Origin of the sequence: Sphingobacterium sp. UBA7253 (genome assembly GCF_002472745.1) — a bacterium.
In the GTDB taxonomy this organism is placed as follows: Bacteria; Bacteroidota; Bacteroidia; order Sphingobacteriales; family Sphingobacteriaceae; genus Sphingobacterium; species Sphingobacterium siyangense.
The window spans coordinates 1-41032 of the sequence record NZ_DKSP01000073.1 but is presented as its reverse complement, the minus strand read 5'-3'; the positions used below and the strand labels follow the sequence as shown (position 1 = coordinate 41032).

Below are 41032 nucleotides of genomic sequence, written 5' to 3'. Positions count from 1 at the left end.
CTTTGTTTTGTGTGGCACAAATATCGAATCATTTTTTGACTTTGTCAACACCCTATAGAAAATTAATCACTAAACGACTGATTGATTGCATAATATTTTCATCAAAACAATATATTCTATTGAATTTAGCAATCAAAAACACCCTCCATATAGTCTACAAAGGAATATTCAAAATATCTTTAGATTATCCATTTCATTTTCATATCTTTGCATCCGATTTGAATATCAGTCAATAGTTTTTTAAAAAAGTATTTTTATATTCAGAAAATAAGTCGTAATATTGCATTCCGATTTTTACAGGATATAAATCGTTAATAATTACTCGAAATCATGGATTTAGTAAAATTTGTAGAAGAACAAGCGGTAGTAAAGAATGAAATTCCCGCTTTCAAAGCTGGAGATACCATCAGCGTTCATTATAAAATTCGCGAAGGAAATAAGGAGCGTGTACAGGTGTACCAAGGTGTAGTAATTCAATTAAACAGCGAAGGTGCTAACGCTACTTTTACCGTTCGTAAAATCTCAAACGGTGTAGGTGTTGAACGTATTTTCCCTGTAAACTCACCAAACATTGAAAAAATTGAAGTAAACAGCTACGGTAAAGTTCGTCGCGCGAAATTATTCTATTTACGCGGCCTTACTGGTAAAGCTGCTCGTATTAAATCGAAAAGAATCTAATTACGACTACCACGGCATAAAAAAAGGCTTTGAAATCATTCAAAGCCTTTTTTTATGCCCTACCACCCGTAGCTTCCAAAACGCAGGTCATACAAACCACTGCTTCTGTAATAAATTTAGGACAATTATATATTGTTTCCTAAAATCACACCCTCCTCTTTGCCGCGCTAAAACATTTTACTTACTTTTAGCTTCGTATCTGAAAGGTAGAATCGTAGATGATCACAATAGTTAAAAACATCCTAATTTTGTTCCATCTTCACTTTGCTGCCGTTAAAAATCAAACTGTATCTTGATGAGAATTATAGCTTTTATCTTTGCTTTTATAAGCTATCCGACCTTTACTTTTGCACAACGGAATCTGAATGAATTTCTTCAGTTACAGTCGCGCCCTGAAACCTATTATGTACACCCAGCAACAGATGCAATCACGATTGACGGAAAGGACGATGAGGCTTCCTGGTCAAAAGCGCCATGGACAGACTCTTTTAAGGATATTGAGGGATTAAATAAGCCTGTTCCTACTTTTAAGACGCAAGTCAAGATGCTTTGGGATAAAGAAAACCTTTATCTTTTTGCCAAGCTTCAAGAACCTCATATCAAAGGATATTTAAGACAGAAAGATACAATCATCTATCATGACAATGATTTTGAGATCTTTCTCAAGCCAAATCTATTCTCTCCGGAATATATAGAGATTGAAATAAATGCATTAAATACAGTTATGGATCTTTTGATGACTAAACCTTATCGCTTTGGCGGTAGGGCTAATCTAAATTGGGACACAAAAGATATTGAAACTGCAGTCTATCATGCCGGGTCCATCAACAATCCACAAGACAAGGATGAATTTTGGACTGTGGAAATGAAAATACCTGTAAAAAGTCTAAAATACTTTGGCGAAGGAAATCAGATCAAAGCAAATGAAACCTGGAAGATAAACTTCTCACGCGTTCAGTGGCATTATGACAATACCGAAACTATCTATAGCAAGAGAAAAGACAACACGGGTAAGACGCTCGCTGAAGAGAACTGGGTATGGTCTCCAATCGGCCTCGTTAATATGCATTACCCTGAGCGATGGGGACATATAAAATTTGTTAACGACACAAACCATCAATTTATCGATGAGCAATTCCTCGCGCTCGAAAAAGTTACCTGGAATATCTTTTACCTGCAACAGATCTATCGAAACGATAAAAAACGCTATGCAACGTCAATTCAGGAGTTAAGCAAATTATATCCTGAAATTATAAATGGGCACAAAAATTATGAGATTGTATTTTCAAATAGCACTAATTTCTATCGTATTGAAATTAAGTCAAAAGCACAGCCTACACTAAAGACAACAATCGATAGCCAAGGTAACATCTATTTTTAATTTAATTATTCGAGCGATCTTCAATTCTGATTTTGAATAAAAATTGCTATCTTTGTATCCCGTACATAAAGCAACTATTATTGGTCATTTTGACCACATAAAATTGAAAATCCTTTAATTGTTATGACTAAATATATTTTTGTTACGGGCGGCGTTACTTCGTCGTTGGGGAAAGGTATTATTGCTGCCTCCCTTGCTAAACTTCTCCAAGCGCGTGGCTATAAAGTTACCATTCAAAAATTCGACCCTTACATTAACATCGACCCAGGAACATTAAATCCATATGAGCATGGAGAATGTTATGTTACGGAAGATGGTGCTGAAACAGACCTTGATTTAGGTCATTACGAACGCTTCCTGAACGTCCCTACTTCACAAGCAAATAACGTCACGACAGGCCGCATCTATCAACACGTTATCCAACAAGAACGTGAAGGTGCCTATTTAGGAAAAACCGTTCAAGTCATTCCCCATATCACCGATGAGATAAAACGCAGAATGCAACTGTTGGGTGAGTCTGGTGAATATGATATTATCATCACTGAATTGGGTGGAACAGTGGGCGATATTGAGTCCTTACCATTTGTGGAAGCTGTAAGACAACTTCGCTGGGAATTAGGAGCCAATAATTCGCTGGTTATCCATTTGACTTTAGTCCCTTACCTAGCCGCTGCTGGCGAGCTTAAAACTAAACCTACGCAACATTCAGTAAAAACATTATTGGAATATGGTGTACAACCAGATATTCTAGTGTGTCGTACTGAACATAAATTATCACAGGAAATCCGTAAAAAATTAGCGCAATTCTGTAATGTCAACATCAACGCCGTCGTAGAATCTATCGATGCGTCGACGATTTATGACGTTCCATTACTGATGTTGAAGGAGAATCTTGATAAAACAGCATTAACAAAGCTAAAACTTTCCAACAAAAATGAGCCAGATTTAGAAAATTGGAAGAACTTCCTTGGCAAGCTCAAAAACCCAACTAGTGAAGTGAATATTGCCTTAGTCGGAAAATATGTTGAACTACCAGATGCTTACAAATCCATTATCGAAGGATTTATCCATGCAGGGGCAACAAACGAATGTAAAGTAAAAGTAAGCTATATTGCTGCTGAAAGTGTTACAAAAGAAAATGTTGCTGAAAAGCTAAAAGTTATGGATGGAGTTTTGGTTGCTCCAGGATTCGGGGAACGCGGTTTGGACGGTAAGTTAAATGCTATTCAGTATGTTCGTGAAAATAATATTCCGTTCTTCGGTATCTGTTTAGGTATGCAATGTTCGGTTATCGAGTTCGGAAGAAACGTATTGGGTCTGAAAGACGCTAATAGTTTCGAGATGGATGCCACCACGAGCAATCCGGTCATCAATTTGATGGAAGAGCAAAAAAATATCACCAATATGGGCGGTACAATGCGTTTAGGTGCTTACGACTGTGAAATTAAAAAAGGAACTAAGGCCTTTGCCATTTATGGTAAAACAAAAATTTCTGAAAGACACCGTCACCGTTATGAATTTAACAATGACTATTTAAAACAATATGAAGCTGCTGGAATGATTGCTTCAGGATTCAATCCGGAGACTGGATTAGTTGAAATTGTCGAATTGAAAAACCATCCATTTTTCGTTGCCGGACAATTTCATCCAGAATTAAAGTCAACTGTTGCAAATCCTCACCCACTTTTTGTTAGCTTTGTAGCCGCTGCTTTGGCCAACAAAAAATCAAAGTAGTAATAGAAGGATACAATTAATTAAGTTTAATTATTAAAAATGGATAGAAATACCCTAATTGGTTTGGTCCTGATGTTTGCTATCATCACTGGTTCATTTTACCTGATGAAGCCTTCAGAATCGGAAATCAAACAAGAACAAGCGAGACAAGAGGCTAAAGCGCGTACCGAAAAAGGACTGCCTGCCGAAAGTGACTCTACCGCTAAAGCCAAAGCAGCACAAACAGCAGTGATTGCTGATTCGGCGGAATTGAAAAAACCTTTTGGCGCGACAAAATTTGGAACGGAGAAAGTCATTACGATTGAAAACGAGAAAATCATTGCCAAAATCAGTACAAAAGGTGGTAAGGTTAAATCCGTAGAACTAAAAGGCGAAAAGAATTTCAATGGAAAACCGTTGATGCTTTTTGATGGCGACGACAACAAGTTTGGTTTTCAGTTTAATGCAGCTGGTCAAAATGTATCAACAAATGATTTATACTTCAATACAGAATCTTCGGATATCCAAGTTTCTGCTGAGGGTAAACAATCTGTAAAATTCCGACTAAATTACAGTGCCGATCAATATATTGAATATGTATACTCGATTGCTGGCAAAGGTTATAATGTAGGACTGGACATTAACACAAAAGGGATACAGAATTTAATTCCGCAGAGTCAAAAAACGTTGACCCTGAACTGGAACACCACGTTGAGACAGAAAGAGCAAAACATAGAATCTGAAAGACAGAAATCTACCCTGTATTATAAAGAAGATAATAAAGTAGATCACCTTTCCGAATCAAAAGATGCTGATGAAGCATTGGAGAAAAAAGTACAATGGATTGCATTCAAGCAGCATTACTTCTCTAGTATCCTCAGCGCTAAAGATGGCTTTGTCAATGCAAAAGTGGATGTAAAACATGCGTCAGAAACCGATATCGTTAAATTCTACAACACAAACGCGGAATTAGCATTTGATAACCATAAGGACAATAATTATTCCCTAAACTTCTTCTTTGGACCAAATCAATACAATGTATTGAAGGCTGAAGGAAATGATTATCAATCGATTATCAATATGGGTTGGGGGCCTATGCGTTGGATCAACCAATGGATTACAGTACCTGTATTCAACTTCCTGGATGGTTTCCATATGAGCTATGGTATCGTTATCCTTTTATTGACATTGATGTTGAAGTTGATTCTTTCCCCAATGACCTACAAGTCTTATGTCTCTATGGCCAAAATGCGTGTTTTAAAACCGCAGCTGGATGAGATCAAAGCAAAAGTGGGTGAAGACAATCAAATGTTGATGCAGCAGGAGCAAATGAAACTGTACAAACAGGTCGGTGTGAATCCACTTGGCGGATGTCTTCCTCTCGTCTTACAAATGCCATTTACCATTGCGTTCTTCTACTTCTTTCCAAATTTATTTGAATTGAGAGGACAAAGCTTCTTGTTTATGAAGGACATGTCAACTTATGATACGCTATTCACATTTGCACCTATTTTTGGATCATTCAACCACATCTCGTTGATGTGTATCTTGATGACATTGACAACACTGTTAACGACCTGGTATAACAACGCTACATCTGGTGCTACAGGACAAATGAAATACATGGGCTATATCATGCCGTTGATTTTCTTCTTTGTTTTGAATAGCTTCCCAGCAGGTTTGAATTACTACTATTTCTTAAGTGCATTATTTACGTTCTTAACGCAGTTGGTTATTCGCACTATGGTGAATGATGAGAAAATCTTAGCTAAATTGGAGGAAAATAAAAAGAATCCAAAAGCAGATAAAAAATCGAGCTTCCAAACGAAAATGGAAGAAATGATGCGTGCACAACAACAAGCACAACAAAATAAAAACAAATCGTAAGATTTATCCTACTGATAAAGAAGGCTTCCAAACTGGAAGCCTTTTTTGTTTGTGAACTTTTGTAGCATTTTGTCAAACCAAACGTTAAAAAGGGTGTTAATAGGTTAAAATTTAAAATATGAACTTTAAAAACATCGCCATACTGGCCATCTTAATCGTTAGTCTTGGAAGTTGCTCTGTGATGAAGAAAAACGCGAATGAGCAGAACACAGAAAGTAGCCTGTCGTCAGTAATTGGAAAAAAATGGCAATTGATTGAAATCAATGGACAGCCAGTAGCGGCTCAGATCAACGGTAAAATGCCTTACCTCCAGCTGGATGAAAAAAGTTACAGTGCAAGTGGGGGATGTAATGGCATCGGTGGAGAATTGACTTTATCAAAGAATGGAAAGGTTAAATTTGCTCAGGGTATGTCTACGATGATGGCCTGTCCGGATATGTCTATTGAACAAGCCTTATCCAAAAACCTGATTGCTGCAGATAACTATACGGTTAAGGATGATATTCTTAGCTTGAACAAAGCGAAAATGGCTCCCCTGGCAAAATTTAAGTTGATTCAGGACAATAAGCAACAACTTAGTGGAACTTGGGAACTTGATTATATATCCGGCCCACGGATTGCTTTCGATGGCCTATATCCCAATCGTAAACCAACAATGACATTTGATGCTGCCAGTGGTAAAGTAAACGGGAATAGTAGCTGTAATAACTACAATACGACTTTTAAAACCAATGGAAATACCATTAATTTTGGCCCGATTATGTCAACGAAAATGGCCTGCGAAGGTAATGGTGAAGCAACTTTCTTTTCGACATTGGAAAAGGTAAACACCTATAGTGTAAGCGAGAATACCTTGACATTTATCATGGGAGATATTGCTATTATGCGATTTAAACGGAAATAGAAAATTGCTTTTTTGCTCCAACTGAAGTAAAAAGGGCATTGTTTAAAAAACAACGCCCTTTTTATGTATTAAGCGATATTTGGCAACAGGAAGTCAAAAACCAGCCGGATCTCGCCTAAACAAAGGCACTAAATCCAGTTATACTTCTACCAACTATGAGTGAATTGATTTCTTTTGTCCCCTCATAGGAATAAATTGCTTCGGCATCGGCCAAAAACCGTGCGACATTATACTCCAACAGAATACCGTTTCCACCCATGACCTCTCGAGCCTTGGAAACAATATCTCTCGTACGTAAAGAACAGAAGACTTTAGCCAGCGAGGCATGTTCATCTTTTAGTTCACCTTTATCCTGTAATTCAGATAATCTGAAGACAAGCGTTTGCATAGCTGTCAAATTGGACAACATTTCAACCAGGTGATTTTGAATAAGTTGAAAAGAAGCGATTGGTTTACCAAATTGCCTCCTTTTACGCGTATAATCCAAGGCATTTTCATAGGCGCCTCGCGCACATCCTACGGCCATCCAAGCGACACCTGCTCGCGTCATCTGAAGAACCTTTCCTGTATCTTTAAAAGAATTTGCATGTTGCAGGCGATCACTTTCTTGAACGATACAATTCGCTAAAGTAATAAGGCCATTCTGCACAATGCGCAAAGCCATCTTATCTTTAATTTTTTCAACTGAAAAACCTGGATTATCCTTTCGTACAATAAACCCCTTAACTTCGCCATCATCAAGATCCCTTGCCCATACGATTGTGATATCGGAAAAGGTGGAATTCCCGATCCATTTTTTTTGACCATTTAAGACCCAACCTTCAGCTGTCTTCCTACAGGTCGTTGTCAATCCGCCTGCTGCTCCCGACCCTACTTCGGGCTCTGTTAAACCAAAAGCACCAATCACTTGCATCTGCTGCATTTTGGGCAGCCACTCTTGTTTTTGCTCTTCGGATCCGCAAATATAAATTGATCCCATGGCTAAACCACTCTGTACGCCAAAGAAAGTCGCTACAGAAGCATCTACCCGTGCTATCTCCGCCGCTATGATCCCTTCCATTAATGAACTTCCCCCCATACAACCATACCCATCGTAGGTATAGCCACAAATATTTAAAGCTGCTAGTTTCGGTACTATTTCAAAAGGGAACTCATCTCTTAACCAATATTTATTGACGATTGGCTTAACTTCGGTCTCCATAAACTCCCTTACCTTCAATTGCAATGCACGATCTGAATCGTTTAATTTGCTATCCATAGCATAGAAATCACCATTAATAGGCGGTAATTCCTTTTTTTCTTTTCCTGCACTTAGCATTTTCATTAAACCATGAAGCTGCTTATCATCCATTTTTGATACGGCATCCATGACTGCTCCCAAATCCACTTTCTTCGATATTTCTTCCAATTTGCCAAAGTCTATTGATTTTGCCAAATCCATTATATTCTTTACTTTATCAAACATAACTGCAATTTCTTTTTAAGTGTTTACTTCTTAAAATAAGAAAAATAATCCAAAATTGTTTGGAAATGACATGATACGACATGATGGAATTATCCGGTAAACAAACGAATGGACAATATCTTACCTTATATCGCCCAATCCCCTATCAATAAAATAGTGGAATCAGGAATGTTTTGAATAAAACATAGAATTATAAATAAATGAAAAACAATGTGTTAAAAATATTTTTAAAAAAACATCATTTTTTGGGTTACCTTTTTTGGTTACGTGTATTAAGAGATGAAAAAGAAAATTATTTCAATTTAAATTAGAAAATTAGAAAATGAAAAACGCATTAAAATTCGGTTTCTTAGGTTTAGCTTTAACTGTAGCTTTCGCATCTTGTAACAATTCAGAGAAAAAAGCTGAAGGTGCTGCAGATTCAGCTTCTGCTTTAGTTGATTCAGCTGCTAACACATTAGATTCAGCTGCTACTAAAGTTGATTCAGCTGCTGCTAAAGTTGATTCAGCTGCTGCTAAAGTTGATTCAGCTGCTACTAAATAATTCAGGACTGAATAAAGCTTTTGGAAGGCCTTTTTTACGAAAGGCCTTTCTTTTTTTAAAAAAAATAAATACAGGGGTTACCTTTTTGGTTTAATGGTATTAACTCCTAAATAACAAGATTTAAAAATATTTTAATTTTAATAAAATGAAAAACGCATTAAAATTCGGTTTCTTAGGTTTAGCTTTAACATTGGCTTTCGCATCATGTGGTGAAACAGCTAAAAAAACTGACGCTGCTACTGATTCAGCTAACGTTGCTTTAGATTCAGCTAACACGCAATTGGATTCAGCAAAAACTGCTGTAGATTCAGCTGCTGCTAAAGTTGATTCAACTAAAGCTGCTCACTAATTCTCTGAAAAAGAATTTACACCGTATAAAAAGCTTCCTTCAACAAGGAGGCTTTTTTTATATCTACACCAATTAAATTGCTAAGCTCCAAGCATTTTTTTACCTTTGCCAAAAATCATTCAATCTATGGCTTTATCATCTTTAACAGCAGTTACGCCTATTGACGGACGCTATTACAATAATACTAATGAACTTTCAGCATTTTTTTCCGAATTTGCTTTAATAAAATATCGTGTACGCGTAGAGGTCGAATATTTTATTGCATTAAGTGAATCCGGTATTGCTCAATTACAACAGTTTGACAAAACACTCAATGAAAAATTGCGGGATATCTACAGGAATTTTTCTGAAGAAGATGCCATTTGGATCAAAAACACAGAAAAAGTTACGAACCATGATGTTAAAGCAGTTGAATATTTTCTAAAAGATCAATTTGAAAAATTAGGATTACAGGACTACCTTGAATTCATCCATTTTGGTTTGACTTCACAAGATATCAATAACACAGCGATTCCACTTTCCTGGAAAGAAGCCATTAAAGAAAGTTATACACCGGCAATAGAAGAGTTGCTTCATGAGTTAAAATCATTAGCAACGTCATGGTCAGACATCCCGATGTTGGCACGTACCCATGGACAACCGGCATCTCCAACTCGTTTGGGTAAAGAGTTTTATGTTTTTATCGAACGCATAGAACGTCAATTGCAACTATTACATCAAGTACCGTATTCCGCTAAATTTGGTGGCGCAACTGGTAATTTTAATGCGCATCACGTTGCATATCCAGCGACAAATTGGATCAATTTTGGGAATAATTTTGTAAACAATATCTTGGGGTTAGACCGTTCACAAACGACCACACAGATTGAGCATTACGATAACTTTGCGGCGAGCTGTGATGCCTTAAAACGGATAAACAATATTGTCATCGATTTATGCCGTGACATTTGGACATATATTTCGATGGAATATTTTAAACAAAAAATCACTGCTGGTCAAATCGGTTCTTCGGCTATGCCACATAAAGTCAACCCGATTGACTTTGAAAATGCAGAAGGAAATTTAGGTATTGCAAATGCCATTTTTGAGCACCTTGCGGCTAAGTTACCAGTTTCCCGCCTTCAACGAGATTTAACAGATTCTACGGTATTACGTAATATTGGTGTTCCGTTTGCACATACCCTAATTGCTATTAAATCGACTTTGAGAGGGTTACGCAAATTGATTTTAAACGAACAGGCGTTGGCCAATGATCTTGAAAATAATTGGGCTGTTGTTGCGGAGGCACTACAAACTATATTGAGAAGGGAAGGCTATCCAAAGCCGTATGAAGCTTTAAAAGACCTAACACGTACCAACACACATGTTACAAAAGAAACGATAGCAACATTTGTTGATAATCTAAATGTATCAGCGGAAGTTAAAGAGGAACTGAAAGCGATCAGTCCTTCTAACTACACAGGTGTCACTTTATAAGCTTTTACTTATAGATGACCTTAACAAAGCTTCATTTGACCTATATTTGCTTGGAATAAAAATAGATACTACATGGCTACGATTAACGTATATACAGAGTCTACACCCAACCCTTCTACAATGAAGTTCTTGGTCAATAAATTGTTGATCAACGGTAGTGTGGATTTTCCAAATAAAGAAGCAGCACAAGATTCACCGTTTGCACTTGAATTATTCAAATTTAACTTTGTAAATGGGGTATTTTTTGCAAGTAACTTCGTGACCATTACCAAAACTGAAGATGCGGAATGGGAAGACATTGAAGCCTTGCTAAAAGACTTTGTAAAAGGTGCTGTAGAGTCTGAACTTGCTGTAAAAACGGTACACCACGATACAGAGGTTAATTTTGAAGGTACTGAAACTGAAGTGAAGATACAACAAGTATTACATGATTATGTAAGACCTGCTGTTGAACAAGATGGTGGAGCAATCCATTATAAATCCTTCAACGAAGGTATTGTGACAGTTGAACTAAAAGGTTCTTGCAGTGGTTGTCCATCTTCGACAATCACATTAAAAGCAGGAATTGAGGGATTGTTGAAACGCATGGTTCCAGAAGTGACTGAAGTTGTCGCTGAGGCCATGTAATCACAGCTATTCGATACAATAAAAAAAGGATTCAGTAATTAATTTTGCTGAATCCTTTTTTTATTCACTAGTCTTAAGAAGAAATAATCGCTATCCACCATCTGCTTGGTATAGCATTTTTTAACCTAATTGACTACTTCAAATGAATCTTTAAGCGGAAGATTAACAGAAGAATTACCGATAAATAGTTCAAATTTGCCGGGTTCAACTGTCCAGTTATTGTGCTGATCCAAAAGTTCCAGGTGGGCAGGTAAGATCGTAAACTGTAAGGTCTTCTTTTCCCCTGGATTAAGTTCAACTTTTTCGAATCCACGCAAATCCATCTCATATGTCGTTACCGAAGACAGCACGTCTTTGATATAAAGCTGAACAACTTCGGCGCCTTTCCTCTTCCCTATGTTTTCAATATCAACCGTAACTGTAAGGGAATCCGTTGGTCTGATCTGTTTCTTAGCGAGTTGTAAATTTGAAAAACTAAAATCTGTGTAGCTTAATCCATATCCAAAAGGGTATAAGAATCCAACAACCCGACTATTGCCCCACCCATTGGGTCCGACCCCAGGTTGCCCCGCCTGTGCAGCGGGCTTGGTCGGAAAATTCATTTCAACCTGTCCGACGGACTTCGGAAATGAAATGGGCAATTTTCCACTAGGGCTATACCCTCCAAACAGCATTTCGGCAAGAACATTTCCCGACTGATTGCTAAGAAACCAACTCTCCACAATTGCAGGTAGATATTTGTTTTCCCAATTGACAGTAAGTGGACGACCATTGACAAGTACCAGCACAATAGGTTTACCTGTTTCCTTCAATTTCATTAAATAGTCGCGTTGCTTGCCTGGCAAATTTAGATCTGATCGCGATCGACTTTCACCGACTTCCCGTTCCGACTCGCCCATTACCGCTATGATTAGGTCAGATTCTTTACCGAGACGAACACCTTCGGCCATCTTTTCCAGCTCCTCGCCGGACAAGTCTGTTGGAATAATCTCACTCTCAGGCCAGTTTTTATCCACGACATCTACCCCTTTTGCATAATCAACCCGAAGTGCCTTTGTTTTTCCATAGTTTATAATCCCATCTTTGATGGTGGTGATCGGATTATTGGAAGGTCCATAGCGACTTGTCGTATAATTTGTTGCTTCTGCCATTGGTCCCGTAACCAAAATTCGTTTGTATTTATTCACGTCTATTGGGAGAAGATTCTGTTCATTTTTCAACAGAACAATAGACTCCTTATTCATTTGAAGTGATACTTCTTCATCTGCGGGGGTATGCACCTTTTTATCGGCTATCGCTATATCTTCTCTCAATGGATGATCAAATAAACCCAGTTTAAATTTCACGGTCAGGACTTCGCGAACCCGCTGATCCAATATTTTGATATCCAGCCCTCCTTCTTCTATTAGTTCCATTAGTGGCGTTAGATATGTACTCGGTGGATCAAAATTTGTCCGCACATTCAAACCCGCCTCTAATGCCTGTTTAATAGCATCTTTATAGTTTGCAGCAACATGGTGTTTGTTGTAAATAAACTCTAGAGCCTCACTGTCGGACACCACATACCCTTCAAAACCATACTCTTTTCGGAGTAAGTCCTGTAAAAAATAGCTGCTGGCAGATACAGGCACGCCATCATAATCATTATAACTACTCATGACTCCCAAGGGTTTGGCTTCCTTTATGACCCTTTTAAATGGATAGAGGTGAAGCGAATGCATCTCACGAAAGCCAACATGAGGATCCGTACGTGCATTGCCATCTCTTCCCCCTTTGGGCACAGAATAGACCGCATAATGTTTCAATGTGGATGCGACTCCATTTTGTTGAATCCCTAAAACAACTTGTTTCCCCATTTCAGCAATATGAAACGGATCTTCGCCATAGGTTTCAACCACTCTTCCCCAGCGCGGATCTCTAGAAACATCAAGAATAGGCGTATAGACATTGGTATAGCCCAGATATTTGGCTTCCCTACCAATTATATCGCCAGCTTTACGTACCAGTGAAGTATTCCATGTACTTCCAATATTGATTGGTGCCGGCAGGGAAGTAGCGCGATCATGGTTGAGTCCATGAATCCCCTCATTGGTAAAATCAACGGGAATACCAAGTCGTGTGTTTTCCACAAACCATTTTTGAACATTATTTAAGGCTTGAGCATGGCGGCTGAAGGGATACGAAAATGAACTTTTTGCCGACTTATTATAAGCCAAGCTATTCAACATTTCGTCGATATTGGCCAAGCCGTGTTTCCAAATCTCTTTGTCCCAAGCGGCAGTGGGCTGCTCATCTTTCAAAACCCGCCCATAACCGTAGAGTGTAACCGTCTGATTGGCCTTTTCTTGAACAGTCATTTGACGCAACAGATCCTCCACGCGACTGGCTATTTTCTGTTTGGGGTCTTCATAAATATCCTTTTTCCCATTTTTGTTAAAATCGATCCAATCCTTATGGTAAATGTTGATGTGCTGGGCAGAAGAATGCAAATAAAGGGCTGAGAGCGCTGAAATAATAAGGCTGCTTTTGAGTTGATTAGGCATTATGCTGAAAATTGTTGGTTTTATAAAGTGAAGCAAGGTACAAAAAAAATAAAAATCCGCAGATCAAACACATCGTCGATCTGGGATAAGTCAATATAAATTCATTTTTTAACAAGCATCTAGCTTAAAAATAGTTAACTTTACGACCAATTGTGAAACCAACAAAAAAAATGAGTGCAGATATTAACAAACTAGAACAAATTGCATCACAGGTAAGACGTGATATCGTACGTATGGTACACGCTTGTCAATCAGGACACCCAGGTGGTTCGTTAGGTTGTACAGATTACTTTGTGGCGCTTTATTTCAATGCAATGAAACGCAATCCTTCCTTTGACATGGATGGAAAAGGAGAAGATTTATTCTTCCTGTCAAATGGACACATCTCTCCTGTATTTTACAGTACATTGGCGCATGCGGGATATTTTGAAGTGAGCGAATTAGCAACGTTCAGAAAAATCAATTCCAGACTTCAAGGTCACCCAACAACACACGAAGGCCTTCCGGGTATTCGTATTGCTTCGGGATCATTGGGCCAAGGATTATCTGTTGCAATTGGAGCCGCACAGGCAAAAAAATTGAATAAAGACAATAATCTAGTTTATGTTTTAATGGGTGATGGCGAATTGCAGGAGGGCCAAGTTTGGGAAGCTGCAATGTACGCACCACACAACAAAATCGACAATTTAATTGCTACTGTTGACTATAACAAAGCACAAATTGACGGATCTACAGATCAAGTATTATCTCTTGGTGATCTTCGTGCAAAATGGGAAGCATTTGGCTGGGATGTGATGGAAATTGCTAAAGGCAATGACATGAATGCTGTTGTTGCAGGTTTAGCAGAAGCTAAATCACGCACAGGAAAAGGTAAACCGGTTATTATTCTGATGCATACTGAAATGGGTAGCGGTGTTGATTTTATGATGGGTTCTCATAAATGGCATGGTGTTGCTCCAAATGACGAACAATTGGCGTCGGCGTTGAATCAGCTTACAGAAACTTTAGGAGATTACTAGCATGAAAAAATATACTTATACAGAGTCAAAAGATACACGCTCAGGATTTGGTGCGGGCTTACTAGAAGCAGGAAAGCAAGATGAGAATGTAGTTGCATTATGTGCTGATTTAATCGGTTCGTTAAAAATGAACGATTTTATCAAAGAATTTCCTGAGCGCTTTTTCCAAATCGGTATTGCGGAAGCAAACATGATGGGTATTGCTGCCGGACTTACGATCGGTGGTAAAATACCATTCACAGGTACATTCGCAAATTTCTCAACAGGCCGTGTTTATGATCAGATTCGCCAATCGATCGCATACTCGGACAAAAATGTAAAAATTGCGGCGTCACATGCTGGTCTAACCTTAGGTGAAGATGGTGCAACTCACCAAATCTTAGAAGATATCGGTTTGATGAAAATGTTGCCTGGAATGACAGTGATCAATCCTTGTGATTTCAATCAAACAAAAGCCGCTACGATTGCTGCAGCCAAATATGATGGACCGGTTTATTTGCGTTTTGGCCGTCCTGTAGTTCCTAACTTCACTCCTGCTGATCAGGAATTTGTGATTGGTAAGGCGGTATTATTAAATGAAGGAACGGATGTTACGATCATTGCTACAGGTCATCTGGTATGGGAAGCTATCCAAGCTGGTGAGCAATTAGCTGAGTTGGGCATCAACGCTGAGATTATCAATATCCATACAATCAAACCTTTGGATGAAGAAGCTATTTTAAAATCTGTTGCTAAAACCAAATGTGTCGTAACGGCGGAAGAGCATAATCGTCTTGGCGGTTTAGGTGATAGCGTTGCTCAGGTATTAACAAGAGAGTTGCCTACTCCACAAGAATACGTTGCTGTAAATGATAGTTTTGGAGAATCAGGTACTCCTGCTCAATTGATGGAAAAATACGGTCTGAATGCAGCGGCTATTGTTGCAGCGGCTCAAAAAGTAATCAAAAGAAAATAACAAAACTACGCAAGTCAATATATGGATGACGCTTTAATTATAGCAAAATTCGCCGAAGAGAGTACGCGAGAAGAAGCTTTCCGTTTATTGTTGAAGAAATATCAACAGAAGATTTATTGGCATGTGCGAAGAATGGTCATCGATCATGACGATGCGGACGATGTTGTACAAGATATTTTTGTGAAAGTATGGAAGAACCTTGGGAACTTCCGGGAAGACTCACAGTTATACACGTGGCTTTATCGTATTGCAACAAATGAATGTATTACCTTCTTAAATAAGAAAAAGCAAAAGCAGAACGTGTCGTTGGATGACGACACGACTGCTTATCTGGCAGAAACGCTTGCTGATGGCAATTATTTCAATGGTGATAGAGCTCAAATGAAATTACAACAGGCTTTGTTGACCTTGCCAGAGAAGCAAAAATTGGTCTTCAATATGAAATATTTTGAAGACATGAAATATGAAGAGATTTCAGAAGTTCTCGGAACAAGTGTTGGAGCGCTTAAAGCCTCTTATCATTTGGCCGTCAAAAAAATAGAGGCATTTTTTAACAACAACGATTAAACCTTTTAGCGAAATTAGGTTCTAACAAATACTATGAAGGAAAATGGCACATATCATGATGGGCTGGAGCCTACAAATCTTCCAGCATCGTTGCGTGAAAATCCATTTGGCTTACCTGAAAATTATTTCAGTGATTTAGAATCAAAAATAATTACGCAAGTCAAATTGATTGAATGCAAGGAAGAATCCATCTTTGAGGTTCCAGAAGGATATTTTGATAGCCTATCTGAGGCCATTATGTGTAAAGTAGCAGAAGACAATTTAAAAAATCAAGTTGCTACTGACGGCTTTGAAATTCCTGAAAATTATGCTTCCGAACTATCTTCAACTATCCTCAACCGAATTTTAGAAGACAAATTAAAAGAAACGATTGTATCTGATGGCTTTACAATGCCTTCTGCTTATAATCAAACGCTTGAAGATTCCATCTTCGCCCGTTTAGCTGAGCAGGAATTGAAGAAAACAGTTCCTACAGATGGTTTCTCTGTTCCGGCTGGCTATGAAGAAACAGTTGAATCGACTATTTTTGCTCGTATCGCTGAAGAAAAACTCAAAGAAACGGTTGTGACTGCAGGCTTTGATGTACCACAACATTATTTTGAGACTCTTTCCGACAGTATTATTAATGCTGTGCAGGAGCCTGAAAAAGATCATACACCTATCCATCAAATAGGAAGACCGAAAAAATGGTATGCACGCTATGCTGTTGCAGCATCTTTTGCCGCCATGTTGAGCATAGGAGGATATTGGGGGTATCAGTATCAACAACAAAATGCAGCTCCCGTAGAAACAGTTGCAGAAGAGCAGTTGAGCCAACATTTGTCAGAAATTCCTAAGCAGGAAATTATTAATTACCTTGCGGCTTCAGCTTCTGGTGATGATATGATCTATATGTCCCAGTATACCGATGAAGCGAATCTCCCTACCAAGGGATTTGGGAGTAATATATCTAAACAAGAAATAGAAGATTATCTAAACTATACCTTATAATGATGTTCGATAAAAAATACATATGGATAACATTGTTCTTTAGTATATTTTCTATTGCCTTGGGCTTTGCACAAGACAAAAATCGATTTCAAGCTATAGAAAATGAAAAAATAGCTTACATTACTAAAGAACTAGATTTAACGCCAAGAGAGGCTCAGCAATTCTTTCCGCTCTATAATGAGTATAGCCAAACACTTTGGGATATCAGAAAAGAAAAATTGAATGGTGCTCCCAAAAATAGTTTTAGAGGTGGTTCCAGAGATGTCTTACAGTATGATGTTAAAGAAGTGGAGATCAAAAAAGAATACCGGGTCAAATTTGCCAAAGTTATTGGCAATGCGCGGGCATCGCAATTTTTTGAAGTAGAACAGGAATTCAGAGAACATCTATACAAATCCCTGCAGAATAGAAGAAAATAATCTCGAAAATAAAAAAGAAGTCTTGAAGACTTCTTTTTTATTTTCGGACATTTGTAAGATCATGTTAAGCAACAGAGAATTATTTTTAATGAATACTGCTCAAACATCTAGCTCACCTAGATTGGTTGAAGTAGTTAAGGCTGAAGGTGTCTACCTTTATGGCCCCAATGGAGAAGAATATATGGATTTGGTCTCCGGCTTCAATGTCAGCAATATAGGCCATCGTCATCCGAAGGTTTTAGAGGCTATAAAATCACAATTGGAGCAGTACTTACATGTCACCGTTTATGGTGAATTTGTGCAGGCGCCACAGGTGCAATTTGCTACAGAATTACTAGCAGAACTTCCCGCTAATTTTCAATCAGTCTACCTCACCAACAGTGGAACGGAAGCCGTAGAGGGATCTATGAAAATAGCAAAGAAATATACTGGTCGCAGGCAGATTATCGCTGCAAAAAAAGCGTACCACGGCAGCACACAAGGCGCGCTCAGTCTGATCGGAAACGATGAGTATCGCAAAGCGTATGCCCCCCTCCTTCCCGAAATAGATTTTATCGGGTTTAATGACATGGAAGATCTCACAAAGATTACGGAACAAACTGCTGCTGTCATCCTCGAAGCTATTCAGGGAGAAGCTGGTGTCCGAGTCCCGGATATCGCTTACATGCAAGCTGTTAGAAAACGCTGTAATGAAACAGGTACTTTACTGATCTTTGATGAAATTCAAACAGGTTTCGGTCGAACAGGCCGTCTTTTCGCCTTCGAACATTTTGCTATTGTTCCAGATATCCTGATGCTTGCCAAAGGCATCGGAGGCGGTATGCCCTTGGGTGCATTTGTTGCAGCCAAAGAAGTGATGGACGTTATTAAGGATAATCCCATGCTTGGGCACATCACAACTTTCGGGGGGCATCCTGTGAGTTGTGCCGCAGCGCGGGCTTCACTAGCTGTTATCAAGGAAGAAAAATTAGTCGAACAGGTTGAGCGAAAATCGCTTTTATTTAAAGAAAAACTCAGGCATCCTGCAATTAAAGAAATTCGAGGACTAGGCCTTATGATGTGTCTGCAACTGGCTTCTTTTGATCAAGTTTACAATGTGAGTAAGTATTGTGCTGAAAAAGGGGTTATGATCGATTGGTATCTGCATTGTGAAACGGCACTCCGTGTCGCCCCACCATTGACTATTACAAATCTAGAAATTGAAAAAGCTTGTAACATCATTATAAAAGGTTTGGAAAAGTATGCCTAAAGTATGTAACTTTAAACATAACAAAAACCTAATAATGAACACAAACCGCAGATCATTTATCAAAAAAAGCATTATTGGCACCGGTCTATTGACTGGCGCCGATTTACTGAGAAACGATGTATTCGCACACGAATCAACAGTCGGTTCCTCAAAAATCACTTTAAATAACGACGACATCATTTTATTTCAGGGCGATTCCATTACGGATGTGGGCCGAGATAGAAATAACAAAAATGCCAATGACACCGCAGCGCTGGGGCATGGTTATGCTTTATTGGCTGCCAGCCAACTCTTAAATAAATATCCAGCAAAGAGACTAAAGGTATATAATACAGGTATTAGCGGAAATCGTGTACCCGATCTTCAAAAGCGCTGGCAGGAGGATACTCTGGCAATTAACCCTACTGTATTGAGTATTTTGATTGGTGTGAACGATTTCTGGCGGACAATCGATCGAGGAGCACAGACTACGGTTGAAGAGTATAAATCCCAGTACAAACAGCTATTGCAGGAGACATTACAAAAGCTTCCAAATGTCAAATTGATCATTGGAGAGCCTTTTGCAGTAAAGGGTGTAGGTCACATTACTGAAGCTTGGTATCCAAAATTTTTGGCTTATCAAGAATCCGCTCGTGAGATCGCCAAAGAATTTGGAGCAATTCTTATCCCCTATCAAAAAATATTCGACAATGCTCAAAAGAATGCCCCTGGTGCCTATTGGGCTGCGGACGGCGTACATCCCACGCTTGCTGGGGCACAAATGATGGCCTCAGCCTGGATGGACTGCATCAAGTAATAAAAGAAAAGAGCGGATACTTTATTGAAATCCGCTCTTTCTTTTTTAACATATGCCTATATGTTAAATCTAAATTTCTTTATAAGGTGTTTTTTGTAGATTGGGAAGAAAATAAGCCACAATACCGATCAATGGCAGATAGGAACATAAGTGATAAATAAACTCGATGGAAGTATGATCTGCCTGCCAGCCAAGTACAGCGGATCCAATCCCCCCCATTCCAAATGCAAAGCCGTAAAATAAACCTGAAACCATACCCAACTTTTTAGGCAATAGTTCTTGTGCATAAACAATAATTGCTGGAAAAGCTGATGATAAAATCAACCCAATAATCACGATTAATATCCCCGTCATCGTAAGTCCAACATAGGGTAATGCCAATGCAAATGGCGCAACGCCCAAGACGGAGAACCAGATGACATATTTGCGACCAAATCGATCGCCGAATGCTCCTCCAAGTAGGGTTCCCACCGCAACGGCTATCAGAAAATAAAATAGATAGACTTGTGCTTCCACTTCATTGATTCCGAATTTCTTGATTGTATAAAACTGGAAGTAGTTTGTGATACTTGCTATATAGAAGTATTTTGAAACAATCAGTAATAGGAGTATAATAACCGTCACGACGATTCTGCTATTGGGTAGATCAGGTACGCGTATTGTTCTCTTCGTTGATTTAGCGGAGCTTTGAAGCCTCTTTTTATACCAACTACCGATATAATAAGATATAAATTGGCCGAGAATGGTAAATAAGCACATCCAAGCGATCGCCTGTTGCCCTCTCGGTAAAACCAAAAAAGCGACAATGATTGGAGCCATTGCGGTCCCTGCATTGCCTCCGATCTGAAAAATAGATTGTGCCATACTTCTTCTTCCTCCCGACGCCATATAAGCTACACGAGAAGATTCAGGGTGAAAGATTGAAGATCCAATCCCGACCAGAAAAACAGAAAATAAGATCCATTCATAACTATGTGCTTTCGAAAACAAAAACATACCGAGAAGTGAAAAAGACATCCCTATAATCTGGGAGTACGGTACAGGATGTTTATCCGTAAATGAGCCTACAACAGGCTGGAATATTGAAGCTGCTATCTGATAAACCATTGTAATCATCCCAACCTGAGAAAAGCTTAGATGATGCTCTTCTTTGAGCAAGGGATAGGTTGCCGGTATCACTCCCTGAATCATATCGTTCAGAAGATGCACCATACTCACGGCAAACAAAATAGAAAAAATAGGTCTACCCGCCTTCTCTTGTATCATGACGTCTTTCAAAAATTAAAAAGGTTGATTTTAACAAACCAACCTAAACTACCTTCATATAATAATTACAATACGCGTACCAACAATCCTTTCAGATATTCACCTTCGGGGAACGAGGCCCGGACAGGATGGTCTTCAGGTTGATGAAATTGTCTGATAAACTGAATTTCCTTACCGGCATCCAGTGCAGCCCAAGCGAGCACTTGTTTGAACGTATCCATATCCATCGCACCTGAACAAGAAAATGTCGCTAATAAACCACCGCTATTTAACAACATCAATCCGCGGCGATTCAGGTCTTTATACGCCCTTGATGCTCTTTCCAATGCAGATCGAGAGGGTGCATATTTCGGTGGATCCAGGACAATCAGATCAAATTTTTCCCCTTCATCAATGAATTTACGCAATTGCTTGTTTACATCAGACAATATTGCTTTATGTCGACTAGGTTCAAAACCATTTTCAACAATATTCTTTTCCAGGGTTTCAATAGCCAGTGCAGAACTATCTACAGATATGACTTCTGCAGCGCCACTTTTCAAACTATTTAACGTAAAACCACCGGAATAGCAGAAACAATCTAGGACTCGTTTATTCAAAACGTAGTTGGCCGTTAGCTGGCGATTTTCACGTTGGTCGCAATAAAATCCCGATTTTTGCCCATCAATAATGTTAACCTTATAATGAATGCCATTTTCGATAACGTCGACAAATTCAGATGGAAGTTCTCCAAACAAAAGTCCATTGGTATCGGGTAATCCTTCATGTTCGCGGGATTTCAGATCACTGCGCTCATAAATTCCTTTGGGTTGCAGCAAAGCATTCAATTCATCTATAATAATGGATTTGACTTTTTCCACCCCAACTGAATGAATCTGAATGGATATAAAATCTGCGTATTTATCTGCAATAAGTCCAGGAAGAAAATCTGCTTCAGCAAAGATTAAACGAACTGTATTGGTAACGCCTTCTTGCAACAGATGCTGTCTTGCTGCAACAGCCTTCTGAACTCGGGCACGCCACCAATCTGCATCAATCTGTGCTTGAGGGTTCCACTCCAATAAACGAATGGCTACACGCGAGCTATTGTGAAATAGACCATAGGCAATAAATTCACGTTCAGCATTGTAAACGCCAACAACTTCGCCATCTTCAATTTTATCGGACAATGATTTAATTGCTCCAGAAAATACCCAAGGATGCAATTGCCAGGCAGCTTTATCCTTACCCTTATTCAAATAAACTGATTTCATTGTTGCAAAATTAACTTATTAATTCGACATCCTGATGAAACTTTCCGGATAAAACAATCTAACATCCTCAATACATTATATATTTCCCAAAAATCCTTTTAATCCAAAAAACTCAACTATTTCTGAATAAAAATAAAAGGGCTCCTAAGGAGCCCTCAACGTTTAGTTATGGTTGATTAAATATTTTTTGAAGGCTTCAAAATCAACTTTCAAAGATTCTGCTAATTTCTCTTTTCCTTGCAATGTTTCTGCGCCGACAGGCAAAACTATTTTTTCGAATACATCTGCGGCTATTGCATCCGGGAATTTGCAGGGATGTGCTGTCGATAAGAAAACTGAAGCATACGGACCGGGGTACTCATTTGCATAAGCACGAGCGCCAAGCCAGGCAATTGCTGTATGCGGACAGGCGATATAATCCGATTCTTCAAGTAATTTCTGCATTCCTTCTTTTGTTTCTTCATCTGTAAATGTATAAGAAGAAAGCATATTTTTTAATTCAGCCACATTTCCGCCAAAGAGATCCTGTATACGTACCCAGTTGCTTGGATTTCCCACATCCATGGCATTGCTTAGGGTTTGAACAGAAGGCAGTGGCTCATATTTACCTGAAGAAAGGAATCTAGGAACGGTATCATTGACGTTTGTTGCTGCTACAAAATGTTTCACTGGAAGTCCCATTTTATAAGCCAATAAACCAGCTCCAATATTACCAAAATTACCACTCGGCACTGTAAATACGACCTCATTGACTCCTTGTGACTTCAATTGTGCATACGCATAAAAATAATAAAATGTCTGTGGGATCAACCGTGCTATATTGATTGAATTAGCGGAAGTCAAACGCAATATAGCATTAAGTTCGGCATCACTAAAGGCTTGTTTTACCAATGCCTGACAATCGTCAAAGGTTCCTTCTACCTCAATAGCACGAATATTTTGTCCATTAGTGGTCAGTTGTAATTCCTGAACCTCCGAGACTTTACCTTTAGGATATAGTATCGTCACACGTGTTCCTTCTACTCCCAAAAAGCCCAAGGCAACAGCTCCACCGGTATCGCCTGATGTCGCGACAAGTACGTCCAGTAATTTATCGTCAGTCTTTGAAAAATAGCCCATGACCCTACTCATAAAGCGAGCCCCAAAATCCTTAAAGGCATAAGATGGCCCATGAAATAGTTCAAGCACAGCGGTGCTGTCGGTCAAGAATTTTACAGGAGCATCAAAATTGATGGCATCGTTCACAATCTGTTTTAAATCGTCTTTGGGAATATCATTTCCCAATAGTGTAGAAGCTACTTCAAAAGCAATCTCCTGCAAGGAATACTGTTGAATATTCTTAATAAACAGCGGATCCAATTGTGGTATCTCTTCAGGCATATACAATCCTTTGTCTGCAGGGAGAGAATTGAAGACCGCATCTTTGAAGGAGACTTCTAATGTTTTATTATTTGTACTATAAAATTTCATATGTAAATAATCTTTTTGTAGAGGCCGATAAAACATCCTGTTATTTTCATTCGTGTTGACTTTAGAATGTGGATATTTCATTTTATTATCTTTTCTGAGGCAATGATCAATTAACCTAAGATTTTATAAACCTCGTTTCTGTCCTTAAATAATTTTTAATCTAATATTCTGGGTCCTTCCACATTGACACGGGAAACATAGCCAAAACTATCAATTTCATTTTCTTTGAGATGAGTTTGTATTTTGTCGGCAATATCCTTTGCTATTTTTTCATCCCGTGTTATTGCAACGACGGAAGGTCCTGAGCCAGAAATACCAAAACTCAAGGCGCCATTTTTCAAGGCAATCTCTTTCATTTCATAAAACTGAGGAATTAAAATTGCACGGGTTGGTTCAATAAGAATATCTTTCATGCTTCGCGCAATGAGATCATAATCTTCCTTGAACAACGCGGCAACCAATCCCGCGATATTTCCCCATTGTGTGACGGCGTCTTTTAACAGCACTTTATCTTTTATAAGTTGTCTTGCGTCACGTGTGGGAACATCGACCTGTGGAAAAACGACCGCTGCTACGAGTTCTTTTGGTGAAGGAATGGAAATAACATCCAAAGGTTCATTTCCCCGAATTAATGTTATGCCTCCATAAAGCGCCGGGGCAACATTATCGGCATGGCCTGTACCGCAAGCCAAACGCTCACCTTCAACACAAAATGGCAGTAATTCTTCTTTTGTCAAAGGGTTTCCAAGCATGGTATTGATGGCAAAAAGCCCAGCCACGGTACTTGCTGCACTGGAGCCAAGTCCCGATCCAATTGGCATATGTTTATGCAATTCAATTTCGACACCTACCTTTGAAGAGATATTCAAGGCTTGTAATAGATATTGAACACAGGCAGATACCGTATTCTTACCGGGATCGAGTGGTAGTCTTCCATCGTCGCCAGTTATTTCCCGAATCGTTACTCCAGGTTGTTGCGTGCGCCGCATAACCACCTCATCACCGGGTTCCTCGACAGCAAACCCCAATATATCAAAACCACAGATCATATTTGCGACAGTTGCAGGCGCAAAAACACGAACTTCGGACAGCATGCTGTCTAAATTTATCACCTTATCCTTGAGATACTCCACATTTAAATTATTGGCCATCACGTAATTTTTATTTTCCTTGACTAGTTTTTATGCTCCAACATTTACCAAATCTGCAAATACACCGGCAGCTGTCACCTCAGCCCCCGCACCAGGACCTTTTACTACGAGGGGACGTTCTTTATAGCGCTCTGTTGTAAACGATATAATGTTATCGCTGCCTGATAAAGCATAAAAAGGATGGTTTTCATCAACAAACTGAATCGCAATGGATACTTTTCCATTTTCCAATTTCCCGATATAACGGATTACTTTATTTTCATTAGCAGCTTTCTTCTTCATTGCTTCGAAATATTCGTTTTCTTGCTGCAATTCTGTATAAAAAGAATCTACAGTATCTGCTTTCAAACATGCTGGAGGTAATATTGCGCCGAGGTCTACGTCTTCGGCCTCAACAGCATACCCGGCATCTCTTGCCAAGATGAGCATTTTACGCATAAAATCTATACCACCTAAATCATCTCTTGGATCTGGCTCGGTATATCCAAGCTCCTGAGCCTGTTTGACGACATCATAGAAAGAAGCATCTGCTTTAAAATTGTTAAAAATATAGGAGATTGTCCCTGAAAGAATAGCCTCTATCTTCACGATACGGTCACCACTCAACATCAAGTCTTTAAGCACCCTGACGATAGGCAATCCAGCACCTACATTTGTTTCATAAAAGAAATCTACACCGTGTCGATGAGCAGTATCACGGAGTGTTTTATATTGCTCGTATTTACCTGAATTCGCAATTTTATTGCAAGTGACGATCGAAATATTGGATTTAAAGATATCTTCGTAGTAGGTCGCCGGTAATTTGCTTGCAGTATTATCGATAAATACACAGTTCGGTAAATTCAGTGCCTTCATTCGATCAATAAACAATGCCAGGTCTGATTCAGTTCCATTTTTAGCAAGTTCATCGGACCAATTATTTAAATCAACACCTTCGGTATTAAAAAGCATTTTACGGCTATTGGAGATTCCAACAACCTTAATTTCAATATCATTTTTATCCAAAAGGAATTCATGCTGATTTTCCAATTGTTTAAATAAAGTTGCACCAATGTTACCGGTACCGATATTAAATACATGCAAAGTTTTCTTCAGCTCTGCGAAAAACGCGTCATGTACCGCATTAAGTGCCTTTGCTAAATCTTCCTTACCAATAATTACAGATATATTGTATTCAGATGAGCCCTGCGCAATAGCCCGGACGTTAATACCGTTCCGTCCTAGCGCTGCAAATAACCGACCGGACATACCGGGAGTTTTTTTCATATTTTCACCAACGATGGCTAATACAGACAGGTTTTCTTCAATCGCAGGAACGACCAGTTTATTCGCCTGGATTTCAAGCTCAAACTCCACTTCGATCAATTGTATAGCACGTTTGGCATCTGATGGATTGACAGCAAATGTAATGCTATGTTCGGAAGAAGACTGAGTGATTAGCACAACATTGATCTGCTCTCTAGCCAATAGCGTAAAAAGCCGTCCGCTAAAGCCCGACTTACCGATCATCCCTGATCCACTCAGATTGATGACAGAAATATCGGAGATCGAAGAAATTCCCTTGATTGGCAGAGCGGTTTTTCCACTATCAAACTGAATCACAGTCCCTGAGAAATCAGGTTCAAAAGTATTTCGAATAACAATCGGTATTTTCTTTAAAAAAGCCGGAATCATCGTAGGAGGATAAATCACCTTAGCACCGAAGTAAGATAATTCCATTGCCTCTGTATATGATAATACAGGCAGGGAAAAAGCTTTCTTCACAATACGTGGGTCGGCGGTTAACATCCCATTCACATCTGTCCAAATTTCAATGGCTGTTGCGTCCAGTATTGAGCCGAAGATCGCTGCAGTATAATCTGATCCACCTCTTCCCAAGGTGGTAATACGCCCATTTTCATTACTTCCGATAAAACCTGTAACAAACAGCAGCTTATCACGATGCGTTATGTACAAGGATTTGACCAATTGCTCGGTTAGCATTTCATTTAAATGAGCATTACCGAAATTTGAATCTGTTTTCACATAATGGGATGCATCTACAAATAGAGATTCAGGAATATATTGTTCCATCACCTTAGATACCATATAATTTGAGCAACGCTCACCGTAACTAAGGATCAAATCTTTACTTTGATTGCTCAGCTCCTTTAGCGCAAAAATTCCTTGGAGGAGATCTTCTATCTCATTAAAAAACAACTTTAGCTTTGTAAATACAGGATTTTGATATTTCACAGCCAGAAGCTCTTTAACAACCGTAAAATGCTTATCTTCCAGGGACTTTAGGCCATCTGAAAAGGACTTTCCTTCTGCAGCGTCCTCAGCCAACTGGGTAAGCAAGTTCGTTACACCAGACATAGCTGATAACACAACCAATGGCTTTTCCTTTGCATCATAAGATTTTTTTACAATACTTAAGACCGCCTTTAGACTTTCTACCGTACCGACCGATGTGCCTCCAAATTTTAAAACTTTCATACTGTTTTATACTGTTTGTTTAGATTGATGATTTTTGTGCTAAAAAAAGAAGCGCTTTCCTTTGTCGAGGAAAGCGCTTCTAAATATTGTGTCTACAATTATATACAACGAAACTACTTCCTCCTGAGTTTTATCCCGGTGGTAATAATAATCGATGTAATAATTGTATTTGTGTTCATTGCTATTGCTTATGTTTTGTAAATATAGAACAAATATTATCACTTTACCAAAGAAAATTAATATTTTTTTTTAGATTCACAATGAGAGCCCAAATAGAGTGGCATTCTATCAGATAGACATTTTTTTTAAGTGTAGCAAACAATCTACTTTATGTAGCCGACGATTGACAGAACCATTAATTTTCAATAAGTCTAGGTGGGTCCGATAAAGATGTTAAAATTGTTAAAATTTCGTTAAATACCTTAAAATAAATTTGACCTTAAACTGATATTGTATTATATTCGCAACAGTGCTGTCCAAAATAGATGACAGTGTTGAATTTTTAAAAGTTAAATGTTGTACAAAAAAGCGATTTAATGAAAACAAAGAAATTTATAGCGTCAATGCTATTTATCGGCTTATGTCTAGTGTCGCAGGCACAAACCAACAGAAACTCCAAACCAGAATCAGATCCTGATAACCTAGCGAAAGAATACTTTTCACAAATTATGGGAGTTGCAGTCTCAGCAACAACAAATACCAAACTTTATCAATTTGTTTACGAATGGTTGGGTACTCCATACCGTCTAGGAGGAGATTCAAAAAGAGGCATTGATTGTTCTAAATTTTCTTATGAATTATACGACAAAGTATTTAATACTTCGTTAGGATATAATAGCAGAAATCAATATTCTCAAGTCAAAACTGTCGAAAAAAATGAGCTAAAAGCAGGTGATTTGGTATTCTTTAAAATTAGAAGTAAAAGTATCACCCATGTTGGTGTTTATATTGGCGACAATAAATTTGCACATGCCTCATCTAGCAAAGGAGTTATGATCAGCAATTTAGATGAACCATACTGGAGACGTTATTATTACAATGGCGGTCGCTTACCAGAAGATAATAGATCGCTTACTGCAGAAATATTAAAAGCAGAAAAAGATAATAAATTGAATTAATAAGATCGGTTCGATCTAGGAAAGTCCAAAGCGTTTAACTCGTTTTGGACTTTTTTTATACAATATAATATCCTATTTTTACCCTATAATCATTGGAATACTATTATGTCTTCAAAGAAAACGCTCATCTTAAATAAAGAACAAATAAAACAAAAATCTATTCGGATTGCCTATCAAATTTTGGAAGACAATTTTGAAGATGAAACACTTGTATTAGTAGGAATTGCCGACCGGGGTTATGTATTTGCGCAACGCCTTCAAGCAATTTTACAGGAGATTTCAACGAAAGAAATTCTGCTGATTAAAGTTACCATGAAGAAAACGAGTAGATCACTGAGTGCAAGCACAGACATACCTGTTGATATTGCAAAAGACAAGACCATCATCTTGGTTGATGATGTGTTGAATAGTGGTAGAGCCTTAGCTTATGGACTGGGTGTATTTTTGAACGTTCCACTGAAGAAAATGAGAACGGCTGTATTAATTGATAGAAGCCACCATAAGTTCCCTATATTTAGTGACTACTATGGCACGAAGCTTTCAACGATATTAAGAGAACATGTTACCGTTACTCTTGAAGAATTTGATAAAGAAGAAGATGCAGCATGGTTAATTTAAACCATGCTGTTATTTCTTTGAGACTTTCAATTTCATCCCCGGTTTTATCCGGCTTCCGTTTAAATCATTTTCACTTTTAAGTCGACCGACTGATGTACCATTTTTATCTGCGATATCAGATAAAGTATCGCCTTTCTTCACGACATAGTAAGCTGTACGTGTAGCGCTAGCGGCATGCTGTTGATTCTTCTTTGAAGATCTTTCTGTATTACGAGCTAATTTCGCGTTTACGAAATCATCCTCCTTTTTTATCAGTAAGTTTTGTCCAGGGACAATTTGATTGCCGCGCAGGTTATTCCACGATTTTATATCCTGTACTGTTACTTCAAACTTGTCAGCAATGGAAGCGAATGTCTCACCAACTTTCACTTTATATTTGCCATTTTGTAAAGGTTCACTCAAATTTTCCGTCTGACTAAGAGTTGCGGAAGATATTGGTGTGTTGAGAGCTGCATACAATTCTTCTGAGGCAATCTTTTTATCCAAAACAGGTAACACCAATCGCAATGGAGACTCTTCGGTACCATTTAATACATTTCTTTTAAAACTAGGATTCAATGCACGTAATGTCTCTTTTGAGACATGTAAAGCATCCGCTATTTGGTTCAATGAAATCCGTTTATTGATATCTAATGCTTGAGTTCTTAGTGAAAGTTCAGTATCCGCAGCATTGATATCATTTTCGTCCGCGTATTTCATCGCATATGTCATTGCGATGAACTTAGGGATATAGTTTTGGGTCTGTTGTGTTAGATATGGTGCGATATCCCAAAAAGTAGCATTCTCTTTTCCGGAACGTTGGATCGCACGGCTAACCGCTCCTTTACCACCATTATAGGATGCTATCGCTAATAGCCAATCGCCATATTCATCGTAAGCTTCTTTTAAGATTTTTGCGATGGCATAACTAGAAGCAATCGGATCCATACGTTGGTCGGTATAACTGTCCACTGTAAGATGATAAGTTTTGGCTTCATAATACATCAATTGCCATAAGCCTGTTGCTCCGGCACTGGAGATATCGCGTGGATTTAATGATGATTCGACTACACTTAGATATTTGAGTTCCCGTGGCACTCCAACTTCATCCATGATTTTATCAAACAATGGGAAATAGTATTGCCCTAGTCCCATCATCCTACACATATAAGGGTTATAATTATCCGACGTATATTTAGCAACCAGATCTTTCACTCGCGGTGAGTAGTCCAATGGAACCTCACGTTCTATTGCTTTCAGTTTCCGCACGAGCTGTATATCTTCATCTGTAATTTCAGCATCATGCTTCCCGTTATTTCCGGAAGATTTTATACTGTCAAGGTATTGGTAAATCTCTTGTTTTTCTTTTTCGATACTTTTTTGAAAGAAGGTATGGGCGGCTTCTTTCATGCCTTCTACAGCGCTTTCTTGGGCCATGAGTGGTAGTACATAGCATACCCCTCCTAGTATTGAAATTAACGTCTGTTTTCCGATCATAAATTTACTGTTAAATCCGAGTTTGATTCATCTGCTGAAAAATCAACAATAATCTAAACGTTTAGAAATGGATTTTAGTATAAAAATGGTTTTCGCCCTATTTAGCTGTAGGTCGAGTATAAAACAAAATACGATTTTGTTCCTCACAAAATCGTATCCATGCTATATGGGATCAAAACCTCCCTTATTTGTTATCTTCTATTTCAGATTTTTTTTCAGGTGAAGACTCATCTTTTTGGCCTTCTTTAAATTCCTTAACTCCTTTACCCAATCCGCGCATCAATTCAGGAATCTTCTTGCCACCAAATAATAGTAACAATATTACTACAATGACAATTAACTCTTGCCCCCCGATTCCCATGATTAATAATGATGTTGACATAACTATAATTTCTTGTTTTTCAATTCTTTTAAACTAAAACTTTTCTCTCTCTTTACAAATGTAATGATAATTATTAAATATAGTAATTATTTCTTATCTCGCCAACCATGACATCGGATTCAGCGGTGTTGTTCCTTGTAGCACAGAAAATTCTACCATCGGAACTCCCGTATCCGAGTCCACATCAGCCGTTCCTATAGTTTGGCCCGTGCTTACTTTTTGCCCTTTTGAAACACTTACACCAGCCAAATTCATATACACAGTAAAGTATTCACCGTGTTTAATCATGACAATACGCTGCCCCATCATCGATACTATACTCAAAACTTCTCCATTAAATACTGCTTTCACAGCCGAACCGCTTGATGTTTGTATTTTAACAGTTTCGTGATCCCAATTGACATTTCTACCGACACTTTCCGAACCAAACTCTTGCATAATCTTCGCATTAGAAACAGGCCAAGGTAAACTACCGCGATTAGATCTGAAGTCATTTGAAAGTTTGACTGCTTCCGGTGTGCTACGTAAGACTTCAGAATCTGATTTTCGAGTAGTATTACTGCCTTTCGAACTTGTATTGTTCTTACCTTTTGTAGTTGATGTAGACTCATTCGCTTTGCGGTTACGCTCAGCAGCCGCTTCTGCCGCACGACGTGCCGCCTCAGCCCGTCGACGTTCAGCCTCAATTTCTCTTCTAATGATCTCCTTAATGGCCGCATTAATACGACGCTCCTCTTTTTGCTTTTGGGTAATATCTTTCTTGACACCGCGCTCTGTAACAATCAATTCACTCAATTGTCCAGAATAAACAGATCGCTGTTGAGATATTGTTCTTTTCTCATTTTCCTGCTCTTTCATCAAGGCAACCTGTTTGTTTCGGTCCGCCTGCAATTGAGCTATTTTTTGTTCAATCTGTTTCTTGGTATTTTCGATATCAGCAGCTTTCAGCTTTCTAGAATCATTAAACTGTTGTAAGTACTTAACCCGTCGGAACCCCTGATTAAAATCCTTTGATGCAAAAATAAACATCAATTTATTATAGGCATTTCGGTTTCTGAACGCAAACATCACCATCTTTTCATAGTCACGTTTCATCTTCTCCAATTCAGCCTTCAACTTATTTACGGCAGCGGTATTGGCATTGATATGTTTGTTGATTACAGCGACTTCCGAAGTAATGGTATTTATCTTCTGCTCGCGCAAATTAATCTGCTTACTCAATGCTGTCACTTGTTGTTGGGTCAGTGATTTTTCCTTTGCAATCTCTTTGACCGTATTTTGTAATTCAGCAATTTCGCGGTTGAGTTTCTCACGCTGTTTTTCAAGTTCAGCCCTAGTCTGCGCCGATGAAATCCCAATCATGAATAGGAAAGCAGCTATACCAAGTATTGTCTTTTTAAAGTTCATTTACAGTACTATTTTTTTGTGTTTGCCATCTTTCTATCCTATCAATTCACCCTATACTTTAGCAAACTAATTGCGAAAGTAATAAATCTAAAGGAAATAGACAGCTTCTCATCGGATTACTTTATAACGTGACGATACTGAAAAAGGCATTTCGACCGGTTCATTAAAAGTCACTTTGTTAAAATTTATCTCTGTTTTTATCTCTTGACGACCATCAGAAATGATCATTTTTAAAAGCATCGGAAATTCCTGCCCAGAAGCCATGGCATATTCGCCGTAATTGGCTTCCAACAACTGTTTCTTTGAAAGTTGCGCTAATCTAAATTGATAAGGCCTATTGTTATTATTTAATTTATATAAAAAATCTAGTTCATTCAGTTTGCCATCTAACTGGACAGACATCGAATCCTGCTTAAAATTAACCTGATCAATATCGGACAATAGATTCACCGAAAGATTTGCAAGCAACAAATCTTGTAGGTTCCCGAAAGTTAAATCCGGGCTGGCAAAACGATATAGATAGTCAAATGGCTTAACCATATATTCGCTCTGAAATTTATTTAAGATTTGTACACTGTCTGGAGTTATCAATACCCGGGCAACTTCTATACCCAGTGTGGCAGAAATGGAAATCCAAATCCTTTTATCTTTCTCTATTCTAATAGTGGAAGTGACATCATAATTATCCTTCCCAAGATCGAGACGCATTTTTGCTTTTCCAGAAAAAGTAGAATAATTCAAATTAGTCAAAAAAAGATTACGTAAGCTATTTTTCTTTGCTTCCCTTGTATTATCTTTTATCGTCAACTCATTTTCAGCTTTCAGATCAGCACCTTTTAGTAGCTTCTTCTTAGAACTACAAGAAGAAAGCAGCAACACAACAGCACTAACCCAAACAATTTTATTCCACATAGCTTTTAGTCTCAATCTTCTTTTTCAATTTCAGCTTACTCTCCTCCGTATCAGTCCCCTTTTCTAAAGCCAGGTTCCACTGCTTAACGGCATCTGTTGTTTTCCCTAACTTACTAAGAATGTCGCCGTAATGCTCCAGCAATACAGACGTTTGCGGATTTGTATTTTTTAACGCTTTTTGAATCCACACCAGCGCATCATCATATTTTCCGTTTGCGAAAAGTACCCAAGCATAGGTATCTTCAAAAGTTCCATTATTGGGCTGCAATTTCGTCGCCATTGCTGCATACTTTGTAGCATCATCAAGTCGTTCTTTTCTTAACGACAAATAGTATGCTAAATTGTTCATGGCCGTCACATTTGTACTATCCAATCGAATAGCTTCGATATAAGCCGCATCAGAGGCTTTATACATCTTAAGTGAATTATAAATATCACCTAATCCGCCATAAATATTTGCCTGTAGAAAAGGTGATTCATCCTGTGCATTATTAAGTGCGGCTTCCATAAACTTCCGGCTATTCTCCATGTCTTTCTTCATCAAATAGGCCATGCTTGTAAAATAGAGTATGGTTGCATTATTGGTCACATAGTGTAGCGCTTCCCCACCATGTGCAATGGCTTGATCAAATTCGCCTTTGTCCATATCCAAACTCATCAGCATCCGCCAAGCATCAATTTGATAAGGGTTCATACTCACTGCAACTGCTAGCGAACTTTGAGCGGCTGACTTATCGTCTCTCAACCATAACACTTGTCCCTTTGCCATATGGCTTTCGGCAATACGTGGATGAACTTCAACCAAGATATTGACCAGTTCCAAAAGTTGGTCTTTTGAATAGGGGCCCTTCGGATTCAACAAGGTCATTATAATCCGATTCTTATCTGCAAAGTCAACTTTCTTAGATTGAAATCCTTGTTTAAGTGCATCGAAAGATAATTTCATCTTTTTATCAAATCGATAGAGATCAGCCAAATCGAAATAAAGAAAATCCTCTTTTGTTGTCTGAATTCCTTTATTAATATAGTCCAATGCAAGCTTCGAGTTTTTGGAAAGATTATAAGCTTGTGCTAATTGACCATATACTTGAGCCAGCGAAGTTCCTTTGTCTGCCCAGGGTTTCAAAAGATCAATGACCGCTTTATAATTACCAGCATCATTTAACAAGACACTACCAACCATGTCCAATGTATCAGAAGCGACTGCAATCTCTTTGGTTTTATAGAAATACTCCAAAGCCACATCCTTGTATCCGCCATTGAAAAGGAGCATGATACGCTCCCGTTTTAGTAAGGCTGTATTATTGTCATCTTGATCTATCAACTTATCGAGATAGATTAAAGCACTATCCGCCTCGTTTTTACTTTTAAACGCATCTACGGCAAAACTTAGATATTCAGGCTTAGACTGAATATTCAACGCTTCTTTTATGGCTTCGATTGCTCCATCTTGATTTCTCATCTGTGCAAGAAGGATTGCCTTTGTAAAATAGATATCATCTGCTTGTGGGTAATCCGCGAGTATGGCGTCCAAAGAATCCATCCCTGGACCAATTTTCCCTTGCTTCAATATTTCCTGTACGTTTTTGAATCGTGCATCGTAAGGTTTAGGTTTTTTATCCGAAGATTGTGCCTTTAATGAACCCAGTGCTATTAGAAATACACCAATAAAACTTAAAAAAAATCGTTTATCTAAAAAATTCAATCTCATCTACTTCCGCTATAATAATTTAAAAATTCTTCCTGCAATATACTAACTAATGTAACAATATTCATTCGAGGAAGTTGTAAAAATATTGAGATTAGTGGGGCTCGTTTGAAATTCAACTCGTTTTCAACAAAATAAGCAAAATAGATTTTAAAATATAGAATAATAGATGTACCTTTGCAGACCCTTGAGATAAGGGAAGGAAAAATATTTTAATAAATTATTTAAACAAAAGCAAGTGAATACGTTAAGTTACAAAACTGTCTCTGCCAACAAGAACACCGTTAACAAAGAGTGGATCGTTGTTGACGCTGAAGGAGAGATTTTGGGGCGCTTGGCGAGCAACATCGCGAAAGTAATTCGTGGTAAGCATAAGCCTACATTCACCCCTCACGTAGACTGCGGAGATAACGTGATCGTTATCAATGCGGACAAAATCAAATTGACAGGAAACAAATTAGGCGACAAAGTTTACGTTCGCTACACTGGATACCCAGGTGGTCAACGCTTTGTTTCTCCAAAAGAGTTAATGGCTAAATTCCCTGAACGCATCATTGAAAAAGCTGTTCGTGGTATGCTTCCTAAAAACCGTTTAGGTCGTCAATTGTTTAAAAACCTTTACGTTTATGCTGGTACTGAGCACAAGCATGAAGCACAAAATCCAAAACCAGTTAAATTTTAAGGAGAATCGTCATGTCAACAACTAACACTTCAGGAAGAAGAAAAACTGCTGTTGCCCGCATTTACTTAACTGCTGGTAGCGGAAACATTATCATAAACGGTAAAGACTACAAAGAGTATTTCCCAACATTACCTTTGCAATACATCGCTACACAGTCATTGAACGTAGCTGGTGAATTAGCAAACTTTGATGTAAAAGTAAACGTTAACGGAGGTGGTGTTAAAGGTCAAGCAGAAGCTGTTCGCTTAGCGATCGCAAAAGCTTTGGTTGAACTTAACCCAGAAGTTAAACCTGCATTACGCGCTAAAGGTTTAGTAACACGTGATGACCGTATGGTTGAACGTAAGAAACCAGGACGTCGTAAAGCTCGTAGAAGATTCCAATTCAGTAAACGTTAATCAAAGGAGGATCAAAAAATGGCAAGAACTACTTATCAAGATTTATTGGATGCAGGTGTGCACTTTGGTCACCTTACACGTAAATGGGATCCGAAAATGGCTAAGTACATTTTCATGGAACGTAACGGTATCCACATCATTGACTTGAACAAAACTCTTACGAAATTAGAAGAAGCTGCTTCAGCTATCAAACAAATCGTAAAATCAGGTCGCAAAGTTTTATTCGTTGCAACGAAAAAACAAGCAAAAGAGATCATCGCACAACAAGCAAAAGAGGTTAATATGCCTTTTGTAACTGAGCGTTGGTTAGGTGGTATGCTTACAAACTTCGCTACAGTTCGTAAGTCTATCAAAAAAATGTCTAACATTGACAAAATGCAAAAAGATGGTACATACGATGTATTGTCTAAAAAAGAGAAGTTGATGATTCAACGTGAGCGTATCAAATTAGAAAACCTTTTAGGAGGTATCGCTGATTTGAACCGTTTACCAGCTGCTTTATTCATCATCGATGTGAAAAAAGAACACATCGCTGTTTCTGAAGCAATGAAATTGAACATCCCTACTTTTGCAATGGTAGATACAAACTCTGATCCTTCAAATATTGATTTCCCAATCCCAGCAAATGATGACGCTAGTAAATCTATTAGCTTAATCGCCGGTATCATTGGTCAAGCAATCCAAGAAGGTTTGGACGAGCGCAAACGCGACAAAGAAGAAGAAGCTGAAAAAGATGCTGCTGCTGCTAAAGCAAAAGCTGATAATGGTGAAGCTTCAGAAGCTAAACGTCCTCGCAAAGCGAAAGACGGAGAATAATATTTTTATTCCAAACCGGATGGCGTAGCGTTAGTTTCTGGAAAAGTTTACTTTTCTTGAACTAGCCTCTCTGTCCGGTTTTTTGGTTTAACAACACTTGTTTATCAAGGAATGTTAAACTTCATATTAGCTTAACATGTTTTAAGTTAATATTGTACAAATTTCAGTCGTAAATAATAATAAAAAGAAATAAACATGTCAGTACAAATTTCTGCATCAGATGTAAACAAATTGCGTCAACAAACTGGCGCTGGTATGATGGATTGTAAAAAAGCTTTGGTTGAGTCTAATGGTGACTTTGAAGCTGCTGTAGATTACTTGCGTAAAAAAGGCGCTAAAGTAGCTGCTAGCCGTCAAGATCGCGACTCTAACGAAGGTGTTATCATCGCTAAAGCGACTGCTGATGGTAAATCAGGTATCGTAGTTGAAGTTAACTGTGAAACTGACTTCGTAGCTAAAAACGCAGACTTCGTAGCTTTCGCTGAAAAAATTGCAGATCTTGCATTAAACAATAAACCTGCTTCTTTGGAAGAATTAAAAGGTTTGGAACTTGATGGCAAAAACATCGCTGATTCTTTAATCGAGCAAACTGGTGTAATTGGTGAGAAAATTGACGTTTCTAAATACGAAACTATCACTGCTGAAAAAGTTATTGCTTATATCCACGGGAACTACCGTCTAGGTGTATTAGTAGGTCTTTCTGCTGATGCAGCTGGCGCTGAAGAAGCTGGTAAAGATGTAGCAATGCAAATTGCTGCAATGAACCCAATTGCAATTGACAAAGATGGTGTTGATCAAAACACAATCGAGCGTGAAATTGCCATTGCTAAAGAACAAATCATCGCTGAAGGAAAACCAGCTGAAATGGCTGAGAAAATTGCGCAAGGTAAATTGAACAAATTCTTCAAAGATACAACTTTGTTAAATCAAGAATTCGTAAAAGATTCTTCTAAAAACATCGCTCAATTCTTAGATTCTGTTTCTAAAGGATTGACTGTAACTGCTTTCAAACGCGTACAATTAGGCGCATAAGCATACTTCCATTCCATTCAGAATGGAAATTTTAAAGCAGGAGCTATTCGATGAATAGCTCCTGCTTTTGTTTATATCTCTACCTCCATTTATTCCTGAACTATTTTTATCCGCTCCACCGTGGCTTTTATTTTATCCCAAATTTGTGTAACTTAAGGATACATAAAAACTGGACAGTATATGGGCATGTTAAAGGAAAACGCGTTAAAAGGAAAACGAATTTTGATTACGGGTGGTGGTACAGGTCTAGGGAAAGCCATGACAGATTACTTTCTCGAGCTTGGCGCCTCTTGCCTGATCACAAGCCGTAAAGATGATGTTATACAACATACAGCAAACGAATTATCGGAAAAACATCAGGCAAAATGTCTTGCAGTAGCTGGAGACGTGCGAAATTATGAAAATGTCGAACGCGTCGTTTCCTATGGATATGAACATTTTGGGGGGATAGATATCCTCATAAACAATGCTGCTGGAAATTTTATCTCGCCTACCGAACGTTTAAGCCACCGAGCTTTCGAATCTGTTATTGGTATCGTGCTCCAAGGGAGTATAAACTATACCCTAGCGCTGGGCAAACGATGGATTGAGGCAAATGAACAGAATAAAGCTATACTCAGTATCGTAACAACTTATGCTTGGACGGGTTCGGGATATGTTGTTCCTTCTGCAACTGCTAAAGCCGGAGTTCTTGCGCTAACCAGATCTCTAGCTGTAGAATGGGGAAAAAAAGGAATAAGACTCAACGCTATAGCTCCTGGTCCATTCCAAACTTCGGGTGCCATGGAACGGTTACTCCCGGGCGAGTTAGGCGAACTCCTCTCACCTACCAAACGTATCCCCTTAGGCCGCTTGGGCAAACTGGAGGAATTAGCTAACCTCGCGGCCTATCTAGTATCCGATTATGCGAGTTATATCAACGGAGATGTTATCACGATAGATGGTGGCGAATGGCTTAAGGGGGCTGGAGAGTTCAATGGATTAGATATTATTCCTGAAGATCAATGGGATACTATTGAAAAAATGACCAGAAATGCAAAAAGCACTTGATAACCGTTTAAAACAACGAATGATTTATATTTTATTGTGAATACATAACTGTAATCCATGTAGATTTAAGCGAGGAAAAAGTAAAGTCTTTAATTCATTTTTCTTAGGTTTGTAGCGATTATTTTCCAATAGGGTCTGTACATATGATGAATTTATCTTTCGAATCTCAAAAAATCAAACACAAACAAAAATTAGAACTAAACAAAACAGGTTTTGATTTTGCGTTAGTTTATATATCCGAAGGCACACTCGTATCGAAAGGAAATAACTTAAAATTTTCAAAAGAGAATTTACTTTTTTTGAATAAAGATTTCGAAACACTTGAGACAAAAAAGGATACAATCGCATTTGTACTCTATTTCTCAAACTCCTATTTTAAAGACCTGCACCTTATACAACAAAATTTCAGACTTTCTCACAATCCGGTTGATATCTTCAACTCGAAGACTTTATTCAATAAAAGCCTATCGCTTAAAAAGGAAAATAAAAAACTAATCGAGCGGGTAATATCTCTGATTCAACAATATGAGCGTGAAGATACAGCGGAATCAATTTTTATATTCCATCAGACAATGTCCCTCTTCGCTTTAGTCGAAAATATTTTGAAGGATCTGGAGCTACCTATTAACGAGTCATATGAAATGTCTCAAGAGATCGAGCAATACATACAGCAAAATATTTATTTCCCCGATAAATTACAAATCAGGTCTATCGCAGATCAGTTCCAAATTTCAGCAAATTACTTTGGGGCATTTTTTAAAAAAAGATATTCAAAAAGCTACAAAGTATATATAGATGATATTCGTATTAAACTAGTTGAAGAGAGATTAGCATCCAACAGATACACAATGAAACAAATTGTAGAAGAATTAGGATTTAATGATGAAAGTCACCTGACCAATTTCTATAAGAAGAAAAGAAACATTACACCTAGCTCTTATAAAAGAGCTAAAAATAGTGCTTAATTGTCAAGCTGGATTATACCATTAAGATCATGATTTAAGGAGCGTTGAATGGCCTCATCCAAAATAAGAATCTTTTTTCCTTGAAAGGTAGCTGCATCATCACTTTCAAAATTTGAGGTACTGGAATTAAAAGAATCCAATTTCATCGGGAAATAAATTGGGTTCTCGTCTTCAGCTCGACCAATGGTCAATAAAATATTGTAGCCTTGTAGGCGTAAACTCTGTAAAGTCTGATAATTTAAACGCTTGAAGATCATAGTCCCTATTTTAAGATAGAACAAACATATAATTACATTGTTTTAATGCTTTAATCATTTTTTGTGTTTTTATCTTTTAGAAGGATATTCGAACCCAGAATCTCTTAATACTTTTGGAATAATAGTTTTGCCGAATAAATTCAAAACTTTTTTTTTTGAGAACTGTTTTACAAATGAATAACATGAGTAGGATTATGTCAAAAAAAGAGCATAAAAATGGGAAAGTCGAAGAAGACTATTCCGATATGGATCAGGATCTTGCTTTCAATGAAGAGCTTGACAGTTATGAAATGGATGTCGATGATAATGACCCAGATTATGACCACCCCGCCGACTATGATACAGTAGCTGAGGGCTCAATTGATGATGATTCAACATACGATGATTCTAATCCATTTGTCGGAGATGAATATGCAACACAAGATGAGCTCGAAGAAGAAGATCTAGATAAAGCTAACATGCGAATTGAGACTTTTAAACATGAACGGCTATCCCCTTTGGACAAGAAATTAGCCGAGAACGAAGAAGATCTGAGAGATGATCTTGATGAAGAGGGATATCCCAAAAACAACAGGTAGTTTTTCCGAAAATAACATAGTTTTGAAGGGACCAAAAGGTCCCTTTTCTATTGATTAAAATAGAGATATTCTTCTCAAGAGTATTAAATATATACTTTTCAATTGGAAACTATAACTCCAATTTTTTATGTAAGTTTACTTTGAAGATTATAATCATATGGAAAGTATATTACCTCTCATCCGTATTGTTGACCTAAAAAAATCATACGGAGTAAAAGAAATATTGAAAGGAATCAACCTTGACATATTCCCAGGTCAAGTTATCGGGTATATTGGCCCAAATGGTGCTGGCAAATCCACTACCGTTAAAATATTAACAGGACTAATCGAAGATTTCACAGGCACTGTAGAAGTTAATGGCATCAATATTCAAGAAGATCCACTTGCAGTAAAAGCACTATTGGGATATGTTCCTGAGAACGCAGAATTATATGACGTCCTGACTCCCATGGA

39 protein-coding genes are annotated in these 41032 nt (G+C 38.2%); 26 read left to right on the top strand and 13 right to left on the bottom strand.

Annotation, left to right across the window (positions count from 1 at the left end; translation table 11 throughout):
* The first annotated feature begins 330 nt into the window (after positions 1-330).
* The 5 genes from rplS (at position 331) to B2X72_RS07350 (ending at position 6563) form a co-directional block, all read left to right on the top strand.
* On the top strand, positions 331-678 hold the full coding sequence (rplS, locus tag B2X72_RS07370) for a 50S ribosomal protein L19 (RefSeq protein ID WP_046671854.1): 348 nt from the start codon (positions 331-333) through the stop codon (positions 676-678).
* 295 nt (positions 679-973) lie between these two features.
* Entirely contained in the window at positions 974-2059 is a 1086-nt protein-coding gene (locus tag B2X72_RS07365) for a carbohydrate-binding family 9-like protein (RefSeq protein ID WP_286802721.1), read from the top strand.
* A gap of 123 nt (positions 2060-2182) precedes the next feature.
* Positions 2183-3793 carry a CTP synthase gene (locus B2X72_RS07360; protein WP_286778247.1) on the top strand — a complete coding sequence of 537 codons (1611 nt, stop codon included), beginning with the start codon at positions 2183-2185 and terminating at the stop codon, positions 3791-3793.
* 39 nt (positions 3794-3832) lie between these two features.
* Positions 3833-5659: a membrane protein insertase YidC gene (gene yidC / locus B2X72_RS07355; RefSeq protein WP_286778246.1), complete on the top strand. Its 1827-nt coding sequence runs from the start codon at positions 3833-3835 to the stop codon at positions 5657-5659.
* Between the two features lie 118 nt (positions 5660-5777).
* The gene (locus B2X72_RS07350; protein WP_286848828.1) at positions 5778-6563 is read left to right on the top strand and encodes an META domain-containing protein; all 786 of its coding nucleotides are present in this window, start codon (positions 5778-5780) and stop codon (positions 6561-6563) included.
* Positions 6564-6678: 115 nt separating this feature from the next.
* Here the strand turns inward: B2X72_RS07350 and B2X72_RS07345 are convergent, their stop codons facing one another.
* Complete coding sequence (locus tag B2X72_RS07345; RefSeq protein ID WP_286848825.1) at positions 6679-8028, bottom strand: acyl-CoA dehydrogenase family protein; 1350 nt, start codon at positions 8026-8028, stop codon at positions 6679-6681.
* A 322-nt stretch (positions 8029-8350) separates the two neighbouring features.
* On the opposite strand from B2X72_RS07345, the gene B2X72_RS07340 reads away from it, so the two are divergent.
* From B2X72_RS07340 to B2X72_RS07325, 4 genes are all read left to right on the top strand, one after another.
* Positions 8351-8572, top strand: coding sequence for a hypothetical protein (locus tag B2X72_RS07340; protein ID WP_075994129.1), 222 nt, complete (start codon positions 8351-8353; stop codon positions 8570-8572).
* 145 nt (positions 8573-8717) lie between these two features.
* The gene (locus B2X72_RS07335) at positions 8718-8921 is read left to right on the top strand and encodes a hypothetical protein (RefSeq protein WP_286848822.1); all 204 of its coding nucleotides are present in this window, start codon (positions 8718-8720) and stop codon (positions 8919-8921) included.
* Between the two features lie 126 nt (positions 8922-9047).
* Positions 9048-10397 (top strand): adenylosuccinate lyase, encoded by a 1350-nt coding sequence (gene purB / locus B2X72_RS07330; RefSeq protein WP_088162908.1) that lies wholly within the window; start codon positions 9048-9050, stop codon positions 10395-10397.
* A 72-nt stretch (positions 10398-10469) separates the two neighbouring features.
* The gene (locus B2X72_RS07325; RefSeq protein WP_088162909.1) at positions 10470-11024 is read left to right on the top strand and encodes a NifU family protein; all 555 of its coding nucleotides are present in this window, start codon (positions 10470-10472) and stop codon (positions 11022-11024) included.
* Between the two features lie 125 nt (positions 11025-11149).
* Here the strand turns inward: B2X72_RS07325 and B2X72_RS07320 are convergent, their stop codons facing one another.
* Positions 11150-13567, bottom strand: coding sequence for a glycoside hydrolase family 3 N-terminal domain-containing protein (locus B2X72_RS07320; RefSeq protein WP_088162910.1), 2418 nt, complete (start codon positions 13565-13567; stop codon positions 11150-11152).
* 170 nt (positions 13568-13737) lie between these two features.
* Here B2X72_RS07320 and B2X72_RS07315 point away from each other — a divergent pair, with 170 nt between their 5' ends.
* The 7 genes from B2X72_RS07315 (at position 13738) to B2X72_RS07285 (ending at position 19562) form a co-directional block, all read left to right on the top strand.
* Entirely contained in the window at positions 13738-14586 is an 849-nt protein-coding gene (locus B2X72_RS07315) for a transketolase (RefSeq protein WP_075994134.1), read from the top strand.
* A gap of 1 nt (position 14587) precedes the next feature.
* On the top strand, positions 14588-15541 hold the full coding sequence (locus B2X72_RS07310) for a transketolase family protein (protein WP_075994135.1): 954 nt from the start codon (positions 14588-14590) through the stop codon (positions 15539-15541).
* A gap of 21 nt (positions 15542-15562) precedes the next feature.
* Positions 15563-16108 carry an RNA polymerase sigma factor gene (locus B2X72_RS07305; RefSeq protein WP_075994136.1) on the top strand — a complete coding sequence of 182 codons (546 nt, stop codon included), beginning with the start codon at positions 15563-15565 and terminating at the stop codon, positions 16106-16108.
* A 33-nt stretch (positions 16109-16141) separates the two neighbouring features.
* Positions 16142-17098 carry a hypothetical protein gene (locus B2X72_RS07300; RefSeq protein ID WP_145327963.1) on the top strand — a complete coding sequence of 319 codons (957 nt, stop codon included), beginning with the start codon at positions 16142-16144 and terminating at the stop codon, positions 17096-17098.
* The gene (locus B2X72_RS07295) at positions 17098-17517 is read left to right on the top strand and encodes a hypothetical protein (RefSeq protein WP_232475616.1); all 420 of its coding nucleotides are present in this window, start codon (positions 17098-17100) and stop codon (positions 17515-17517) included. The genes B2X72_RS07300 and B2X72_RS07295 overlap by 1 nt, the downstream gene beginning before the upstream one ends.
* A 61-nt stretch (positions 17518-17578) precedes the next feature.
* The gene (locus B2X72_RS07290; protein WP_088162912.1) at positions 17579-18766 is read left to right on the top strand and encodes an aspartate aminotransferase family protein; all 1188 of its coding nucleotides are present in this window, start codon (positions 17579-17581) and stop codon (positions 18764-18766) included.
* A gap of 34 nt (positions 18767-18800) precedes the next feature.
* Entirely contained in the window at positions 18801-19562 is a 762-nt protein-coding gene (locus B2X72_RS07285) for an SGNH/GDSL hydrolase family protein (RefSeq protein WP_075994140.1), read from the top strand.
* 69 nt (positions 19563-19631) lie between these two features.
* Here the strand turns inward: B2X72_RS07285 and B2X72_RS07280 are convergent, their stop codons facing one another.
* The 5 genes from B2X72_RS07280 to thrA form a co-directional block, all read right to left on the bottom strand.
* Positions 19632-20828, bottom strand: coding sequence for an MFS transporter (locus tag B2X72_RS07280; protein ID WP_088162914.1), 1197 nt, complete (start codon positions 20826-20828; stop codon positions 19632-19634).
* A gap of 65 nt (positions 20829-20893) precedes the next feature.
* Positions 20894-22081: a class I SAM-dependent rRNA methyltransferase gene (locus tag B2X72_RS07275; protein WP_075994142.1), complete on the bottom strand. Its 1188-nt coding sequence runs from the start codon at positions 22079-22081 to the stop codon at positions 20894-20896.
* Positions 22082-22243: 162 nt separating this feature from the next.
* Entirely contained in the window at positions 22244-23551 is a 1308-nt protein-coding gene (gene thrC, locus B2X72_RS07270; RefSeq protein WP_088163763.1) for a threonine synthase, read from the bottom strand.
* A 155-nt stretch (positions 23552-23706) separates the two neighbouring features.
* Positions 23707-24645 (bottom strand): homoserine kinase, encoded by a 939-nt coding sequence (locus B2X72_RS07265; RefSeq protein WP_088163765.1) that lies wholly within the window; start codon positions 24643-24645, stop codon positions 23707-23709.
* An 87-nt stretch (positions 24646-24732) separates the two neighbouring features.
* On the bottom strand, positions 24733-27180 hold the full coding sequence (gene thrA, locus B2X72_RS07260) for a bifunctional aspartate kinase/homoserine dehydrogenase I (RefSeq protein ID WP_088162915.1): 2448 nt from the start codon (positions 27178-27180) through the stop codon (positions 24733-24735).
* Positions 27181-27716: 536 nt separating this feature from the next.
* Between thrA and B2X72_RS07255 the strand changes: the two genes are divergently transcribed.
* Complete coding sequence (locus B2X72_RS07255) at positions 27717-28298, top strand: C40 family peptidase (RefSeq protein ID WP_046671999.1); 582 nt, start codon at positions 27717-27719, stop codon at positions 28296-28298.
* Between the two features lie 105 nt (positions 28299-28403).
* A complete protein-coding gene (locus tag B2X72_RS07250; RefSeq protein ID WP_070563077.1) occupies positions 28404-28916 on the top strand; it encodes a phosphoribosyltransferase family protein in 513 nt (170 codons plus the stop codon).
* A gap of 9 nt (positions 28917-28925) precedes the next feature.
* Here the strand turns inward: B2X72_RS07250 and B2X72_RS07245 are convergent, their stop codons facing one another.
* The 5 genes from B2X72_RS07245 to B2X72_RS07225 form a co-directional block, all read right to left on the bottom strand.
* Positions 28926-30392: a LysM peptidoglycan-binding domain-containing protein gene (locus tag B2X72_RS07245; protein WP_088162916.1), complete on the bottom strand. Its 1467-nt coding sequence runs from the start codon at positions 30390-30392 to the stop codon at positions 28926-28928.
* Between the two features lie 184 nt (positions 30393-30576).
* Positions 30577-30774, bottom strand: a complete 198-nt coding sequence (gene tatA, locus B2X72_RS07240) for a twin-arginine translocase TatA/TatE family subunit (protein ID WP_088162917.1) — start codon at positions 30772-30774, stop codon at positions 30577-30579.
* A gap of 93 nt (positions 30775-30867) precedes the next feature.
* Positions 30868-32181, bottom strand: a complete 1314-nt coding sequence (locus B2X72_RS07235; RefSeq protein ID WP_088162918.1) for a murein hydrolase activator EnvC family protein — start codon at positions 32179-32181, stop codon at positions 30868-30870.
* Between the two features lie 108 nt (positions 32182-32289).
* A complete protein-coding gene (locus B2X72_RS07230) occupies positions 32290-33093 on the bottom strand; it encodes a DUF4292 domain-containing protein (protein ID WP_088162919.1) in 804 nt (267 codons plus the stop codon).
* Positions 33083-34804, bottom strand: coding sequence for a tetratricopeptide repeat protein (locus B2X72_RS07225; RefSeq protein WP_286848810.1), 1722 nt, complete (start codon positions 34802-34804; stop codon positions 33083-33085). The genes B2X72_RS07230 and B2X72_RS07225 overlap by 11 nt, the downstream gene beginning before the upstream one ends.
* A gap of 235 nt (positions 34805-35039) precedes the next feature.
* Here B2X72_RS07225 and rplM point away from each other — a divergent pair, with 235 nt between their 5' ends.
* The 6 genes from rplM (at position 35040) to B2X72_RS07195 (ending at position 39744) form a co-directional block, all read left to right on the top strand.
* Positions 35040-35483 carry a 50S ribosomal protein L13 gene (gene rplM, locus B2X72_RS07220; protein ID WP_046671993.1) on the top strand — a complete coding sequence of 148 codons (444 nt, stop codon included), beginning with the start codon at positions 35040-35042 and terminating at the stop codon, positions 35481-35483.
* 11 nt (positions 35484-35494) lie between these two features.
* A complete protein-coding gene (rpsI, locus tag B2X72_RS07215) occupies positions 35495-35881 on the top strand; it encodes a 30S ribosomal protein S9 (protein WP_070563091.1) in 387 nt (128 codons plus the stop codon).
* Positions 35882-35899: 18 nt separating this feature from the next.
* A complete protein-coding gene (gene rpsB / locus B2X72_RS07210) occupies positions 35900-36697 on the top strand; it encodes a 30S ribosomal protein S2 (protein ID WP_075994149.1) in 798 nt (265 codons plus the stop codon).
* A gap of 195 nt (positions 36698-36892) precedes the next feature.
* Positions 36893-37729 carry a translation elongation factor Ts gene (gene tsf / locus B2X72_RS07205; RefSeq protein WP_075994150.1) on the top strand — a complete coding sequence of 279 codons (837 nt, stop codon included), beginning with the start codon at positions 36893-36895 and terminating at the stop codon, positions 37727-37729.
* Between the two features lie 186 nt (positions 37730-37915).
* On the top strand, positions 37916-38779 hold the full coding sequence (locus tag B2X72_RS07200; RefSeq protein ID WP_145328036.1) for an SDR family oxidoreductase: 864 nt from the start codon (positions 37916-37918) through the stop codon (positions 38777-38779).
* A 143-nt stretch (positions 38780-38922) separates the two neighbouring features.
* Positions 38923-39744, top strand: a complete 822-nt coding sequence (locus B2X72_RS07195; protein WP_145327961.1) for a helix-turn-helix domain-containing protein — start codon at positions 38923-38925, stop codon at positions 39742-39744.
* Here the strand turns inward: B2X72_RS07195 and B2X72_RS07190 are convergent.
* The gene (locus B2X72_RS07190) at positions 39741-40001 is read right to left on the bottom strand and encodes a hypothetical protein (RefSeq protein WP_075994153.1); all 261 of its coding nucleotides are present in this window, start codon (positions 39999-40001) and stop codon (positions 39741-39743) included. The genes B2X72_RS07195 and B2X72_RS07190 overlap by 4 nt on opposite strands.
* Before the next feature lie 194 nt (positions 40002-40195).
* Here B2X72_RS07190 and B2X72_RS07185 point away from each other — a divergent pair, with 194 nt between their 5' ends.
* Together B2X72_RS07185 and B2X72_RS07180 are read left to right on the top strand one after the other, a co-directional pair.
* Entirely contained in the window at positions 40196-40579 is a 384-nt protein-coding gene (locus B2X72_RS07185; RefSeq protein ID WP_286834844.1) for a hypothetical protein, read from the top strand.
* Between the two features lie 157 nt (positions 40580-40736).
* Positions 40737-41032, top strand: a 296-nt coding sequence (locus tag B2X72_RS07180; RefSeq protein ID WP_286848808.1) for an ATP-binding cassette domain-containing protein, incomplete at its 3' end; no start/stop codon positions are given.

Coding starts and splice junctions, on each gene's coding strand:
- rplS (WP_046671854.1), top strand. CDS start 331: ATGGATTTAGTAAAATTTGTAGAAGAACAAGCGGTAGTAAAGAATGAA.
- B2X72_RS07365 (WP_286802721.1), top strand. CDS start 974: ATGAGAATTATAGCTTTTATCTTTGCTTTTATAAGCTATCCGACCTTT.
- B2X72_RS07360 (WP_286778247.1), top strand. CDS start 2,183: ATGACTAAATATATTTTTGTTACGGGCGGCGTTACTTCGTCGTTGGGG.
- yidC (WP_286778246.1), top strand. CDS start 3,833: ATGGATAGAAATACCCTAATTGGTTTGGTCCTGATGTTTGCTATCATC.
- B2X72_RS07350 (WP_286848828.1), top strand. CDS start 5,778: ATGAACTTTAAAAACATCGCCATACTGGCCATCTTAATCGTTAGTCTT.
- B2X72_RS07345 (WP_286848825.1), bottom strand. CDS start 8,028: ATGTTTGATAAAGTAAAGAATATAATGGATTTGGCAAAATCAATAGAC.
- B2X72_RS07340 (WP_075994129.1), top strand. CDS start 8,351: ATGAAAAACGCATTAAAATTCGGTTTCTTAGGTTTAGCTTTAACTGTA.
- B2X72_RS07335 (WP_286848822.1), top strand. CDS start 8,718: ATGAAAAACGCATTAAAATTCGGTTTCTTAGGTTTAGCTTTAACATTG.
- purB (WP_088162908.1), top strand. CDS start 9,048: ATGGCTTTATCATCTTTAACAGCAGTTACGCCTATTGACGGACGCTAT.
- B2X72_RS07325 (WP_088162909.1), top strand. CDS start 10,470: ATGGCTACGATTAACGTATATACAGAGTCTACACCCAACCCTTCTACA.
- B2X72_RS07320 (WP_088162910.1), bottom strand. CDS start 13,567: ATGCCTAATCAACTCAAAAGCAGCCTTATTATTTCAGCGCTCTCAGCC.
- B2X72_RS07315 (WP_075994134.1), top strand. CDS start 13,738: ATGAGTGCAGATATTAACAAACTAGAACAAATTGCATCACAGGTAAGA.
- B2X72_RS07310 (WP_075994135.1), top strand. CDS start 14,588: ATGAAAAAATATACTTATACAGAGTCAAAAGATACACGCTCAGGATTT.
- B2X72_RS07305 (WP_075994136.1), top strand. CDS start 15,563: ATGGATGACGCTTTAATTATAGCAAAATTCGCCGAAGAGAGTACGCGA.
- B2X72_RS07300 (WP_145327963.1), top strand. CDS start 16,142: ATGAAGGAAAATGGCACATATCATGATGGGCTGGAGCCTACAAATCTT.
- B2X72_RS07295 (WP_232475616.1), top strand. CDS start 17,098: ATGATGTTCGATAAAAAATACATATGGATAACATTGTTCTTTAGTATA.
- B2X72_RS07290 (WP_088162912.1), top strand. CDS start 17,579: ATGTTAAGCAACAGAGAATTATTTTTAATGAATACTGCTCAAACATCT.
- B2X72_RS07285 (WP_075994140.1), top strand. CDS start 18,801: ATGAACACAAACCGCAGATCATTTATCAAAAAAAGCATTATTGGCACC.
- B2X72_RS07280 (WP_088162914.1), bottom strand. CDS start 20,828: ATGATACAAGAGAAGGCGGGTAGACCTATTTTTTCTATTTTGTTTGCC.
- B2X72_RS07275 (WP_075994142.1), bottom strand. CDS start 22,081: ATGAAATCAGTTTATTTGAATAAGGGTAAGGATAAAGCTGCCTGGCAA.
- thrC (WP_088163763.1), bottom strand. CDS start 23,551: ATGAAATTTTATAGTACAAATAATAAAACATTAGAAGTCTCCTTCAAA.
- B2X72_RS07265 (WP_088163765.1), bottom strand. CDS start 24,645: ATGCTGTCCGAAGTTCGTGTTTTTGCGCCTGCAACTGTCGCAAATATG.
- thrA (WP_088162915.1), bottom strand. CDS start 27,180: ATGAAAGTTTTAAAATTTGGAGGCACATCGGTCGGTACGGTAGAAAGT.
- B2X72_RS07255 (WP_046671999.1), top strand. CDS start 27,717: ATGAAAACAAAGAAATTTATAGCGTCAATGCTATTTATCGGCTTATGT.
- B2X72_RS07250 (WP_070563077.1), top strand. CDS start 28,404: ATGTCTTCAAAGAAAACGCTCATCTTAAATAAAGAACAAATAAAACAA.
- B2X72_RS07245 (WP_088162916.1), bottom strand. CDS start 30,392: ATGATCGGAAAACAGACGTTAATTTCAATACTAGGAGGGGTATGCTAT.
- tatA (WP_088162917.1), bottom strand. CDS start 30,774: ATGTCAACATCATTATTAATCATGGGAATCGGGGGGCAAGAGTTAATT.
- B2X72_RS07235 (WP_088162918.1), bottom strand. CDS start 32,181: ATGAACTTTAAAAAGACAATACTTGGTATAGCTGCTTTCCTATTCATG.
- B2X72_RS07230 (WP_088162919.1), bottom strand. CDS start 33,093: ATGTGGAATAAAATTGTTTGGGTTAGTGCTGTTGTGTTGCTGCTTTCT.
- B2X72_RS07225 (WP_286848810.1), bottom strand. CDS start 34,804: ATGAGATTGAATTTTTTAGATAAACGATTTTTTTTAAGTTTTATTGGT.
- rpsI (WP_070563091.1), top strand. CDS start 35,495: ATGTCAACAACTAACACTTCAGGAAGAAGAAAAACTGCTGTTGCCCGC.
- rpsB (WP_075994149.1), top strand. CDS start 35,900: ATGGCAAGAACTACTTATCAAGATTTATTGGATGCAGGTGTGCACTTT.
- tsf (WP_075994150.1), top strand. CDS start 36,893: ATGTCAGTACAAATTTCTGCATCAGATGTAAACAAATTGCGTCAACAA.
- B2X72_RS07200 (WP_145328036.1), top strand. CDS start 37,916: ATGTTAAAGGAAAACGCGTTAAAAGGAAAACGAATTTTGATTACGGGT.
- B2X72_RS07195 (WP_145327961.1), top strand. CDS start 38,923: ATGATGAATTTATCTTTCGAATCTCAAAAAATCAAACACAAACAAAAA.
- B2X72_RS07190 (WP_075994153.1), bottom strand. CDS start 40,001: ATGATCTTCAAGCGTTTAAATTATCAGACTTTACAGAGTTTACGCCTA.
- B2X72_RS07185 (WP_286834844.1), top strand. CDS start 40,196: ATGTCAAAAAAAGAGCATAAAAATGGGAAAGTCGAAGAAGACTATTCC.